The sequence below is a fragment of the Escherichia sp. HH41S genome, assembly GCF_009820115.1.
GTDB lineage: Bacteria > Pseudomonadota > Gammaproteobacteria > Enterobacterales > Enterobacteriaceae > Escherichia > Escherichia coli_F.
Genome location: NZ_VNXE01000053.1, coordinates 57,088 through 104,823 on the forward strand (window position 1 = coordinate 57,088; position 47,736 = coordinate 104,823).

Consider the following 47,736-nt stretch of genomic DNA (forward strand, 5'->3'; position numbering starts at 1 on the left):
ACTACCGTGTGCCGAATGAAGCAGATGCACACCGTGGCAATAACCCGCATTACAAAAAATGGTTTGCTCGCGACGATCGTTACGTTTATGCATTCGATGGTGCGCAGCTTTGGCGTTACCCTACGCAATATCCCAAAGCGGCACGTATCAAAGCCGCTAAAGACGACTGGCTGAACGTCAGCCTTAGCCAGTTGGACGGTGAGATAATGAAAGATGGCTCATTTACTCCCACTGGCATCAAGCACACATCCTCTTTAAAACCCGCCAAGGCATACGAAGATGGGGACAATGAATCTTCATTTATCGTAAATAAATCGGGAGTAGGCTGGCGAAAAGCGCTTTCACCCGACCTGCAATGGAGTGAGTGGCATTACCTGGAAGGCATTGATCCAAAAAAGTTTCATCTGATTACCGAACGTATTGCACAGTACAAAAACCAACTCTACGTCGTCAGGCGCTCGCATTTTGGAGAAGATCGGCTCGAAATCATAGAGTTGGAGTCATCTTTGCCCATCAAAAATAAACCGATAAATACGGGCAAGGAGCGTCATTACTTTCTGCAAAGTACCCGACAAAAACAGGATGTGCAGGTATTCACCAGCAGCGGTGCGCTGATAGCAACGGAGCGCTTTGCTTATGACGATAGCTATGTCTACACCTGGATTGACGATCAGCTTTATCGCACACCCTCCCCCTGCCCAGCGAAAACATACGTCAGAGAAAAGAATGTCCGTGAAATTCATAACAGCGACATTATTATTCCGGTGACGGAGGAATCGTGCCGGAACGCAGCAGCAGACGGGCAAACTTTGAAGCCCTGACACCATGCCGCTATACTGCCGCCATCACCTTAAAACAGGAAACAACAATGAACGACAGTGAATTTCATCGCCTGGCTGATCAACTCTGGCTGACCATTGAAGAGCGTCTGGATGACTGGGATGGCGACAGCGATATCGACTGCGAAATCAACGGCGGTGTGCTGACCATTACCTTTGAAAATGGCAGCAAAATCATTATTAACCGCCAGGAACCGCTGCACCAGGTATGGCTGGCGACCAAACAGGGTGGCTACCATTTTGACCTGAAAGGCGACGAATGGATTTGCGACCGTAGCGGCGAAACCTTCTGGGATTTGCTGGAACAGGCGGCAACGCAGCAAGCGGGTGAAACAGTCAGTTTCCGCTAAGATTGCATGCCGGATAAGCCTCGCTTTCCGGCACGCTCATCACGAAAAATACTGCTGTAATAGCGGCGTGTCGTGATCCTGATTGGCAGGCGGCATGTTGCCGATAGATTTGGTGCGGAACGGAATCACCTGTTCACGACCATCAACCTTCACAATTTGATAGAACTGCGGCAGGTTGAAGTTGATGAAGCTTGAGCCGTAGGTAAAACGGTCGTGCGATGACGAGTAGAAGCGACTGACGTCACGCACCAGCTCCTCTTTGCTGCCTTCGCAGTGGTGATACACCTCAACCCGGTTGCTTTCGTCGAGAATGTAGATATTAAAGCCATTCTCGTCTTGCGTTTCTTCGAAGAAGAACTGGATGATCCCTTCGCTGGCAAAGCCGTCCACCACCGCCGGTAATTTGACGTGATTGGTTTCAACCTGCACTGACAGGCCGTGCAGTTTGTTATGCGAAATAGCGCCATAAAACTCGATGGCATTTTCCAGTTTCTGTACCGATACATTCAGCCGTTCGAAGAACAACCCCCAGGTTTGACCAGAAACGCGCAGCGCCTTGAAGCGCCCTGTTTCCTGACGGGTGCTGGAAAGACGCAGTTCAATACACTCAGAAACCAGTTGCTGCACGCGAGTACGGATTAAGCCACGCAGATGCTGGCTGTAGCAGAAGACTTCCACGCTATCTGGCGGTGCGGCGTCCTGATGCATTTTACCGAGAATGGTTTTCAGGGCTTCGATCATCGACTGCTCGCCGTTGAAGTGCAGCGTACGCACTTCGTTCCACGAGTTGCGGTACAGCAGGTCAACGCTACCTACCAGGCAATTTTGATTTTCGCCAAAGCTGAAGACGTCCAGCTTACGGAAATCAAAATGCACCACCTGATTGCGGAACGCAGCTGTCGGGTCATATTCCAGGTTAACGATAATCGCCAGATGGCGAATTTCACACGGGCTGTAGAGCGCTTTTGGCGTCGGTGCAGGCAGGCGCAGCGGGAAATGGTGCGACACATCGGCGACCATCTCCTGCAACTTAGGCAAATCGACAATGCCGTTGCCTTTAATATACAAGCGGGTGCGCGAGGTCAGCAGGCCGTTAAACCATGCCCACGCCACCAGTTTATTCAGGTAACGGTTATATTCCAGCGGCTGATGGCTGATGATCGACTCAATATTTGGCGCGCGGTTATACAGATACCAACCTGAACGGTTAGCCCGGCCCGGCGGCACATAAATAAAGGTCAGATTCGGTTCCGAGAGATCGGGCGAAATCTGCGGGTTTACCAGCGTCACTTTACCTGGCAATGCTTCAAACGCGGCGTACAGTTTACGCGTCAGAACACCGATATCCTGTGGGCTGGCGGAGACGCTAAGGTTATTGCGACGCGCAAAGCGGATCAGATTACGGTAGCTCTGCATCATTGCATCGAGCAGCTCGTTGTGCGCCTCACGCACCTGATCAATCTTCCAGTTAGCGCGGTTATCGAGCATTGCCAGACGACCATCGTCCCATTCCCACTCTTTCACTAACTGGGTTAGCACTTCACGACGCCAGCCTACACAGGCGCGTTCACGGCTGAGTTTTTCGCACACTTTTAAATAGAAGCAGCGACGCACTAAATCCAGACGGGTGAAGTCTTCAATCGCCGTCAGGTATTCAGTAACACGCTCCAGCATCATGCAGTACGGATCGAGACCAAACGATACAATCTCGCCGTCGTGCAAACGCTGTTTGATATCTTTCGCCAGCAGACGTGGGTTTGGGTATTCCCAGGAATAGGCTTCCAGCAGCAGTGTTTTCAGCACCGCTTTGTAGGGAGAATCGATACTCTTATAGAGCTGCCAAAGGCTGGCACCAAAATACTCTTCAGCAGAAAGCGAGCTTAAGCCACCGAGATCCAGCCATTCATTAGGCGTGAGCACACCCTGCGCATAGAGCGTCATCACGTAGTCGTCGTAATGCTCTTCTTCGTCGCACGGCACCATATTCCACAGAATACGCTTACCCGCGAGACGCACGGCAGTGCGATAAAATTCGTCAAGCAGCAGTATATGCTGGGTGGAGCCACAATCTTCGCCCCCAAGACTGCCGCTTTCATTATGTCGGAAACGGTTTTCATCAATCAGGAAGAAGCTAACTTCCACGCCCAGCGAGGCGGCCCAGCTTTCCAGCAGGCTGCATTTACGTTGTAGTAACTGGCGCTCTTCACTATCAAGCCAGGATTGATGACAGACCCAGATATCCAGGTCAGAGGAACAACTTTGCCCTACGGACGAGGTGCTGCCCATGGTGTATACACCAGTAATTGGAAGCTCACCTTTCGGCGGATCCTGTACTGACATTCCACGATACAGTTCAAGCTCGTTCAGGTAGTGGCGTTGAGTTTCATCAGGCGTGTAAAGGCAAATGCCTTTGGGAACGTTACCATCAAGGTAACCCGGCATTAGCGGATGGTGATAGTGCAACAATGTCGGCAGTAGACTGTAGACCTGTTGGAATGCAGGCCCCATAGCAGCAAGCGCGCGATCCACACGCAATTGATTTATGGCATCCAGTCTCTGTTTCAGAGTCTCAATATAGAGGTACAAGACGTATCGCCTGATTTGCTACCCGTCATGACTGTGATTCCGCCAACATCAACGGTAACACGCGGCATTCGGGATATTTCGTATGTCAAAGGTAACCGTTACCACTTTTCGCGCCTGGTTTTTTTAGTTTCACGACGAAAAAATGGTCTAAAACGTGATCAATTTAACACCTTGCTGATTGACCGTAAAGAAAGATGCGCTACGCCGCTGGCGAAAGTAGGCGGAAAAGGCTTATTTGTAAAAGAGCTGGAAGTCGCGCTCCTGGAGAATCGCGCCGATATCGCCGTACATTCAATGAAAGATGTGCCGGTTGAATTCCCGCAAGGTCTGGGGCTGGTCACCATTTGCGAGCGCGAAGATCCTCGCGATGCCTTTGTGTCCAATAACTATGACAGTCTGGATGCGTTACCGGCAGGCAGTATCGTCGGGACGTCCAGTTTACGTCGCCAGTGCCAACTGGCTGAACGCCGCCCGGACCTGATTATCCGCTCCCTGCGCGGCAACGTCGGCACTCGCCTGAGCAAACTGGATAACGGCGAATACGATGCCATCATTCTTGCCGTAGCCGGACTAAAACGTTTAGGTCTGGAGTCACGCATTCGCGCCGCACTGCCACCCGAGATTTCTCTTCCGGCAGTAGGGCAAGGTGCGGTAGGTATTGAATGCCGCCTTGATGATACACGCACTCGCGAGCTGCTTGCCGCACTCAATCACCACGAAACTGCACTGCGCGTTACCGCCGAACGCGCCATGAATACCCGTCTCGAAGGCGGATGTCAGGTGCCAATTGGTAGCTACGCCGAGCTTATTGATGGCGAAATCTGGCTGCGTGCGTTGGTCGGCGCGCCGGACGGTTCGCAGATTATTCGCGGTGAACGCCGCGGTGCGCCGCAGGATGCCGAACAAATGGGGATTTCGCTGGCAGAGGAGCTACTGAATAACGGCGCACGCGAGATCCTTGCTGAAGTCTATAACGGAGACGCCCCGGCATGAGTATCCTGGTCACCCGCCCGTCTCCCGCTGGAGAAGAGTTAGTGAGCCGTCTGCGCACACTGGGGCAGGTGGCCTGGCATTTTCCGCTGATTGAGTTTTCCCCAGGTCGGCAATTACCACAACTTGCCGATCAACTGGCAGCGCTGGGTGAGAGCGATCTGCTGTTTGCCCTCTCGCAACACGCGGTTGCTTTTGCCCAATCACAGCTGCATCAGCAAGAGCGTAAATGGCCCCACCTACCCACTTATTTTGCCATTGGACGGACCACCGCATTGGCGCTACATACCGTAAGCGGACAGAAGATTCTCTACCCGCAGGATCGGGAAATCAGCGAAGTCTTGCTACAATTACCTGAATTACAAAATATTGCGGGCAAACGTGCGCTGATATTACGTGGCAATGGCGGTCGTGAGCTAATTGGGGATACCCTGACGGCGCGCGGTGCTGAGGTCACTTTTTGTGAATGTTATCAACGATGCGCAATCCATTACGATGGTGCAGAAGAAGCGATGCGCTGGCAATCCCGCGAGGTGACGACGGTCGTTGTTACCAGCGGTGAAATGTTGCAGCAACTCTGGTCGCTGATCCCACAATGGTATCGTGAGCACTGGTTACTACGCTGTCGACTATTGGTCGTCAGTGAGCGTTTGGCGAAACTCGCCCGGGAACTGGGCTGGCAAGACATTAAGGTCGCCGATAACGCTGACAACGATGCGCTTTTACGGGCATTACAATAACTCTCATAACAGGAAGCCATAATGACGGAACAAGAAAAAACCTCCGCCGTGGTTGAAGAGACCAGGGAGGCCGTGGACACCACGTCACAACCTGTCGCAACAGAAAAAAAGAGCAAGAACAACACCGCATTGATTCTCAGCGCGGTGGCTATCGCTATTGCTCTGGCGGCGGGCGTCGGTTTGTATGGCTGGGGTAAACAACAGGCCGTCAATCAGACTGCCACCAGCGATGCCCTGGCTAACCAACTTACGGCACTGCAAAAAGCCCAGGAGAGCCAAAAAGCCGAGCTGGAAGGCATTATCAAGCAACAAGCTGTACAGCTTGAGCAAGCGAATCGTCAGCAAGAAACGCTGGCAAAACAGCTGGATGAAGTCCAACAAAAGGTCGCGACTATTTCCGGCAGCGATGCTAAAACCTGGCTGCTGGCTCAGGCTGATTTCCTGGTGAAACTCGCCGGAAGGAAGCTGTGGAGCGATCAGGACGTCACGACCGCTGCAGCGTTGCTGAAAAGTGCAGATGCCAGCCTGGCGGATATGAATGACCCGAGTCTGATTACCGTTCGTCGGGCAATTACCGATGATATCGCCAGCCTTTCTGCGGTATCGCAGGTGGATTATGACGGCATCATCCTTAAGCTGAACCAGCTTTCTAATCAGGTAGATAACCTGCGTCTGGCCGATAATGACAGCGATGGTTCACCAATGGATTCCGACGGTGAAGAGCTTTCCAGTTCCCTCAGCGAATGGCGTATCAATCTACAAAAAAGCTGGCAGAACTTTATGGACAACTTCATTACGATTCGCCGTCGTGATGACACCGCCGTACCACTGTTAGCACCGAATCAGGATATCTATCTGCGCGAAAATATTCGCTCCCGCCTGCTGGTCGCGGCACAAGCCGTACCGCGTCATCAGGAAGAGACTTACCGCCAGGCGCTGGAGAACGTCTCCACCTGGGTTCGTGCTTATTACGATACTGATGATGCCACCACCAAAGCGTTCCTCGACGAGGTGGATCAGCTAAGTCAGCAAAATATCTCGATGGATCTCCCGGAAACCCTGCAAAGCCAGGCGATGCTGGAAAAACTGATGCAGACTCGCGTGCGTAACCTGCTGGCACAACCGGCAGCGGGGACAACGGAAGCTAAACCTGCACCTGCACCTGCACCTGCACCTGCACCGCAAGCTGATACTCCGGCAGCCGCGCCGCAAGGAGAATAACCATGCTAAAAGTGTTATTGCTCTTTGTGTTGCTGATTGCGGGGATCGTGGTCGGCCCGATGATTGCCGGTCATCAGGGTTACGTGCTGATCCAGACCGATACCTACAATATCGAAACCAGCGTTACTGGCCTGGCGATCATTTTGATTCTGGCGATGGTTGTGCTGTTTGCCATTGAGTGGCTACTGCGGCGGATCTTCCGCACAGGCGCACACACCCGTGGGTGGTTTGTCGGACGTAAGCGTCGCCGTGCCCGTAAGCAGACCGAACAGGCGCTGCTGAAACTAGCGGAAGGCGATTATCAGCAAGTTGAAAAGCTGATGGCGAAAAATGCCGATCACGCTGAACAACCGGTGGTGAACTATCTTTTGGCCGCCGAAGCCGCACAGCAACGTGGTGATGAAGCGCGCGCCAACCAACATCTGGAACGCGCAGCGGAGCTGGCCGGCAACGACACAATTCCGGTAGAAATCACCCGTGTACGTCTGCAACTGGCCCGTAATGAAAACCATGCAGCACGTCACGGCGTTGATAAGCTGCTGGAAGTTACGCCACGCCATCCGGAAGTATTACGTCTGGCGGAACAGGCGTATATTCGCACTGGTGCATGGAGTTCGCTGCTGGATATCATCCCATCAATGGCAAAAGCCCACGTTGGCGATGAAGAGCATCGTGCAATGCTGGAACAACAGGCATGGATTGGCCTGATGGATCAGGCGCGTGCCGATAACGGTAGCGAAGGTTTGCGTAACTGGTGGAAAAACCAAAGCCGGAAAACGCGTCATCAGGTGGCGTTACAGGTGGCAATGGCGGAACATCTTATTGAATGTGACGATCATGATACTGCCCAGCAAATTATCATCGACGGCCTGAAACGCCAGTATGACGATCGCCTGCTGCTGCCGATCCCGCGTCTGAAAACCAATAACCCGGAACAGCTGGAAAAAGTGCTGCGCCAACAGCTCAAAAACGTGGGCGATCGCCCGTTGTTGTGGAGCACACTGGGTCAGTCGCTGATGAAGCACGGCGAATGGCAGGAAGCATCGCTCGCCTTCCGCGCGGCGCTGAAACAACGTCCGGACGCCTACGATTACGCATGGCTTGCCGACGCGCTGGACAGACTGCACAAGCCGGAAGAAGCCGCAGCGATGCGTCGCGATGGCTTGATGCTGACGTTGCAGAACAACCCGCCACAGTAGCTCTTTCTCACCCGGAGGCAAGCACTTCCGGGGCCTTTCTGATATATAAAAAAACGCCTGCTCTTATTACGGAGCAGGCGTTAAAACAGGTCTGTATGACAACAAGTGGGTGCTTCACTCAACGTTGTGTCCATGGTGTCTGATGAGGCATAAGCGACATCTGTCAGTGGACGATAAGCACCGTAAACGGCTCTGCGTCATTCCGGAGTTTATGAGGCACTAAGGCGAACATAAGAGATGGAATGAGCATCTACTCGTTTAGTATGCCACAGAGAACCGGGAAATAACATCCCTTAACACTTGTTATGAGATAATTCTGTAATCCTCTTTGCTTCCTGAGTAATAACTTCCTGAGTGAATATTTCTCCTGCGCACGATTCTACACATATATATAATGAATAATAAAAGTCATTCAATTAATAATATATATATTAATTGCCATTAAAACTAAAAACAGCATCAATAATCAACGCGATATAACATCACCGCCTTACATATCACCTGCGCCAGAGGTAGGATTGAAAACGCTCTCCTGATTTTCAAATTCATTATCTGGATAAATAAATAATTTATTTTCATCACTATTATTTATGCAATCATCCTGTCAGGGAGAGGGATCTCAATTATCAATGCTTAATTACGTCAACATTTTGACGACATGAAACCGGAGCATTTTGCATGGAATTTTCGTTTTCACCCAAACTTCTTGTTGTGGCTGTCGCCGCCGCTCTTCCACTCATGGCCAGCGCAGCAGATACCCCGTCAACCGCCACCGCACGCAAAGGCTTTGCCGGATACGATCACCCAAACCAGTATCTGGTTAAACCGGCGACCACTATTGCCGACAACATGATGCCGGTGATGCAGCATCCTGCACAAGACAAAGAAACCCAGCAGAAGCTGGCGGAATTAGAGAAAAAGACCGGTAAGAAACCGAACGTGGTTGTTTTCTTGCTGGATGATGTGGGCTGGATGGACGTTGGCTTTAACGGCGGCGGCGTGGCGGTGGGTAACCCTACACCAGATATCGACGCCGTTGCCAGCCAGGGGCTGATTTTAACTTCGGCGTATTCTCAACCGAGTTCTTCCCCAACCCGCGCCACGATTCTCACCGGACAATACTCCATCCACCACGGCATTCTGATGCCGCCAATGTACGGGCAACCGGGCGGTCTGCAAGGGTTAACCACTCTGCCGCAGTTGCTGCACGATCAGGGCTACGTCACCCAGGCCATCGGGAAATGGCATATGGGGGAAAACAAAGAGTCGCAGCCGCAGAACGTTGGCTTTGATGATTTCCGCGGCTTTAACTCGGTATCCGATATGTATACCGAATGGCGTGATGTTCACGTCAACCCGGAAGTCGCCCTGAGCCCGGATCGTTCTGAATACATCCAAAAACTGCCGTTCAGCAAAGATGACGTTCATGCCGTGCGCGGCGGTGAACAGGAAGCCATTGCCGACATTACGCCGAAATATATGGAAGACCTGGACCAACGCTGGATGGAATATGGCGTTAAGTTCCTAGACAAGATGGCGAAGAGCGATAAGCCTTTCTTCCTCTACTACGGCACTCGCGGCTGTCACTTCGATAACTACCCAAATGCGAAATATGCGGGTAGCTCTCCGGCGCGCACCTCTTACGGCGACTGCATGGTGGAGATGAACGATATCTTCGCCAATCTGTATAAAGCACTGGAGAAAAACGGTCAGCTTGATAACACGCTGATTGTGTTCACCTCTGATAACGGTCCGGAAGCCGAAGTTCCGCCGCACGGTCGCACGCCGTTCCGCGGTGCGAAAGGTTCTACATGGGAAGGCGGCGTTCGTGTGCCAACCTTCGTTTACTGGAAAGGGATGATCCAACCGCGTAAATCTGACGGTATTGTCGATCTGGCGGATCTCTTCCCTACGGCGCTGGATCTGGCAGGACATCCTGGAGCGAAAGTGGCGAATTTAGTGCCGAAAACCACCTTTATTGATGGTGTGGACCAGACATCTTTCTTCCTGGGAACAAATGGTCAGTCTAACCGTAAGGCCGAGCACTACTTCCTCAATGGCAAACTTTCTGCTGTGCGTATGGATGAATTCAAGTATCACGTCCTGATCCAGCAACCGTACGCGTATACCCAGAGCGGATATCAGGGTGGATTCACCGGCACGGTAATGCAAACGGCGGGATCATCGGTATTTAACCTGTACACCGATCCGCAGGAAAGCGACTCTATCGGCGTGCGCCATATCCCAATGGGTGTACCGCTACAGACCGAAATGCACGCGTATATGGAGATCCTGAAAAAATATCCGCCGCGCGCGCAGATTAAATCTGATTAAGCCGGCGCTATCGCTACATCGGGCCACACTGACCTTGCCGGATGCGGCGTGAACGCCTTATCCGGCCTACAAGCCTTGCAAATTCAATAAATTGCAGCGTCCTGTAGGCCGGATAAGATGCGTCAGCATCGCATCCGGCAATCAACCGCAGGCGGTCACAAAATGGCTGCTTTTTTACTTATTCACCACCATCAAATGCGCCTGCATAATGTCGCTGGCCGGACGACCGTGCGCCAGCAAATCAGCCATTGCTTTAAGATATGGCGGTAGATGGCGGAAATAACGCTGATACCCGGCACACAAATAATTCAGCCCCGGTTTGCCGCTGGCATCGAGCATAAAGCGGTGTTTCGGACAACCTCCCCAGCACGCTTTCAACACGTTACAACTGCGACACTGCGCCGGTAACTGCTTAAATTTATCTTCTCCAAACACCTGCTGCTGCGGGGAATCTACCATTTCTGCAATTGTTTGCTGAAGCATATTCCCCAGTCGATATTGCGGATAAACATAGTGATCGCAGGCGTAAACGTCGCCGTTGTGCTCAACAATCACCGAGCGTCCACAGGTCGGCTGATGATGGCAAACCGCACCCGGCGCACCGATAAAATTGGCAAACGCCCATTCGATATTCATCACGAAAATCTTGCCGACGTCGCGTTTGATCCAGTGGTCGAATATCGCCACCAAAAACTCACCGAACTCATCGGGGCGTACCGACCATTCCGTCAGTTCGCCCTGAATATCGCCGGGAGCATGTAGCTTAAGTCCAGCATGAACAGCCGTTTCATCAGCCAGGCGCTCCACCACCGGAATAAACTGGATGAACTCCACGCCTGCATTGCACAAAAAATCATAAACCTGTAACGGTTGCTGCGCGCTGGTGCGGTTGACACAGACCAGCACGTTATAGTCGACATGATGTTTTTGCAGGAGCGTCAGGGCACGCATCACCAGCTTATGCGTTGGTCTGCCACCTTTGGTCACGCGATATTGATTGTGGATCTCAGCCGGACCGTCCAGCGATAACCCAACAAGAAAATGATTTTCTGCCAGAAATGCACACCATTCATCATCGAGCAGCACACCGTTAGTCTGAAAGCTGTTACTTATCTTCCTGTCAGCACCATATTTCGCCTGTAGCGCCACGGCACGGCGGTAAAAATCCAGCCCGAGTAACGTTGGTTCGCCGCCCTGCCAGGCAAAAGCCACTTCGTTTTGGGGTTCGCTGGCAGCGATATAGTGACGCACATACGCTTCCAGCGTGTCATCGTCCATATGCGCAACTGGCTTTTCGCGGTAAAGGGATTGTTTTTCGAGATAAAAACAGTAGTCACAGTTCAGATTACAATCGGAACCGCTTGGTTTCGCCATCACATGAAAAGCACGCGTTGGAACCTGTTGCAGCATGGTCGCTCCTTGCCTGAAGTCATCCTTCAATACGTTAAGGGCGAAATCATACCGTGTAGCAATGAGTGATTACGGGCGTTTATTGCGAAGGGAGAGTGATGAAATGCACAGAAAACAAAAAACCCCGCCGAAGCGGGGTTCAAAATTGGTCGGCGAGAGAGGATTCGAACCTCCGACCCACTGGTCCCAAACCAGTTGCGCTACCAAGCTGCGCTACTCGCCGAAATACTGCTTTTTGAATTTTTAGTTCAATTCTTTAAAGTCGTGGTGCGAGGGGGGGGACTTGAACCCCCACGTCCGTAAGGACACTAACACCTGAAGCTAGCGCGTCTACCAATTCCGCCACCTTCGCATTGTCACAACTTCTAATAATGGGGTGGCTAATGGGATTCGAACCCACGACAACTGGAATCACAATCCAGGGCTCTACCAACTGAGCTATAGCCACCACTACAAATCTTGTTACGCGGTATTACTACCACCGCAGCTCAAGCGCCGGGACTAAATGGCGCGCCCGACAGGATTCGAACCTGAGACCTCTGCCTCCGGAGGGCAGCGCTCTATCCAGCTGAGCTACGGGCGCTTAGCGCCGTTGCGGGGGTGGATAATACGGACTTCCCACCCCTCTGTCTAGTCCCTTTTTAAATAAATTGCGCGTTTGGTTACGGTTTGTGCGTTTTGCTGCTTATTCCTCCAGTTTATGCGCTTTACCGTGGCGATTAAGCCCAAAAACTTTATAAATCGCCGTCACCGTCAGCATAAAGATGATGCCGACAAACAGCGACATACGCGTATCTTCATTAAAGTACATGCCGATCAAAACGCAAATCAGGAATGCCATTGTTACGTAGTTGGCCCACGGGAACAGGATTGAGCGGAACGGATGGCTGGCAATCGCCGCTTTGTGCGCTCGACGAAAACGCAACTGGCTTATCAAAATCACAAACCATGGCACCATCCCCGGAAGCACGCTGGCACTGTAGACATAGACAAACACACGCTGTGGATTGGGAATGATATAGTTCAGGCATGAGCCAATTAACAGAATAGCAATTGATACCGCCACGCCTGCAACCGGAACACCTTGACGGGAAACTTTCGCCATCGCCGCCGGTAACTGACGGTTTTTCGCCAGCGCGTAGAGCATACGTCCGCAACTGTACATGCCGCTGTTACAGCCAGAGAGCGCAGCCGTCAGCACCACAAAGTTGATAATACCCGCTGCTGCGGTAATACCGATTTTGGCGAAAGTCAGTACGAACGGGCTGCCGTTGCTGCCAATTTCATTCCACGGGAAGATAGTAACGATAACGAAAATCGCGCCTACGTAGAAAATCAGGATTCGCCACAGCACTTTGCCTACGGCACTGCGCAGCGTCACCTGCGGATTCTTCGCTTCACCGGCCGTAATGCCAATCAGCTCCACGCCCTGGTAAGACGCCACCACGATACACAATGCGGTCAGGAACCCTTTCCAGCCACCCGCAAAGAAACCGCCATGCTCTGTGAGATTGCTAAAACCAATCGACTGCCCGCCATTGCCAAAGCCAAAGAAAATCACGCCCAGGCCAATAACAATCATCACGATAATCGTGGTGACTTTGATCATCGCGAACCAGAACTCGATTTCGCCGTACAACCGCACTGCCGCCAGATTCGCCAGCGCCACCAGCGCCACCGCGATCAATGCGGGTATCCACTGCGCCATCTCCGGGAACCAGAACTGGACATAAACGCCAATGGCGGTGATTTCTGAGATCCCCACCGCCATCCACATAAACCAGTAAGACCAGGCGGTGAGATAGCCAAAGAACGGGCTCATATAACGGTGCGCGTAAACGGCGAACGAACCGGTAACCGGTTCGAGGAACAACATTTCGCCCATTGAGCGCATAATGAAAAAGACGAACAGCCCGGCGATGATATAGGCCAACAATACGGATGGCCCGGCCCATTTCAGGGTACTGGCGGCCCCCATAAACAGGCCGACGCCAATGGTGCCCCCCAGGGCGATGAGTTCGATATGTCGAGCTTCCAGCCCACGCTGTAGCTCTGGTTTGTTATCTGCCATAAATCCTCGTGTTGTGTTTGCATGCTTTCCGGTGTTACCGGTTATCGTTATGGGTACATCGAGTGTTGCGAATGTTTTCGTAATTCAGGAGAAATGGCAAATAAAGCATTAAAAATTTGAATGATTTGTGTAATAAAAAGACAGGCAGGCGACGAAGTGACCACTCCGTCGCTTTACAGAGAGAGGAAAATCAGAGGTTGCCGGTGTAATGCCAGCGTAAATAACGCAGCAAACGAAGCTGACGCTTAATGCGGCTCGGCTGCGAAAGCAGGCGGTAGAGCCACTCCAGCCCCAGCGTTTGCCAGATTTTCGGTGCGCGTTTCACGTGACCGGTGAAAACATCGTAAGTCCCGCCAACGCCCATATACAGCGCATCCGGATGCACCAGACGGCAGTCGCGCATGAAGATCTCCTGCTTTGGCGATCCCATCGCAACGGTGACGATTTGCGCTCCGCTGGCATGAATGCGTTCAAACAGCGCCTGACGCTGCTCGGGTTTAAAATAACCATCCTGACTGCCAACGATATTCACATTCCACTGATTGCGCAGTTTAGCTTCAGTTTGCGCCAGCACTTCAGGTTTACCGCCCACAAGAAATATCGGCGTCCCTTCTTTGCCTGCGCGCGCCATCAGCTCTTCCCAGAGATCGGCCCCGGCAACGCGGGAAACCTGCGCCTGCGGGTACTTTTTACGTACTGAACGTACAACGCTGATGCCATCAGCATATTTAAATTCGGCAGCATTAATTAACTCCCTGACCTCGGCGTTATCTTCAATGGTCAGCATTTTTTCGGCATTAATGGCAACCAGCGTTCCCTGCTTAAGCTGCCCGTCAGCAAACAGATAATCGAGGGCGTGCTGCATATCACGCCAACCAATCAACTGTAAGCCACGCAGCGTATAGGTCGGTGCTGTGGTGTTGTTATTCATTGTTATCCTTCAACCTGCGTCCGGAGCGATGATTTTGTACGTTTATGAATGAGTCCGGCGCTTTCAAAAAGCCAGTACAACAGTTTTGCGATCATCAGACATGCGCCGAAGACCACGATAAAAAAGACTACGCGTGAGACAAACGAATCCAGCCCTTCACGCGCCAGCACGATCATATTGAAGATCGCCCCGAAGCAGAAACTGTGCAATATCGCAGCCTTATAGCGATTAGTTTCGCGATTGCCCAGTTCATACAGCCAGTCGAACCATTTGATGATCAGTCCAACCACAATCGCCCCGAGCGGGATGAACAACGCGCCGCCCATAACAACCAGTGAGCCTATAAGCGTAGGCGAGATCGCCAGCCCGGAGTGGTTATTCAGCACTTCCCAGGTAAAGTAGTTGGCGGAGTTCAGTACCATACTCGGGCGACCCGGCCACAGCCAGGAAGGGATAAAGACATAGAAATCGCGGACAATGGGAGCCAGGCCCTGGAAGTCGATGTTGTCGTAGTTCTGCAACAGCAATGCCAGATTCTCCCACGGCGAAAAGGTATCGCGGGTGAGATAGAGAAACGTATAGAACGCTTCATCGCCGCTCACATTCATTCCATAGCGTTTTAGCGCCAGCCAGAACATGCCCACAATCCCCAGCACGCCCGCCGCCGCCAGCATCCACAACGAAATCCAGCCGCGAATAATGCCAATAAACAGGAAGATAGCAAATGCGATGATAATATTGGCGCGAGTGCCGCCGACAATCATGTAAGTCAGCAAGCCAAAGGCGACCGTGCTGACGAGGAAAAACAGCCACGCTTTGCTGTCCTGGCGCAGAAAATAAACCACCAGCATCGCCGGGATGAAAAAGTAAAAGAAGCGTTTTAATGCCACGCCGGAGACTTCGCTGGAAAAGATCTGACTGTAAGAATTAAGCCGGAACAGCAAAAAGCCGTTGTGCATGAAGAAGATGCCGACGCTTACCAACGCAATGCCCATCAGGATCACCCACGTGAGATTGGTCTCCACGCGGTTCATGGTAAACAGCGGACGGCGCGGTACATCAGCAACGCGTTTGCGTAGGCGGGTTTTGTAGGTGACATAGTAAACCGCGTAGAAGCAGCCCGCAGAAAGCAACGCCTGCAACAAGATTTCTGGCGGCGCAACACCAACATCAAAGCGAAATACCAGCACGCTGGTCAGCGGGAAGCCGAAGAAAAAGGTGAGCAAAAACAGCAATGAAAAGAAGACATTGAAGTTAAAGCGCACACGGCGAAACTCAAACCAGGTCAGCGTGGCAATAAACAGCGTGCAGAGCAGCCAGACAACAAACAGGCCACTGAATTGCAGCAGACTCATGCGACCTCCCCGGCGGCAATCGCCAACGCCCGCTGCCAGCCTTGTAGAAAGTTAGGGCTAAAGAAGGCAATGGTGTTTTTATCCACCGACGCCAGCTGGCGCTGTGCTTCACGCACAATATCCTCGTTGAGATCGTCGGTAGTAAACAGCACCGGCAAATGCTGTTCCGTCATATCCTGCCAGAACGGATTTTCCCGGTTAAGCACACAAGGAATGCCCGCCTGAATCAGCAAGCACAGCGTACCAATGCCCTGCTGGCGGGCAAAAATAAAGTAACCGAGATCGCACTGACGAAGTAGCGCCAGATAGGCATCAAATTCCAGTTTTTCGCTCAGAACTTGCAGATTTTCTTCGCTGAATAACGCCAGCCCCGCCTGGCGAACTTCATTGATATATGCATCGTTATTGGGTGGATATCCCATCGGCACCACGACTTTTACCGTATTGCCAAATTGCTGATGAACGGCGCGTAAGGCGGCGACATGCTCATTGCTGCGGTCACCGGAGTTCCCCACCAGAATGGTCATTTTCCCTTCACGTTGGCGATCGTTCGCCATCGTATTGAGAGAAGGGTCCATCCGCGTCGGGAAGTACAGCAGTTCGCCCCGCACCTTTGGATGCGTTTTGGCAAAAAAACTCAAATCACCGCGGGTGGCAAATACACAGCCGACTCGCTTTTGCGCCAGACGGCGCAGCGGATAAAAAAGCTTATATCTCAAGCCACTGGAAAGCTCATACAGGTCTGCCCCCCAGATATGCCAGTAAAACTGGCTGGGCTTAATGCCACCACTCAGCAGAGCTAGCCACAGTTTGGGATTGAACTGACCGTGGAAGAAAAATCGCTGCTGACGGTTAGCTTTTGCTTTCGCAATGACCGCTTCCGCCAGCGATTTTTTCCCAGGGAAAAATTGCACAGAAAGCGCCGGACAGCTATCAATTAGGCCGTCGTCCTTGCCAACAACCATAAACTCGCGCGCATTCTCGCTCGTCGCGGCCAGCACGTCGTTGAAAAACTGCAGAACGGTTTGGTTATGGTGAGGGATATCCGATCCCAGTACGTGAATCAGTACAGTCATGCCCGCCTACGCCAGAGTAAAAACACGCCACAACAAAGAGAAAAATAGACGATATAGGTTGCCATATAGGCCTGCGCCGCGCCCAGTGCGCCATGCGCAGGGATTAGCCAGTGGGCAAATACCATCAATAAAGTGAACTGGCTGACTTCCGCCAGAATATAAAACCGCAGTGACGCTTTGGCGATCACCAGATAACCAAAGACATAAGCGCCCACTTTTAATACATCGCCCACCAACTGCCAGGCAAAGAGATCGCGCATAGCGGTAAATTTATTCGACAACAGCAGCCAGATAGCAAAATCACGCAGCAACCAGACGGTAAAACTCGCCACAGCTACCGCCGGTAAGACGAATTTCAGCGATTTAACCACTTCCCGGGTGATATCGCGCTTTTCCGTTAGCCGCGACAACGTGGGCAGCAAATATACGCTGAACGATGCCGTAATAAATTGCAGGTAGGCATCGGAAATACTGCTCACCCCTTGCCAGATACCCACTTCATCCCAGCTATACTGCGCCGCCAACAGTTTACGCATCATAATGTACGCAACGGGCAAGGTCACCGACGTAATCAACGCCATGAGCGTAAATTTGCTCAACTGCCCTGCCAGGCCGTTATCCCAACTGGGTTTCAGATAGCTTAACGGGATGGCACCACGTTTGATCAACATGATGACGGCAGGAATCACCACCAACGCCGGAATCAGCGCCAGCCCCAGCAATGCCCCTTCATAACCACCCAAACGGTAACTGACATAATAAGCGATAACGCCAATCAAGCTGCCGACAATCAGCGATAACGCATTACCAGCGGCATCGCGAAAGCCTTTCATCAACGCCAGTAACAGGTTGCCCCAGGCGATCCCCATTTGCACCAGCGCCACTAAACGCACCAGCCCCACATAGTCGGTATTACCAAACAATCCCTGGCTAATTGGCGCTGCCGCCAGCACAAAAACCAGCGCCATCAGCGTAGAGAAACCAAGCACCATCGCTGATGAAGTGCCGACCACGCGGCGCAGCTGCTGCGGATTATCATGGTACTGGGCAACGTATTTGGTTACGCCATTAAAGATGCCCGCCCCGGCAAGCACGCCGAGCACGGTAATCAACTGGCGGAAATTTGCCGCCAGCCCAAGCCCCGCCGGACCAAATGACACCGCCAGCAACTTACCGACCAGTAACCCTGCACCAATCTTGACCAGTGTACTGGCCGCCGTCCATAAGGACGCTTTTGCCAACGACATATCAGGAGAAGTAATTCAACAAGGTCGCAATTACCGTACGCTGATTGACGGGCGACAGGTTGTAGAACAGCGGCAGGCGCAGCAGGCGCTCGCTCTCTTTGGTGGTGTAGCGATCTTCACCGTGGAACTCACCAAAGCGTTCCCCCGCAGGGCAACCGTGCAGCGGAATGTAATGGAACACCGCCATGATTTCCGCTTCTTTCAGAAAGTTAATCAACGCGCTCCGGTCATCAATATCCCGCAGTTTAATGTAGAACATATGCGCGTTCTGCACGCAGCCATCGGGAATCGACGGCAGCTCGATACGCCCGGCTTTCGCCAGAGGTGCTAACGCATCGTAGTAGTTTTGCCACAGCGCCAGACGTTGCTGATTGATACGATCCGCTGCTTCCAGTTGCGCCCACAGGTACGCAGCTTGCAGATCGGACATCAAATAGCTGGAGCCAATATCGCGCCAGGTATATTTATCGACCTGACCACGGAAGAACTGGCTGCGGTTTGTGCCTTTTTCACGGATGATCTCGGCTCGTTCGATTAACGCTTTATCGTTAATCAGCGTCGCGCCGCCTTCACCGCCCGCCGTGTAGTTTTTGGTTTCATGGAAGCTAAAGCAGCCAATATGACCAATGGTTCCCAGCGCACGCCCTTTATAAGTGGACATCACGCCCTGAGCGGCATCTTCCACCACAAACAGATTATGCTTTTTCGCCAACGCCATAATGGTGTCCATTTCGCAGGCCACACCCGCGTAATGAACCGGCACGATAACGCGCGTTTTGTCGGTGATCGCTGCTTCAATCAACGTTTCATCGATGTTCATGGTGTCCGGGCGAACATCCACAAAAACGATTTTTGCGCCACGCAGCACAAAGGCATTGGCGGTGGAGACAAAGGTGTAGCTCGGCATGATCACTTCATCGCCAGGCTGGATATCGAGCAGCAGCGCCGCCATCTCCAGCGAAGCGGTGCAGGATGGTGTCAGTAACACTTTGGCGCTGCCAAAACGTTGCTCCAGCCACTGCTGGCAGCGACGGGTAAAACCGCCATCGCCACACAGTTTGCCGCTACCCATTGCCGACTGCATATAGTCGAGTTCGGTTCCCACCACCGGCGGTGCGTTAAATGGAATCATGTGATCACCTGTATAACCAGTACGCGGTGCTTTCTACATTCGCACCACTTTGTATGTATCGTTTAAGCGCGGCGGTGTTGCCCATTTGGGTCGCCACCCGCAAAGTTGTTTTACCGCGAGCATACGCCCAGTTTAGCGCCGTTTGCATCAGCTCAGCACCTGCACCGCGTCCAGCCAGCAGGCCAATTCGTGCATCTGTCGCATTGAGTTCCCGTAAAGAGACATAGCCGCGAATATCGCCGGACGCCGCACGTAAAATCAGACATTGATGATCAAAGGTGCCGCGCACGGCATTTTCAATCCACTGCGCATAAAAGCGACCGCTGGCGTCAGGCGCATACCATGGCGCACGAAAACGGCTTTGCGCAAATGCGGCGCTGGCTAACTGACGTAATGCGGGAATATCTGTCTCTTGTGCCACTTCTGCGCCGCTATCACTGACATTGTTCACGGGTAGCGCCAAATCAACTTCACCTTCAACCAGGCAGAATCCCAGCTGTTGCAAGGCATCCAGCTCAACAGTATTTGATGCAGTAATTTTGGCCTGTACTCGTGACCACGTCGCTAAAGCGTCTGGCGTCAGGAGTGGCGCATCAGGAGTGAGATGCACGATAGCGCTGTTAACGCCAAAGAAGGCATTTTCCCAGGCTAGTGGTTCAATACTGGCGCGGACGGGCACGGAGTAACTCCAGCAGATATTGGCCGTAGCCAGTTTTCGCTAATGAACTGGCAGCACGCTTCACACCTTCGTCATCGAGCCAGCCGTTACGCCAGGCAATCTCTTCCAGGCAGGCAATCTTAAAGCCCTGGCGTTTTTCCACCGTCTGTACAAAGGTACTGGCTTCAATCAGGCTGTCGTGTGTGCCGGTGTCCAACCAGGCAAATCCGCGCCCGAGCAGTTCAACGGTCAGGTTGCCTGCCTCGAGGTACATCTGGTTGATGGAGGTAATCTCCAGTTCACCACGCTCCGACGGCTTCACCTGCTTTGCGTACTCCACAACTTTACTGTCGTAGAAATAAAGCCCGGTCACCGCCCAGTTTGATTTTGGCTGTTTTGGCTTTTCTTCCAGAGAGATAGCGCGGAAATTGTCGTCAAACTCCACGACGCCAAAGCGTTCTGGATCCATTACCTGATAGCCAAATACCGTCGCCCCTTGCGTGCGCGCCGCAACATGACGCAGCTTCGGACTGAAGCCCTGGCCGAAGAAGATGTTATCGCCCAGCACCAGACAAGATGGTTCACCATTAAGGAAGGTTTCACCGATGATAAATGCCTGCGCAAGACCGTCCGGGCTGGGCTGTTCGGCATATTCCAGCTGGATACCGAACTCACTACCATCGCCCAGCAGGCGCTGGAAATAACCTTTATCTTCCGGCGTGGTGATGATGAGAATTTCGCGGATACCGGCCAGCATCAGCACCGACAGCGGATAGTAAATCATTGGCTTATCGTAAATCGGCAACAATTGCTTCGATACGCCGCGCGTAATCGGATGCAATCGGGTGCCGGAACCGCCCGCCAGGATAATACCTTTCATGTTTGCCTCCGCTGAGAATTAGCCGTTCAGACCTAAACGCTCACCCTGATAGCTGCCGTCCTGCACCTGCTTCCACCAGCTTTCATTAGCCAGATACCACTGCACTGTTTTACGCATTCCACTTTCAAAGGTTTCCTGCGGCAGCCAGCCAAGTTCACGGGCAATTTTCGAAGCATCAATGGCATAGCGTAGGTCATGCCCTGGACGGTCAGCGACAAAGGTAATCAGATCGCGATAGTGCGCCACACCGTACGGTTTATTCGGGGCCAGTTCTTCCAGCAGCTCGCAGATGGTTTCCACAACCTCGAGATTCTTACGCTCGTTGTGACCACCAATATTATAGGTTTCACCGACTTTCCCGGTGGTCACCACGCAATACAGCGCGCGGGCATGATCTTCAACATATAACCAGTCACGGATTTGCTGCCCGTTGCCATATACCGGCAGCGGTTTACCCGCCAGCGCGTTGAGGATCATCAGCGGGATCAGTTTTTCCGGAAAGTGGTAAGGACCGTAGTTATTAGAGCAGTTGGTGATTAACGTCGGCAGGCCGTAGGTCCGCAACCAGGCGCGCACCAGATGGTCGCTGCTTGCTTTTGAAGCAGAATAAGGGCTGCTCGGCGAATACGGCGTGGTTTCGGTGAAGAAATCATCTGTGGAATGCAGGTCACCGTATACTTCGTCGGTGGAGATATGATGAAAACGGAACGCCGATTTTTTGTCTTCTGCCAGCGTATTCCAGTAAGCCCGCGCCGCTTCAAGCAGTGTATAAGTCCCGACAATGTTGGTTTCGATAAACGCTGCCGGGCCGTCAATAGAACGGTCAACATGGCTTTCAGCTGCCAGATGCATGACGCAGTCTGGCTGATGTTCTGTGAAAACACGCGCCAGTTCTGCCCGATCGCAGATATCAACTTTCTCAAAGGCAAAGCGATCGCTTTGCGCAACCGGTGCCAGCGACATCAGGTTTCCGGCGTAGGTCAGCTTATCGACCACCACCACCGCATCGTTCGTCTCGTTGATGATATAACGCACCAGCGCCGAGCCAATAAACCCGGCACCGCCTGTTATCAGAATCTTTCTCATTAGCGCCAGACTCCTTTGGCATCGACGACATACTGCTGATGGACGTTGTCGCCATTGATAACTTTGAACTGACTATGATCGACCAACATCACCAGCACATCTGCCATTGCCAGCGCCTCGTCAAGCTGCGCCAGAGTACAAAGCCCATTCAGTTTGTTCGGCAACTGGTGAATGTTAGGCTCAACAACCAGCGTTTCGCCGCTGTGCCACTGAGCGATCAATTCAGCGATTTCCATCGCCGGACTTTCGCGCAGGTCATCAATATTCGGTTTAAACGCCAGACCAAAGCAGGCAATTTTCAGCTCACTGGCGCGTTTATCGGTAGCGGCCAGGCAGTCGGCAACCGCCGCTTTGACCTGATCAATCACCCAGAACGGTTTGTGATCGTTCACTTCACGCGCGGTACGGATAAGCCGCGCCTGCTGCGGATTCTGTGCCACGATAAACCACGGATCAACAGCGATGCAGTGGCCGCCCACGCCTGGGCCAGGCTGAAGAATATTGACGCGTGGGTGGCGATTCGCCAGGCGAATCAGTTCCCAGACGTTAATCCCCTGATCGGCACAAATCAGCGACAATTCATTAGCAAAAGCGATATTCACATCGCGGAAGCTGTTTTCGGTGAGCTTACACATTTCCGCCGTTCGCGAGTTAGTGACGACACACTCACCTTCGAGGAAAATTTTGTACAGTTCGCTGGCACGGGCCGAACAAACCGGCGTCATACCACCAATCACGCGATCGTTTTTAATCAGCTCGACCATAACCTGGCCCGGTAACACGCGTTCCGGGCAGTAAGCAATGTTGACGTCCGCCTGCTCGCCCACCTGCTGTGGGAAAGTCAGGTCCGGACGCATCTCTGCTAACCATTCTGCCATCTTCTCGGTTGACCCCACCGGCGAGGTGGATTCAAGGATCACCAGCGCGCCTTTTTTCAGCACTGGCGCAATGGAGCGAGCAGCCGATTCAACGTAAGCCATATCAGGCTCATGATCGCCTTTAAACGGCGTGGGTACAGCAATCAGCCAGGCATCCGCTTCAACCGGCGTCGTGCTCGCTCGTAAAAAACCGCCTTCTACGGCAGTTTTTACTACGCTCGCCAAATCAGGCTCGACGATATGGATTTCGCCACGATTGATGGTATCAACCGCGTGTTGGTTGATATCAACACCAATCACCTGTTTTTGCCGGGAGGCAAACGCTGCCGCCGTTGGCAGTCCAATGTAACCCAGTCCAATGACAGAAATGGTCGCAAAACTCATAGTGATATCCGATTATTTTTTAACGCTTCCAGAATGCGAGAGCATGCCTGACCATCACCATACGGGTTATGGGCGCGGCTCATGGTTTGATATTCGTTTTCGTCTTTTAAAAGACGCGTCACTTCCTCGACGATTCGCTGCTTATCCGTGCCGACCAGACGCACCGTACCCGCCTTCACTGCTTCCGGACGTTCAGTGGTTTCACGCATCACCAGCACTGGTTTCCCCAGCGAAGGCGCTTCCTCCTGAATGCCACCTGAATCGGTCAAAATCAGCCAGGCGTGGTTCATCAGCCAGACAAACGGTAAATACTCCTGGGGATCGATCAGAATGACATTTTTCACGTGCCCCAGAATGCGATTGACCGGCTCTCTGACATTCGGGTTGAGATGCACCGGATAGACAATCTGAATGTCCTGGTGAGTGGTGGCAATGTCTGCCAGCGCATGGCAGATTTCTTCAAAGCCACGACCAAAACTCTCACGTCTGTGACCGGTCACCAGAATCATCTTTTTATCGGGGTCGATAAACGGGTAATTTGCCGCCAGCTCTGAACGCAGCGTGTCGCTGCTCATCACCTGGTCACGCACCCATAACAGTGCATCAATGACTGTATTACCGGTAATGAAGATTCGGCTGTCAGCAACGTTTTCACGCAGCAAGTTTTGCCGGGACGTTTCGGTTGGAGAGAAGTGATACATCGCCAGATGCCCGGTCAATGTACGATTTGCCTCTTCCGGCCACGGCGAATAGAGATCGCCCGTGCGCAGACCAGCCTCAACGTGACCAACAGGAATACGCTGATAAAACGCCGCCAGACTGGTTGCCAGCGTCGTCGTCGTATCGCCGTGAACCAGCACGACGTCTGGTTTGAACTCGGCAAGAATAGGTTTTAGCCCTTCCAGAATCCGACAGGTTATCTCTGTCAGACCCTGTCCTGGCTGCATTATGTTGAGATCGTAGTCAGGTACAATGGAAAAGAGTTTCAGCACCTGATCGAGCATCTCCCGATGCTGCGCAGTGACGCAAACTTTAGCCTCAAAAAAAGGATCTTTTGCCAACGCATGCACCAACGGCGCCATCTTGATGGCTTCCGGGCGCGTACCAAATACAGTCAGTACTTTCACATCGATTCTCTTCGAATAAGCGGCGAGCGCCTTTGCGCTCACCGCAGCAGTGTTGCTATTTCGAGCAACGGCGGGTTAATGCGACACCAGCCCCGATCAGCCCCCCGACAATGCCCCACATAATCATCAGGAAGGCACGACGTGGGCTATCGCGTTTTACCGGTTCTTCCGGCGTACGCAAATAGCGATAGGTCTGAAAACGCGGATCCAGGGTTGGACCAACATTCAGGGTGTTTAACATGGCCCGATTCTGATCATAGTCGAGATCAAAGGCCGGACCGACGGCCTGTAAATTTTCCAGTCGCGCCTGGAGCATTGGGCGCCCAAGCAGGAACATTTCTGAATCAGGTAGTTCCTCGGCAGGTACATCTGTCGCACTGCGCGAAATATTATGCTGCTCAGCAATTTTCAGCGCCTGTTCAATGCTGTTCATCCGGCGGTCGTAGATGGCTTTCGCCACTTCTTCCTGACGCTTCACCTGAGCTTTCATCTGGATGGTACGCGCCGCCCATGCGCCTTTCAGCTCATCATTCAGATGGCTGGCTGCTCGTTGGCTGGCAAACGCAACATACTGACGTAACAGGTTATTAGCGTCAGGCGCGGTTTCGGCAATCAGCTTAACGCTATCATTGACCGCACGCGTGAAGTCACCGGGAATAAACACGATGTTGTTAATCATTTCATCCAGCAACGCCGCATCGGCTTTGCTGTTCCCGACCATCCGCTGTTTGTAATAGTCTGTCTGCAACCAGAAATCGCGGCGGGTATCCCACGAGGCCAGTTGCATAACAAACTCTTTATAGGCTTCATCCATGACCGATGGTTGGTCGGCAGAAGCCATGTTCGAACGGACGTCCAGGTTACGCAAAAATTGCTGCTGCGAGTAGTATCCTCCCAGCATATTCACTGTTGGACGATCGGTAATCGCCGTCGAGCTCCACTCCTGACGAGCAAAAAAAGTATACGCCAGCGCGATTAACGCAAACGCCAGCCCCATGCCAATAATCCACAGCTTCCCAGCCCACAAGGTACGAAACAACCCACGAATATCCAGTTCATTTTCAGCGTCTTCGGCCGGTTTCCCAGGCATTGGTTGTGTCATCACATCCTCATTTATTTGGTTAAATTGGGGCTGCCACCACGATTTCTACGCAGTCTGCGTTTTACGCGCTTAATAAAGCGAGCAACTTTCCAGGCACGCTTAATGCAATATCCATAGAGGAAGAATGCTAGCAAAAAGAGCACCAGCATGACCCATTCCGGGACAAAATGAGAGTATTCTGCCAGCACGCCAATTGAAGCGAGCAGTGCTGCGGCAAGGGTAATCAGCACAAACGCCTGGCGGGAAGTAAACCCGGCACGCATGATCAAATGGTGAATATGCTGACGGTCAGGAGAGAATGGGCTCATGCCTTTACGCAGGCGACGGTACATAATCGCCACCATATCCATTAGCGGAATGGCGATGATCCACAAAGCGGTAACCGGGCTGATGGGATGGGTTTTGCCCTGGGTCGTTTCGAGCAGGATCCAGATAACGGTAAAACCAATCAGCGTACTGCCCGCATCACCCATAAAGACTTTGTAGCGGCGACCCAGGATACCAAGGTTGAGCATGATATAGGGCAGGATGGCGGCGATCATCGCAAAGCACCAGATAGCGAGGCTGGTTTGCCCGTCGAACCACAAAATCATACCGATTGCTGCAAACGAGACGCAGGACAACCCGCCCAGCAAGCCATCAATGCCATCAACCATGTTGAAAGCATTAATTGCCGCCCAGACGGCAAATAGCGTCAGGAAGTAGCCAAACGGTCCGAGCACCATCTCCCAGGAGCCAAAGATATAACCCAGGCTACTGAGATAAAGTTTGCCGAACACCATCATAACAATGCCAACAGCGGCCTGTATGGTGGCACGGATTTTTACGCTGATATCAAAACGGTCATCCAGCGCACCGATGAACACAAGCACACCGGCACAAGCGAGATAGAGAGATGCATGCGGAATATAATAATCGACAATTCCGAACGTGAAGCAAATCCCTGCGTAAACCGAAATACCCCCAACGAGAGGTATCAATCCCTGGTGACGTTTGCGGAAGTTAGGTTTATCCACTAAACCGACTTTTTTTGCTACCTTTCGGGCAAAAAACAGAAACAGTGTCGTGAATAAAAAAATACTGATGAGATCAGTACTCACTGTCAGTAAATTCACAATGCATGCTCTCAGAGAAAATTATTAGCAGAAGTATAACCACGAAGACCTTTATTCAGAAGGGAAAGTCCGTTCCGAACCCACCAGTCCTGTGCAAAAATTAATCATTCGATATGCAAATTGCATAACACACGAGCAAAACCCAGGAATTTTCCTAACATTGCCAGTGCGGCAATAAGATTACAGATATAAAAGCAAAACGCCACGTAAACACGTGGCGTTTTTGGCATAAGACAAATTTATGAGCGCTTCATCATTTCGAAGAAATCGTCATTGGTCTTGGTCATCGCCAGTTTATTAATGAGGAACTCCATGGCATCGATTTCGCCCATCGGGTGAATGATTTTGCGCAGGATCCACATTTTCTGCAGCTCTTCCTGAGTAGTGAGCAGCTCTTCTTTACGGGTACCGGAACGGTTGTAGTCGATTGCCGGGAAGACGCGTTTTTCAGCGATCTTACGAGAGAGGTGCAGTTCCATGTTGCCTGTACCTTTAAACTCTTCGTAGATAACTTCGTCCATCTTGGAACCGGTATCGATAAGCGCGGTAGCGATGATGGTCAGGCTGCCGCCCTCTTCCACATTACGCGCCGCACCGAAGAAGCGTTTCGGGCGATGCAGGGCGTTGGCATCCACACCACCGGTCAGCACTTTACCTGACGCCGGAACAACGGTGTTGTAAGCACGCGCCAAACGAGTGATGGAGTCGAGCAGAATGATAACGTCTTTCTTGTGCTCAACCAGGCGTTTCGCCTTCTCGATCACCATTTCCGCAACCTGAACGTGGCGAGATGCGGGTTCGTCAAAGGTGGAAGCAACAACTTCACCTTTTACCAGACGCTGCATCTCGGTGACTTCTTCCGGACGTTCGTCAATCAGCAGAACCATCAGCACACAATCCGGGTGGTTGTAAGCAATGCTCTGGGCAATGTTCTGCAGCAGCATGGTTTTACCAGCTTTCGGCGGTGCCACAATCAGACCACGCTGACCACGACCGATAGGTGATGCCAGATCCAGTACGCGAGCGGTTAAATCTTCAGTAGAACCGTTACCACGTTCCATGCGCAGACGAGAGTTTGCGTGCAGCGGGGTTAAGTTCTCAAAGAGGATTTTGTTGCGGGCGTTTTCAGGTTTGTCGAAGTTAACTTCGTTAACTTTCAGCAGCGCAAAATAGCGTTCACCTTCTTTCGGCGGGCGAATCTTACCAGAGATGGTATCACCAGTGCGGAGGTTGAAACGGCGGATTTGGCTAGGAGAAACGTAGATGTCATCAGGACCGGCGAGGTAGGAGCTGTCTGCGGAACGGAGGAAACCAAATCCATCCTGCAATATCTCCAGTACGCCATCACCAAAGATATCTTCGCCACTCTTTGCGTGCTGCTTCAGGATGGCAAAAATAATGTCCTGCTTACGCATACGAGCCAGGTTTTCCAGCCCCATATTTTCGCCGAGAGTGATCAGCTCAGAAACCGGCGTATTCTTTAATTCGGTAAGATTCATAGTGGTGTGAGTTCTTAAACTTGGGGTAAATCTCGAACTTAATGTTGTGAATGGTATGGCAGGATCATCCATGCCTGTTTACGGTCATCGACTCATGTCTTTTCGCTGCCTGGTCACAGGAGAGTACGCAGAACTGAAACGACAAGACGGATTGAGTGACGAGCCAGAAATCTGTTCACTTCGCATTTAAGATAAAACGGGAAGCGTTGGAAATTACAAGATTCAAACTTAATAAGGTATGTTTAATACGAAGTCAACACTAAGTTAGCATGACTCACGCCGGGCGTCCAGTTTTTAGCGACGGGGCACCCGAACATGAAATTCCCTTACGCCAGGTTAGCGTCGAGGAACTCTTTCAACTGACCTTTAGACAGTGCGCCCACTTTGGTTGCCGCCACTTCACCGTTTTTGAACAGCAGCAGAGTCGGGATACCACGGATGCCATATTTCGGCGCAGTGCCAGGGTTTTGATCGATGTTCAGTTTTGCAACGGTCAGTTTGCCCTGATATTCGTCAGCGATTTCATCCAGAATCGGGGCGATCATTTTGCACGGACCGCACCACTCTGCCCAGAAATCAACGAGGATCGCCCCGTCCGCTTTGAGTACATCCGTGTCAAAACTGTCGTCAGTCAGGTGAATAATTTTATCGCTCATATATAACTCCACAGGAATAAGCCTGGCGTGTTGGTTTCGTTGTTGGTGTAACATTAACCAACTAAAGGTTGACTTTATTTCACCGGATACGCTTTCGTAAAGCAATAGTAAGCTGATATTCTACCACACTATGAGCAAAACACATTTAACAGAACAGAAGTTTTCCGACTTCGCCCTGCATCCGAAGGTTGTAGAAGCCCTTGAAAAAAAAGGGTTTCATAACTGTACGCCCATTCAGGCACTGGCCCTTCCGCTGACGCTGGCGGGTCGTGACGTAGCCGGGCAGGCGCAAACCGGTACCGGGAAAACGATGGCGTTTCTTACGTCAACGTTTCATTATCTTCTCTCTCATCCCGCGATTGCCGATCGCAAGGTGAATCAGCCGCGTGCCTTAATTATGGCACCGACGCGTGAACTTGCCGTGCAGATCCACGCCGATGCGGAGCCACTGGCGCAAGCTACCGGCCTGAAGCTGGGTCTGGCTTACGGTGGTGATGGCTACGACAAACAGCTGAAAGTGCTGGAAAGCGGCGTTGACATACTGATTGGCACCACGGGTCGTTTAATTGACTACGCCAAGCAGAACCACATTAACCTCGGTGCCATTCAGGTGGTGGTACTGGACGAAGCCGATCGCATGTACGATCTGGGCTTTATTAAAGATATCCGCTGGCTGTTCCGCCGTATGCCGCCTGCAAACCAGCGCCTCAACATGCTGTTCTCCGCCACGCTTTCGTACCGGGTACGCGAACTGGCATTCGAGCAGATGAACAATGCCGAATATATTGAAGTGGAACCGGAACAGAAAACGGGCCACCGTATAAAAGAAGAGCTTTTCTACCCTTCTAACGAAGAAAAAATGCGTTTGCTGCAAACGCTGATTGAAGAAGAATGGCCAGACCGAGCGATTATTTTCGCCAACACCAAACATCGTTGTGAAGAGATCTGGGGCCACCTGGCGGCAGATGGTCATCGTGTCGGTTTGTTGACAGGCGATGTCGCGCAGAAAAAACGTCTGCGTATTCTTGATGAATTTACCCGTGGCGATCTGGATATTCTGGTTGCCACCGACGTTGCCGCGCGTGGTTTGCATATTCCGGCAGTGACGCACGTCTTTAACTACGATTTACCCGATGACTGTGAAGATTACGTTCACCGTATTGGTCGTACAGGTCGCGCAGGAGCAAGCGGTCACTCTATCAGCCTGGCCTGTGAAGAGTATGCATTGAATTTGCCTGCTATTGAGACCTATATTGGTCACTCAATTCCGGTAAGCAAATACAATCCGGACGCATTGATGACCGATCTGCCAAAACCGCTGCGCCTCACACGCCCGCGTACAGGTAATGGTCCGCGTCGTACTGGCGCTCCGCGTAATCGTCGTCGTTCAGGTTAAATAAAAAATGTCATACTCAAAATCATTCAAACTGTATCAAGATGGCAAGAGAGTTAATCCCAATGAACTTACTGTAGTAAGTGATTCGGGTGAAAGAACGCAGCCAACGCAGAGACAGAATGAAGGATGAAGAGTATGGGTTCCACCTCGTCATTATATGCAGCCATTGATCTCGGTTCGAATAGTTTTCATATGCTGGTTGTGCGCGAGGTGGCTGGAAGCATCCAGACGCTGACGCGAATTAAACGCAAAGTGCGTCTGGCTGCTGGCCTGAACAGCGAAAATGCCCTGTCTAATGAAGCAATGGAGCGCGGTTGGCAATGTTTGCGCCTGTTTGCTGAACGTCTGCAAGATATCCCTCCCTCACAAATTCGCGTTGTCGCTACGGCGACGTTACGCCTTGCCGTCAATGCCGGTGATTTTATTGCCAAAGCGCAGGAAATCCTCGGTTGTCCGGTACAAGTGATCAGCGGTGAAGAAGAAGCCCGCCTGATTTATCAGGGTGTTGCTCACACCACTGGCGGTGCCGATCAGCGCCTGGTGGTGGATATCGGCGGTGCCAGTACTGAACTGGTAACCGGTACTGGCGCACAAACCACCTCGTTGTTCAGCCTGTCGATGGGCTGCGTCACCTGGCTTGAGCGCTATTTTGCCGATCGTAATCTGGGGCAAGAAAACTTTGTCGCTGCCGAACAAGCCGCGCGCGAAGTGCTACGCCCGGTTGCCGATGAATTGCGCTATCACGGCTGGAAAGTATGTGTTGGTGCTTCCGGCACCGTGCAGGCTTTGCAGGAAATCATGATGGCGCAGGGAATGGATGAACGCATTACCCTGGCGAAATTGCAGCAACTGAAGCAGCGCGCTATTCACTGTGGCAGGCTGGAAGAGCTGGAAATCGAAGGGTTGACGCTGGAACGCGCGTTAGTATTCCCGAGTGGTCTGGCGATCCTGATAGCCATTTTTACCGAACTGAATATTCAGTGTATGACCCTGGCTGGCGGTGCACTGCGTGAAGGCCTGGTCTACGGCATGTTGCATCTGGCCGTCGAGCAGGATATTCGCAGCCGTACGCTGCGTAATATTCAACGCCGCTTTATGATCGATATTGATCAGGCTCAGCGAGTAGCCAAAGTTGCGGCTAATTTCTTCGATCAGGTGGAAAACGAATGGCATCTTGAAGCGATTAGCCGTGATTTGCTCATCAGCGCCTGTCAGCTTCATGAAATCGGTCTGAGCGTTGATTTCAAACAAGCGCCGCAACATGCTGCTTATCTGGTGCGTAATCTGGATCTTCCCGGTTTTACGCCTGCACAGAAAAAATTACTGGCGACGCTACTACTCAACCAGACGAACCCAATAGATCTCTCCTCGTTGCATCAACAAAATGCCGTACCGCCACGCGTCGCAGAACAACTCTGCCGTTTACTACGCCTGGCCATCATTTTTGCCAGCCGTCGCCGTGACGATCTCGTGCCAGAGATGACATTAAAGGCCAACCATGAACTGTTGACCTTGACGCTTCCGCAAGGTTGGCTAACCCAACATCCGCTGGGTAAAGAGATTATTGATCAGGAAAGCCAGTGGCAAAGCTATGTTCACTGGCCGTTGGAAGTGCATTAAAGAGTAATATGCTGGGTGCGATGCTCGCGCATCTTACCCGGCCTTGATTATTTCCCTCGTTTTGCTGCCATCATCGCCTTCAGATTTGCCAGATGGTTTTGGCCTTTCTGCATTCGTTCTTCGGCGCTGACAACTTTGCGCTCCTGTTCCCAAACCAAATCATCCTGCGGCAGCTCCAGCAGGAAGCGACTCGGCTCCGGGCGCACAAGTTCGCCGTACTGACGGCGTTCTTTACACAGCGTAAAGGTCAATTCCTTCTGGGCGCGGGTGATGCCAACATAGGCCAGCCGACGCTCCTCATCAATATTGTCTTCATCGATGCTGCTCTGGTGAGGCAAAAATCCTTCTTCCATACCGACCATGTAGACATAAGGAAACTCCAGCCCTTTTGACGCGTGCAGAGTCATCAGTTGTACCTGATCCAGCTCTTCCTCGCTCTCGCCGCGCTCCATCATGTCTCGCAGAGTAAAGCGCGTCACCACCTGAGTGAGCGTCATCGGCTCATCCAGTTCACTGCCTTCCAGCATCTCCGTCATCCAGCTAAACAGTTGGTTGACGTTCTTCATGCGCATTTCGGCAGCTTTCGGGCTGGGCGATGTTTCATACAGCCAGGATTCATAATCCATGCCGTGGATCAGATCGCGTACTGCGGCAATCGGTTCCCGCTCCGCCAGGCGCTGGATTTCCGCTAGCCAGTGAGTGAAGCGGGTCAATGCTTCATAACCACGTCCACTAAGCGTCTGACTCAGGCCCATATCAAAACTGGCGGTAAACATACTTTTATTGCGCGTCATCGCCCACTCGCCCAGCTTTTTCAGCGTCGCCGGGCCAATCTCTCGTTTCGGCGTGTTAACGATACGCAGAAATGCGCTGTCATCGTCCGGGTTAGTCAGCACGCGCAGATAAGCCAGCAAATCCTTGATTTCAGGACGGGAGAAAAACGACGTGCCACCGGAAATTTTGTACGGGATGCGGTTTTGCATCAGGAATTTTTCAAACACCCGCGACTGATGGTTACCACGATAAAGAATGGCGTAATCTTTGTACTGCGTTTTATTGACGAAGTGATGGGCGATCAATTCACCGGTGACGCGCTCGGCCTCATGTTCCTCGTTATTCGCGCTTAAAACTTTTAGCTCTGTGCCGTAACCCAGTTCAGAAAAAAGACGCTTTTCAAAGACGTGCGGGTTATTGGCGATAAGGATGTTCGCCGCTTTCAGAATACGCCCGGAAGAGCGATAGTTCTGTTCGAGTTTAATCACCTTCAACGCAGGGAAATCCTGGCTCAACAGCACCAGGTTTTGCGGACGGGCACCGCGCCAGGAGTAGATCGACTGGTCATCATCGCCTACCACGGTAAAACGTGCGCGGCTGCCCACCAGCAGTTTCACCAGCTCATACTGACTGGTGTTGGTGTCCTGATATTCATCCACCAGCAGATAGCGAATTTTGTTCTGCCAGCGCTCGCGTACTTCTTCATTGCGTTGCAGCAGCAACGTCGGTAATAAAATCAGATCGTCGAAGTCGAGAACGTTGCACGCTTTCAGGTGTGAATCATACAGCCCATAACAATGGGCAAAAATACGGTCCCGCTCGCCCTTTGCTTCTGCCGCCGCCTGCGCCGGTGTTTTGAGATCGTTCTTCCAATTGGAGATGGTCGAAATCAGCTGTTGCAGAAGAACTTTGTCATCTTCAATCAGCCCCTCAGTCAGTTCTTTGAGCAACGCCAGTTGATCGGTATCGTCAAACAGTGAAAAGTTCGCTTTCATCCCAAGCGCCGCATACTCCCGTTTGATGATATCCAGCCCTAATGTATGGAAGGTGGAGATCATCAGCCCGCGCGCCTCTTTACGCCCCAGCGTCTGCCCGACACGCTCTTTCATCTCGCGCGCCGCCTTATTGGTAAAGGTCACCGCCGCGATATGCCGTGCCTGATAACCGCAACCGCGGATCAGATGGGCGATTTTATTGGTGATAACACGAGTTTTACCGGAACCCGCGCCCGCCAGCACCAGGCAGGGGCCGGTAACGAATTCGACAGCTTGTTGTTGGCCGGGGTTTAGACGCATAGGTGTATTGCTCAATCTTCGAACGGGGGGAGGATTGTAGCAGAATCGCATTTGAATGTGACCGAGTGAAAACCGCTAACCGGATGGCTGCGGATGTTTAAATCAGAGAGGGAAGGCCGAAACCGGAGTTCATCATGAATCCATTAGACTTAGAAAATATCGGGTCGTAACGTTGTGTTATTACTTTTTCAGAGTTTACTAAGGAGAGGTTTACTCGTGGCGATTAATTTCAGCCCCAAGGTTGGTGAAATACTGGAATGCAACTTTGGTAACTATCCTGTTAGCCAGAATGGACAGTTCAGCACGACGTATTACGATGGCCGCATTCCACCTGAGATGATAAAAAATAGGTTGGTTGTCGTGCTCAACGGAAAAATTAATGGCAACGCATGTATCGTCGTTCCATTATCAACCACTCGCGACCATGACAAGTTAAATCGTGGAATGCATGTTGAAATAGCCAGTAATGTTATCAATGACCTGCAATTCTTTGATCAGCAGATACGTTGGGCTAAAGCCGACCTGGTACAACAAGTCAGTCGAAACCGATTAAACAGAGCAAGGACTTATCGGGGGTATCTTAATCAATGTTTGCCACATGAGTTGGTTGCAGACATACAGAGGGCAGTCATCAAGTCAATCAATGCCATATCGCTCATAAATTGACAATAAAATCACCATCCCCGATAATGACTCTGTAGCCCATAGAGGCCCTAAGTTTTCTCCCCTTGAGGGACCTGCGAAGCCCGGATTTTCCGGGCTTTTGCCATATATGTCCCCCCTCCCTGACTGACAATTTTTAATTCAAGGCACGATCATGGCAAAAACAGCAGCAGCACTGCATATCCTTGTAAAAGAAGAGAAACTGGCTCTGGAACTTCTCGAGCAGATTAAGAATGGTGCCGATTTCGGCAAGCTGGCGAAGAAACACTCTATTTGCCCGTCAGGGAAACGCGGCGGTGATTTAGGTGAATTCCGCCAGGGCCAGATGGTTCCGGCGTTCGATAAAGTGGTTTTCTCTTGTCCGGTACTGGAGCCAACCGGTCCGCTGCATACCCAGTTCGGGTATCACATCATTAAGGTGCTTTACCGTAACTAACAGCAAGGCCTTCTCCGGGAGAAGGCCTTGAACTCTGAATCGCACTTAACCCGCAACTGCAATACGTTTCATATCCGTCATATAGCCGCGCAGTTTCTTACCTACCTGCTCAATCGCATGGCTGCGAATCGCTTCGTTCACATCACGCAACTGCGCGTTATCTACCGCACCTTCCGGAATAGCTTTACCCAGGTCGCCCGGTTGCAGCTCTGCCATAAACGGTTTCAGCAACGGCACACAAGCGTAAGAGAACAGATAGTTACCGTACTCGGCGGTATCAGAGATAACCACGTTCATTTCGTACAGACGCTTACGGGCGATGGTGTTGGCAATCAGCGGCAGTTCGTGCAGTGATTCATAGTAAGCAGACTCTTCGATGATGCCGGAATCAACCATGGTTTCGAATGCCAGCTCAACGCCTGCTTTTACCATCGCGATCATCAGTACGCCTTTATCGAAGTACTCCTGCTCGCCAATTTTGCCTTCATACTGCGGCGCGGTTTCGAACGCGGTTTTGCCAGTCTCTTCACGCCAGGTCAGCAGTTTCTTATCGTCGTTGGCCCAGTCAGCCATCATGCCGGAGGAGAATTCGCCGGAGATGATGTCGTCCATATGTTTCTGGAACAGCGGTGCCATGATCTCTTTCAGTTGTTCAGACAGCGCGTAAGCACGCAGTTTCGCCGGGTTAGAGAGACGGTCCATCATCAGGGTGATGCCGCCCTGCTTCAGGGCTTCGGTGATGGTTTCCCAACCGAACTGAATCAGTTTTTCTGCATATGCCGGGTCGGTGCCTTCTTCCACCAGCTTGTCGAAGCACAGCAGAGAGCCAGCCTGCAACATACCGCACAGAATGGTTTGCTCGCCCATCAGGTCAGATTTCACTTCCGCAACAAAGGACGACTCCAGCACGCCCGCACGGTGACCACCGGTGGCTGCCGCCCATGCTTTAGCGATCGCCATGCCTTCGCCTTTCGGATCGTTTTCCGGGTGAACGGCAATCAGCGTCGGTACGCCAAACCCACGTTTGTACTCTTCACGCACTTCAGTGCCAGGGCATTTCGGCGCAACCATTACTACGGTGATGTCTTTACGGATCTGCTCGCCCACTTCGACGATGTTGAAACCATGTGAGTAACCCAGCGCCGCGCCGTCTTTCATCAGTGGCTGTACGGTGCGCACCACGTCGGAGTGCTGTTTGTCTGGCGTCAGGTTAACCACCAGATCTGCCTGCGGGATCAGCTCTTCGTAAGTACCCACTTTAAAACCGTTTTCGGTCGCTTTACGCCAGGATGCGCGCTTCTCAGCGATAGCTTCTTTACGCAGGGCATAAGAGATATCCAGACCAGAATCACGCATGTTCAGGCCCTGGTTCAGACCCTGCGCACCACAACCGACGATGACCACTTTTTTACCCTGAAGGTAGCTCGCGCCATCGGCGAATTCGTCGCGGCCCATAAAGCGACATTTGCCCAGCTGTGCCAGCTGCTGGCGCAGGTTCAGTGTATTAAAGTAGTTAGCCATGGTGATTCCTCGTGATGTTGTGCTTCTTATTGTTCGGTTCGCGTTTGCGAGATTGAATTCACTATATGACAGGAAATTTATTGCGGAAATTGATATATTCACAACGTCACATTGCAATTTTTGCAACGTCAACATTGAGGGCTGCCCCATTGGATTTACGCGATCTGAAAACCTTCCTGCATCTGGCGGAAAGCCGCCATTTTGGCCGCAGCGCGCGGGCGATGCACGTTAGTCCATCCACGCTTTCCCGACAGATTCAGCGCCTGGAAGAAGATCTCGGTCAGCCGCTGTTTGTGCGCGATAACCGTACGGTGACGCTGACCGAAGCGGGCGAAGAACTGCGCGTTTTCGCCCAGCAAACACTGTTGCAGTATCAGCAATTGCGCCACACCATCGACCAGCAAGGACCGTCGCTCTCTGGCGAATTACATATCTTCTGCTCGGTGACCGCTGCCTACAGCCATCTGCCGCCGATTCTTGACAGATTCCGCGCGGAACACCCGTCAGTGGAGATCAAACTCACTACCGGTGATGCGGCGGATGCGATGGAAAAAGTGGTGACGGGGGAAGCGGATCTGGCGATTGCCGGGAAGCCGGAGACTCTGCCAGGTGCGGTGGCATTTTCGATGCTGGAGAACCTTGCGGTGGTGCTGATCGCGCCCGCGCTGCCTTGCCCGGTGCGTAATCAGGTTTCGGTAGAGCAACCGGACTGGTCGACGATTCCCTTCATCATGGCCGATCAAGGGCCAGTACGCCGCCGCATTGAACTGTGGTTCCGACGCAATAAAATCAGTAACCCGATGATTTACGCCACAGTCGGTGGGCATGAAGCGATGGTATCGATGGTGGCGCTCGGCTGCGGCGTGGCCTTGTTGCCAGAAGTGGTGCTGGAAAACAGCCCGGAACCGGTGCGTAACCGCGTGATGATTCTGGAGCGTAGCGATGAGAAAACGCCGTTTGAACTGGGCGTGTGTGCACAAAAAAAGCGGCTGCATGAGCCGCTGATTGAGGCTTTCTGGAAGATTTTACCGAACCATTAACCCGCCAAAAAGAACCTGAACGCCGGGTTATTGGTTTCGTCGTGGCAATCGTAGCCCAGCTCATTCAGCCGGGTTTCGAAATCCGGTTCATGGTCGCCAAGCTCGAACGCCGCCAGTACGCGCCCGTAGTCGGTGCCGTGGCTGCGATAATGGAAAAGCGAAATGTTCCAGTGGGTACCTAGCGTGTTGAGGAAGCGCAGCAGCGCACCCGGTGATTCCGGGAATTCGAAGCTGTAGAGACGTTCCTGCAACGGATGCGATGGACGCCCGCCAACCATATAGCGCACGTGTAGCTTCGCCATTTCGTCGTCGGAGAGATCAACCACGCTGTAGCCGCCATCGTTGAGCATCTGCAAAATTTCTTTGCGCTCTTCGAGGCCGCGGCTTAAGCGCACGCCGACAAAGATGCAGGCGTTTTTGGCATCGGCAAAGCGGTAGTTGAACTCGGTGACCGAACGCCCGCCAAGCAACTGGCAGAACTTCAGGAAGCTGCCCTTCTCTTCCGGGATAGTCACCGCCAGCAACGCTTCACGCTGTTCACCCAGTTCGCAGCGTTCCGAGACGTAGCGCAGGCCGTGGAAATTGACATTCGCCCCCGAAAGCACATGCGCCAGTCGTTCGCCGCGAATATTGTTCTGGGCGATGTATTTTTTCATTCCCGCCAGCGCCAGCGCGCCGGAAGGTTCCGCCACTGCGCGCACATCTTCGAATAAATCCTTCATCGCCGCACAGATCGCATCACTATCGACGGTGATGATGTCGTCGAGATACTCCTGGCATAAACGGAATGTTTCGTCGCCAATGCGTTTTACCGCTACGCCTTCAGCAAATAGCCCCACGCGCGGCAGATCAACCGGATGACCCGCATCCAGCGCCGCTTTCAGGCAGGCGGAGTCTTCCGCTTCAACGGCGATCACTTTGATTTGCGGCATCAGTTGTTTGATCAGCACCGCCACACCCGCCGCCAGACCGCCGCCGCCGACCGGCACAAACACGCGGTCAAGATGGGCATCCTGCTGGAGCAGTTCCAGCGCCAGCGTGCCTTGCCCGGCGATCACCATCGGGTGGTCGAACGGCGGCACCCAGGTGAAGCCCTGCTGCTGTGACAGTTCGATCGCTTTCGCTTTTGCTTCGTCAAAGTTCGCGCCATGAAGCAACACTTCGCCGCCAAAGCCGCGTACCGCATCAACTTTGATATCGGCGGTGGCGGTTGGCATGACGATCAGCGCCTTCACGCCTAACCGTGCGGAAGAAAACGCGACGCCCTGCGCGTGATTACCCGCCGAGGCAGTGATCACGCCATGCGCTTTTTGTTCTTCCGTCAGGCTCGCCATCATGGCGTATGCACCGCGCAGCTTAAAGCTGTGTACCGGCTGGCGATCTTCGCGCTTCACCAGAATCACGTTATCAAGACGCGACGAGAGCTTTTCCATTTTTTGTAGCGGCGTGACCTGCGCCGCCTCGTAAACCGGTGCACGTAGCACCGCTCTTAAATATTCGGCGCCTTCCGGAGCACCAGACAGGGGTTGTGAGTCTGCCATCATTAACCCCCCAGTTTCGATTTATCGCGCACCGCGCCTTTGTCGGCGCTGGTTGCCAGGCTGGCGTAGGCGCGCAGGGCAAAGGAAACCTGACGTTCACGGTTTTTCGGCGTCCAGGCTTTGTCGCCACGGGCTTCCTGCGCTTCACGACGGGCCGCCAGTTCGGCATCGCTTACCTGTAACTGAATGCCACGGTTCGGAATGTCGATAGCGATCAGGTCACCATCTTCAATCAGGCCAATGCTGCCGCCGCTTGCCGCTTCCGGCGAGACGTGGCCGATGGAAAGACCAGAGGTGCCGCCGGAGAAGCGTCCATCGGTGATCAGCGCACAGGCTTTGCCGAGCCCCATTGATTTCAGGAAGCTGGTTGGGTAGAGCATTTCCTGCATGCCAGGGCCGCCTTTCGGGCCTTCATAGCGGATCACCACCACATCGCCCGCGACAACTTTGCCACCGAGGATCGCTTCTACCGCGTCGTCCTGGCTTTCGTACACTTTCGCCGGGCCGGTGAATTTTAGGATGCTGTCATCGACGCCTGCGGTTTTCACGATGCAGCCGTTTTCTGCGAAATTACCGTAGAGCACCGCCAGACCGCCGTCTTTGCTGTAGGCGTGTTCCAGCGAGCGGATACAGCCATTGGAGCGATCGTCGTCCAGCGTATCCCAGCGGCAATCCTGCGAGAATGCCTGTGTAGTACGAATGCCCGCAGGGCCAGCGCGGAACATATTTTTTACCGCATCATCCTGGGTCACGACGATGTCGTATTGTTCCAGTGTTTGCGGCAACGTCAGGCCAAGTACGTTTTTCACATCACGGTTCAGTAACCCCGCGCGATCCAGTTCGCCGAGAATACCGATAACACCACCAGCACGGTGAACATCTTCCATATGGTATTTCTGGGTGCTCGGCGCGACTTTACACAGCTGCGGGACTTTACGGGAGAGCTTATCGATATCACTCATGGTGAAGTCGATTTCCGCTTCCTGCGCCGCCGCCAGCAGGTGGAGAACGGTGTTGGTAGAGCCGCCCATCGCGATATCCAGCGTCATGGCGTTTTCAAACGCCGCCTTACTGGCGATGTTACGCGGCAGTGCGCTTTCATCATCCTGTTCGTAGTAACGTTTGGTCAATTCAACAATGCGTTTACCGGCATTGAGGAACAACTGCTTACGGTCAGCGTGGGTTGCCAGCAGCGAGCCGTTGCCCGGCTGCGACAGGCCCAGAGCTTCGGTCAGGCAGTTCATCGAGTTAGCGGTGAACATCCCGGAGCAGGAACCGCAGGTTGGGCATGCGGAACGTTCAACCTGATCGCTCTGGGAGTCAGAGACTTTCGGGTCTGCGCCCTGGATCATCGCATCTACCAGATCAAGTTTGATGATCTGATCGGACAGTTTGGTTTTCCCGGCCTCCATCGGGCCGCCGGAAACAAAGATCACCGGAATATTCAGGCGCAGGGAAGCCATCAGCATCCCCGGGGTGATTTTGTCGCAGTTAGAGATGCAGACCATGGCGTCGGCGCAGTGGGCATTGACCATATACTCAACGGAATCAGCGATCAGTTCGCGAGATGGCAGTGAATAAAGCATCCCCCCGTGGCCCATAGCGATCCCATCATCCACCGCAATGGTATTGAACTCTTTGGCAACGCCGCCAGCCGCTTCAATTTGTTCGGCGACCAGTTTACCGAGATCGCGCAGATGAACGTGACCCGGTACAAATTGGGTGAACGAGTTCACAACCGCGATAATCGGCTTACCGAAATCGGCGTCGGTCATGCCGGTGGCGCGCCACAGCGCACGAGCACCCGCCATATTACGACCATGAGTGGTGGTGGCGGAACGGTACTTAGGCATACTTTATTTACTCCCAGTGTCTGTCTCGTAAATGGGACGGTGCGTGCCGTCCCATTTTTTGTATTTATTGATTAACTTGATCTAACCAGCCCCATTTATCTTCGGTTTCACCAGTGAAGAGGCCGAAGAAGGCTTGCTGGATGCGTTTGGTAACCGGGCCACAACGGCCTTCGCCTACCTGGATACCATCTACACTGCGCACTGGCGTGATTTCAGCCGCTGTACCAGACATAAACACTTCATCCGCCAGGTACAGTGATTCGCGCGACAGCACCTGCTCACGCACTTCAATTCCCAGTTCTTTCGCCAGTTTGATGATGGCGTCACGGGTAATCCCCGGCAGCGCGGATGAGGTGAACGGTGGGGTAAACAGCACACCGTCTTTCACTTCAAACAGGTTTTCGCCCGCACCTTCAGAGATATAACCATTCACGTCCAGCGCGATACCTTCCTGATAACCGTGGCGGCGCGCTTCGCTACCCACCAGCAGAGAAGAGAGGTAGTTACCACCGGCTTTTGCCGCGGTTGGGATGGTGTTTGGCGCTGCGCGGTTCCAGGAGGAAACCATTGCATCGATCCCCTGCTCCAGCGCTTCTGCACCCAGATACGCTCCCCACGGGAAAGCGGCGATAATCACGTCGGTTGAGTATCCCGCTGGCGGGTTTACGCCCATGCCAACATCACCGACGAAGATCAGCGGACGGATATAGGCGCTGGTGAGATTATTTTTGCGGATCACGTCACGACACGCTTCCATCAGCTCATCAATGCTCTGCGAAACCGGGAAGCGATAGATTTTGGCGGAGTCATGCAGACGCTGCATATGCTCACGATGGCGGAATACAACCGGTCCTTTGTGCGAATCATAGCAACGGATACCTTCAAAAACTGAGGTACCATAGTGCAGCGCGTGCGACATCACATGCACCTTCGCGTCTTCCCAGCGAACCATTTCCCCATTGAACCAAATGTAATCAGCTTTCTTCGTGGTCATTTTTATATTCCTTTTGCGCTCAGGCGCGGATTTGTTGTGATGTGGTTGTGCTCTGGCAGATGGCAACGTGTGCGACGTCCACCAGTTTATTTAACTGACTAAACAGTAAGTCGACCGACCGTGGGCTGGCAACGGTCAATTCGATATTTATATTTTGTGCATCGCTGGCGGCGGCCATATTCATTGAGCAGACGTGGAAACCACGATGACGCACCACGCGTAAAACACGTTCTAAGGTTTCCGGATTGAAGCGAGCCGATACATTGACCTGATGTTGCATCATGATAATTTCTCCAACATTTCTGAATTACTGGCGCCAGGCGGCACCAGCGGCCAGACGTTCTCAAGTTCGTCGATTGAGACATGAAGCAGGTATGGCCCATCACTGTTCAGCATGGTGTCGAGTGCCGCTTCAACCTGGTCTTTACGGGTGATGTGTTGGCCAGGGATGCCGAAGGCGCTGGCTAACATGAGGAAATCGGGATTATCGGTAAGGGTGGTTTCGCTATATCGTTCCTGGAAAAACAGTTGCTGCCATTGTCGAACCATCCCTAACCGTTGGTTATCGAGTAAGACGATTTTCAACGGTAACTGCTTGCGTTTTACGGTGCCCAGCTCTTGCACATTCATCATGAAAGAGCCGTCACCGGAGATACAGACGACGGTATCGTTCGGTCGCGCAACTTGCGCACCAACCGCTGCCGGTAAACCAAACCCCATGGTGCCTAATCCGCTTGAAGTGATGAAATTTTCCGGGCGAGTGTGGACGATGTGCTGCGCGGCCCACATCTGGTGCTGCCCTACATCTGTGGTTACTACACAATCTTCAGGTTTACGATCCGACAGTTGTTTTAACAACAACGGCGCGTAGATAGCATCACCGGGATGGTTGTAACGCCATGCATGTTCATCACGCAGCTGCGCGCAGTGTTGCTGCCAGTCATTGATATTCAACGGCTGTCGTAATGCCGGTAACAGAGCATTTAAATCACCCTGCAATGCCACATGCGCCTGACGCAGCTTGTTCATTTCTGCCGGGTCGATATCCATATGGATAACACTGGCGTGTGGTGCGAAGGTGTTCAGTTTGCCAGTTACCCGGTCATCAAAACGTGCACCCACGGCGATCAACAAGTCACATTCCTGCACCGCAAAGTTCGCCGCTTTGGTGCCGTGCATCCCCAGCATGCCCAGATAGTACGGATAATCCGCATCAACTGCGCCAAGTCCTTTCAGCGTGCAGGTGGCAGGCATTTTTGTGGCAGAGAGAAATTCTCGTAATGCAGGAACTGCCTGCGCCATACCCACGCCACCGCCAACGTACAGCATCGGTTTTTGCGCTTTTGCCAACATCTGGCGCGCTTGCTCGACTTCGGCATGTGGGAAAGTCACTTCGTTTTCAACGGTGGTGAACCAGGGTTCCAGATCGCCGCTGGCTAACTGGATATCTTTTGGGATATCGACCAAAACCGGACCGGGACGACCTGAGTTGGCAACTTCGAATGCTTCAGCCATGATGCGCGGCAACTCTTCCAGAGACTGTACGAGGAAGCTGTGTTTGGTACAGGCTAATGACAATCCCAGGACATCAACTTCCTGAAATGCATCGGTGCCGATGAAGGGAGCGGACACCTGACCGGTGATGGCAACAACAGGGATGGAATCTAACAGCGCGTCCGCAAGCCCGGTTATCAGGTTGGTTGCGCCCGGACCAGACGTGGCGATACATACGCCAGTTTTGCCGGTAGCACGGGCATAACCGATAGCCGCCATTGCCGCGCCCTGCTCATGCCGGCACAGCAAGTGCTCCACGCCGCCGTCATACAATGCATCGTAAACCGGCATAATTGCGCCACCCGGATAACCGAAAACGGTATTCACACCTTGTGCCCGCAACGCATGTACCACCCACTGTGCGCCATTCATAGTTAGTTCCCCGTCCTGAATCTTGAGAAACAGAATTTTGTGCTGTTATTCATTGTCTGCTCCTCGGTTATGTTTTTAAGGTCAAAAAAAACCCCCGGACCTTTCGGTGCGGGGGTCTTAGTTCGTTAAGGCTTGATCTCTAAGCCTTTCCTCGTCCAAGTGCAGCCCCGCACGGTGGGATAATAATCACCACCACGCTAATCACGACCAGGCTAATCACTCGTAGAAGGGCTGTCATTTTGTCTTTTCTTGCATCTTGTTCGAAGGAATGCCTAAAGAGTTACCATAGATTTTGCGAATAGCACAAGATATTTTTTGGCCGATTTTTATGATGCCTTTAATAATTTCAATAGAAATTGTTGTTTTTTAAAAAGAAAACAGTGAGTGAAAAAAATTCAATTTCAGTATGAATGTTGTTCCCTTCCTCGTAGTTAATCCTTTGTCCACTGCATTTTTGCGAGCATCGTTCCACCGCCAGAACAACTCAACTTCACTTGCACAAATAAACAGGAATCAGCCACTAAAATTCACGAATTAGCGGGCTACAGCAGCGATATCTTATGCACATAATGGCGACTCAAGGAGGGCTTATGTCACTGTCAATTGTTCATACCCGCGCAGCCCTGGGAGTAAATGCGCCCCCAATCACTGTTGAGGTACATATCAGTAAAGGTCTACCCGGCTTAACGATGGTGGGCTTACCAGAAACAACGGTAAAAGAAGCTCGCGATCGCGTGCGCAGCGCCATTATCAATAGCGGATATGAATATCCGGCGAAAAAAATCACCATCAACCTTGCTCCAGCCGATCTGCCAAAAGAAGGGGGACGATATGATTTGCCTATCGCTATTGCGTTACTGACGGCCTCAGAACAGCTTACAGCCAATAAGTTAGATGAATATGAATTAGTCGGAGAACTGGCGCTTACAGGCGCTCTGCGTGGCGTTCCCGGCGCAATCTCCAGTGCAACTGAAGCTATTAAGTCGGGCAGAAAAATTATCGTCGCGAAAGATAACGAAGATGAAGTGGGGCTAATTAACGGTGAAGGATGCCTGATAGCCGATCATCTGCAGGCTGTCTGTGCGTTTCTGGAAGGTAAGCACGCTCTCGAACGCCCGAAACCAACTGATGCAGTATCCCGGGCGCTACAACATGATCTCAGTGATGTTGTCGGTCAGGAGCAAGGAAAGCGAGGACTGGAAATTACCGCCGCTGGCGGACACAACCTTTTACTGATTGGACCGCCGGGAACAGGTAAAACAATGCTCGCCAGCCGTATTAATGGCCTGTTGCCAGATTTAAGCAATGAAGAGGCACTGGAGAGCGCTGCGATATTAAGTCTGGTAAATGCTGAATCAGTACAAAAACAATGGCGGCAGCGCCCGTTCCGCTCACCTCATCACAGTGCGTCGTTAACTGCGATGGTGGGCGGTGGTGCAATTCCAGGGCCTGGTGAAATTTCGCTGGCGCATAACGGCGTGCTTTTTCTTGATGAGTTACCTGAATTTGAACGGCGTACACTGGATGCCTTGCGAGAGCCGATTGAATCCGGGCAGATCCATCTTTCACGCACGCGAGCAAAAATAACCTATCCAGCCCGTTTCCAGCTTGTCGCGGCGATGAATCCCAGCCCTACCGGACATTATCAGGGAAACCATAACCGCTGCACACCAGAGCAAACGCTGCGTTATCTCAACCGACTCTCTGGTCCCTTTCTCGACCGCTTCGATCTCTCACTGGAGATCCCATTACCGCCACCCGGCATTTTGAGTAAAACGGTAGTGCCGGGAGAAAGCAGCGCCACCGTTAAACAACGCGTAATGGCCGCCAGAGAGCGCCAATTTAAGCGGCAGAATAAACTGAATGCCTGGCTGGATAGTCCGGAAATACGCCAATTCTGCAAGCTTGAGAGCGAAGATGCGCAGTGGCTGGAAGAAACGCTGCTTCATCTGGGGTTATCGATTCGTGCCTGGCAGCGGTTACTTAAAGTTGCACGAACCATTGCTGATATTGATCAGTCTGACATTATTACACGTCAGCATTTGCAAGAGGCTGTTAGCTATCGTGCTATCGACCGCTTGCTCATCCATTTGCAAAAACTGCTGACATAAAAAAAGGGCATTTCGCCCTTTTTATTAATCGTCGGAATCGGTGTAGTCTTCAGCACCTTCAACCTGCGGTTTACCGCCGGAAAGGGTGTGAAAACGTTTTGGACGCTTGATACGCGTCATATACTTGGACCACACGCGTTCTGCTTCTGTCACTGGCTCACGTTCGCCACGGCATACTGCTACGAAGAGTTTCTCTTCCTCGGTAACCGGCTCGCGTTTGCCGAGATCCAGCTCATTGAAGGCATAACCATGACGCTCAAGCAGTTGTGCCTCTTTGATGGTGAAATCACCATGACGAGAGAATCCACGTGGATAATGTTTATTGTCGAAATATCGATTAGTCGTCGTAAAGCTTTCCGCCATCCTGCACGCTCCTAATTCTTTGACCGAGCTAGTTATGGCGCGGAGTATTAGTTACGCTTGACAGAGTGTAAAACAAAACATTTAAATCATAACGACAAATAATTTTGCGGAGAGCACTGTGGATACGGAATTGTTAAAAACTTTCCTGGAAGTTAGCCGAACGCGTCACTTTGGTCGAGCGGCTGAATCGCTCTATCTGACCCAGTCAGCAGTGAGCTTTCGAATCAGACAACTGGAAAATCAACTGGGTGTGAACCTTTTCACCCGCCACAGAAACAATATCCGTTTAACCGCTGCCGGTGAAAAGCTACTGCCCTATGCAGAAACGCTCATGAGTACCTGGCAGGCCGCCCGTAAGGAGGTGGCGCATACCTCACGACATAATGAGTTTTCTATCGGTGCCAGCGCCTCGTTGTGGGAATGTATGCTTAATCAGTGGTTGGGACGCTTGTATCAAAACCAGGATGCCCATACAGGTTTACAGTTCGAAGCGCGAATTGCCCAACGGCAGTCTCTGGTAAAACAGCTGCATGAACGCCAGCTTGATCTTCTTATTACTACTGAAGCGCCCAAAATGGACGAATTTAGCAGTCAGTTGCTGGGGTATTTCACTTTAGCGCTTTATACCAGTGCCCCTTCCAAACTTAAGGGAGATCTTAACTATCTGCGACTGGAATGGGGGCCAGATTTTCAACAACATGAGGCAGGTTTGATCGGTGCTGACGAAGTTCCCATTCTGACAACGAGTTCAGCTGAACTGGCACAGCAACAGATTGCGATGCTTAATGGTTGCACCTGGCTACCAGTCAGCTGGGCGCGTAAAAAAGGCGGCCTACATACCGTTGTCGATAGCACAACACTTTCACGGCCGCTTTATGCTATATGGCTGCAAAATAGCGATAAAAATGCGTTGATTCGTGATCTATTGAAAATTAACGTGCTGGATGAAGTGTATTAATCAAAATGACTGGCAAGGATGCCGGTGGAAGGATTTACTTCGGAGAGGGTTGTTACAGATAAAAAAAATCCTTAGCTTTCGCTAAGGATGATTTCTGGCAGGGGCGGAGAGACTCGAACTCCCAACACCCGGTTTTGGAGACCGGTGCTCTACCAATTGAACTACGCCCCTAATTAGGGTGGCGGAACGGACGGGACTCGAACCCGCGACCCCCTGCGTGACAGGCAGGTATTCTAACCGACTGAACTACCGCTCCACCGAATTCTTTTACAACCACCGGTTTTATGACCGGCTTACTGCTAAATTTGATGCCTGGCAGTTCCCTACTCTCGCATGGGGAGACCCCACACTACCATCGGCGCTACGGCGTTTCACTTCT

At 52.2% G+C, this 47,736-nt stretch carries 41 protein-coding genes, 6 tRNA genes and 1 pseudogene (1 of these 48 only partly in view); 14 read left to right on the forward strand and 34 right to left on the reverse strand.

Features of this window, described 5'->3' with window-relative positions; translation table 11 throughout:
- Together FQZ95_RS09115 and cyaY are read left to right on the forward strand one after the other, a co-directional pair.
- Positions 1–821 carry the 3' end of a hypothetical protein gene (locus tag FQZ95_RS09115; RefSeq protein ID WP_160530117.1) on the forward strand. Its footprint begins 1,207 nt before the window's first position, so the window shows 821 of its 2,028 coding nt (coding positions 1,208–2,028); its start codon lies off the left edge, out of view; its stop codon occupies positions 819–821.
- A gap of 47 nt (positions 822–868) precedes the next feature.
- Entirely contained in the window at positions 869–1,189 is a 321-nt protein-coding gene (gene cyaY / locus FQZ95_RS09120) for an iron donor protein CyaY (protein ID WP_000999947.1), read from the forward strand.
- 39 nt (positions 1,190–1,228) lie between these two features.
- Here the strand turns inward: cyaY and cyaA are convergent, their stop codons facing one another.
- Entirely contained in the window at positions 1,229–3,775 is a 2,547-nt protein-coding gene (gene cyaA / locus FQZ95_RS09125; protein ID WP_000281697.1) for a class I adenylate cyclase, read from the reverse strand.
- Positions 3,776–3,976: 201 nt separating this feature from the next.
- On the opposite strand from cyaA, the pseudogene hemC reads away from it, so the two are divergent.
- From hemC to aslA, 5 genes and pseudogenes are all read left to right on the forward strand, one after another.
- Positions 3,977–4,768, forward strand: a pseudogene (gene hemC, locus FQZ95_RS09130) (hydroxymethylbilane synthase); the annotation flags it as partial.
- A complete protein-coding gene (gene hemD, locus FQZ95_RS09135) occupies positions 4,765–5,505 on the forward strand; it encodes a uroporphyrinogen-III synthase (protein ID WP_000026079.1) in 741 nt (246 codons plus the stop codon). The pseudogene hemC and the gene hemD, both read left to right, overlap by 4 nt.
- A gap of 21 nt (positions 5,506–5,526) precedes the next feature.
- Positions 5,527–6,726 carry a uroporphyrinogen-III C-methyltransferase gene (hemX, locus tag FQZ95_RS09140; RefSeq protein WP_001604292.1) on the forward strand — a complete coding sequence of 400 codons (1,200 nt, stop codon included), beginning with the start codon at positions 5,527–5,529 and terminating at the stop codon, positions 6,724–6,726.
- A gap of 2 nt (positions 6,727–6,728) precedes the next feature.
- A complete protein-coding gene (gene hemY / locus FQZ95_RS09145) occupies positions 6,729–7,925 on the forward strand; it encodes a protoheme IX biogenesis protein HemY (protein ID WP_160530118.1) in 1,197 nt (398 codons plus the stop codon).
- 678 nt (positions 7,926–8,603) lie between these two features.
- On the forward strand, positions 8,604–10,259 hold the full coding sequence (gene aslA, locus FQZ95_RS09150) for an arylsulfatase AslA (protein ID WP_000395858.1): 1,656 nt from the start codon (positions 8,604–8,606) through the stop codon (positions 10,257–10,259).
- A gap of 174 nt (positions 10,260–10,433) precedes the next feature.
- Here aslA and FQZ95_RS09155 read toward each other — a convergent pair whose 3' ends face one another.
- The 21 genes from FQZ95_RS09155 to trxA form a co-directional block, all read right to left on the reverse strand.
- Positions 10,434–11,669, reverse strand: a complete 1,236-nt coding sequence (locus FQZ95_RS09155) for an anaerobic sulfatase maturase (RefSeq protein ID WP_160530119.1) — start codon at positions 11,667–11,669, stop codon at positions 10,434–10,436.
- 146 nt (positions 11,670–11,815) lie between these two features.
- Positions 11,816–11,892 (reverse strand) — tRNA-Pro (locus FQZ95_RS09160).
- Positions 11,893–11,934: 42 nt separating this feature from the next.
- Positions 11,935–12,021, reverse strand: a tRNA-Leu gene (locus FQZ95_RS09165).
- 20 nt (positions 12,022–12,041) lie between these two features.
- Positions 12,042–12,117, reverse strand: a tRNA-His gene (locus tag FQZ95_RS09170).
- Positions 12,118–12,175: 58 nt separating this feature from the next.
- Positions 12,176–12,252 (reverse strand) — tRNA-Arg (locus FQZ95_RS09175).
- A 102-nt stretch (positions 12,253–12,354) separates the two neighbouring features.
- The gene (thrP, locus tag FQZ95_RS09180; RefSeq protein ID WP_160530120.1) at positions 12,355–13,740 is read right to left on the reverse strand and encodes a bifunctional threonine/serine APC transporter ThrP; all 1,386 of its coding nucleotides are present in this window, start codon (positions 13,738–13,740) and stop codon (positions 12,355–12,357) included.
- Between the two features lie 190 nt (positions 13,741–13,930).
- Positions 13,931–14,671, reverse strand: a complete 741-nt coding sequence (gene wecG / locus FQZ95_RS09185; protein WP_160530121.1) for a lipopolysaccharide N-acetylmannosaminouronosyltransferase — start codon at positions 14,669–14,671, stop codon at positions 13,931–13,933.
- Positions 14,672–14,673: 2 nt separating this feature from the next.
- Positions 14,674–16,026, reverse strand: a complete 1,353-nt coding sequence (gene wzyE / locus FQZ95_RS09190; RefSeq protein WP_000055132.1) for an ECA oligosaccharide polymerase — start codon at positions 16,024–16,026, stop codon at positions 14,674–14,676.
- Positions 16,023–17,102, reverse strand: a complete 1,080-nt coding sequence (rffT, locus tag FQZ95_RS09195; protein WP_160530122.1) for a TDP-N-acetylfucosamine:lipid II N-acetylfucosaminyltransferase — start codon at positions 17,100–17,102, stop codon at positions 16,023–16,025. The genes wzyE and rffT overlap by 4 nt, the downstream gene beginning before the upstream one ends.
- Positions 17,099–18,349: a lipid III flippase WzxE gene (wzxE, locus tag FQZ95_RS09200; RefSeq protein WP_000050278.1), complete on the reverse strand. Its 1,251-nt coding sequence runs from the start codon at positions 18,347–18,349 to the stop codon at positions 17,099–17,101. The genes rffT and wzxE overlap by 4 nt, the downstream gene beginning before the upstream one ends.
- A gap of 1 nt (position 18,350) precedes the next feature.
- Positions 18,351–19,481 (reverse strand): dTDP-4-amino-4,6-dideoxygalactose transaminase, encoded by a 1,131-nt coding sequence (gene rffA, locus FQZ95_RS09205; RefSeq protein ID WP_000612044.1) that lies wholly within the window; start codon positions 19,479–19,481, stop codon positions 18,351–18,353.
- A gap of 4 nt (positions 19,482–19,485) precedes the next feature.
- The gene (rffC, locus tag FQZ95_RS09210; RefSeq protein ID WP_105277630.1) at positions 19,486–20,160 is read right to left on the reverse strand and encodes a dTDP-4-amino-4,6-dideoxy-D-galactose acyltransferase; all 675 of its coding nucleotides are present in this window, start codon (positions 20,158–20,160) and stop codon (positions 19,486–19,488) included.
- Positions 20,138–21,019 (reverse strand): glucose-1-phosphate thymidylyltransferase RfbA, encoded by an 882-nt coding sequence (gene rfbA, locus FQZ95_RS09215; RefSeq protein WP_000676063.1) that lies wholly within the window; start codon positions 21,017–21,019, stop codon positions 20,138–20,140. Before rfbA ends, rffC begins: the two co-directional genes overlap by 23 nt.
- A gap of 18 nt (positions 21,020–21,037) precedes the next feature.
- Complete coding sequence (gene rffG / locus FQZ95_RS09220) at positions 21,038–22,105, reverse strand: dTDP-glucose 4,6-dehydratase (RefSeq protein ID WP_160530123.1); 1,068 nt, start codon at positions 22,103–22,105, stop codon at positions 21,038–21,040.
- Positions 22,105–23,367 (reverse strand): UDP-N-acetyl-D-mannosamine dehydrogenase, encoded by a 1,263-nt coding sequence (gene wecC, locus FQZ95_RS09225; RefSeq protein ID WP_160530124.1) that lies wholly within the window; start codon positions 23,365–23,367, stop codon positions 22,105–22,107. Before wecC ends, rffG begins: the two co-directional genes overlap by 1 nt.
- Entirely contained in the window at positions 23,364–24,494 is a 1,131-nt protein-coding gene (wecB, locus tag FQZ95_RS09230; protein ID WP_001364316.1) for a non-hydrolyzing UDP-N-acetylglucosamine 2-epimerase, read from the reverse strand. The genes wecC and wecB overlap by 4 nt, the downstream gene beginning before the upstream one ends.
- A 55-nt stretch (positions 24,495–24,549) precedes the next feature.
- Positions 24,550–25,596: an ECA polysaccharide chain length modulation protein gene (wzzE, locus tag FQZ95_RS09235; protein WP_001355381.1), complete on the reverse strand. Its 1,047-nt coding sequence runs from the start codon at positions 25,594–25,596 to the stop codon at positions 24,550–24,552.
- 11 nt (positions 25,597–25,607) lie between these two features.
- Complete coding sequence (wecA, locus tag FQZ95_RS09240) at positions 25,608–26,711, reverse strand: UDP-N-acetylglucosamine--undecaprenyl-phosphate N-acetylglucosaminephosphotransferase (protein WP_001050960.1); 1,104 nt, start codon at positions 26,709–26,711, stop codon at positions 25,608–25,610.
- A 239-nt stretch (positions 26,712–26,950) separates the two neighbouring features.
- On the reverse strand, positions 26,951–28,210 hold the full coding sequence (rho, locus tag FQZ95_RS09245) for a transcription termination factor Rho (protein ID WP_001054527.1): 1,260 nt from the start codon (positions 28,208–28,210) through the stop codon (positions 26,951–26,953).
- 84 nt (positions 28,211–28,294) lie between these two features.
- Complete coding sequence (gene rhoL, locus FQZ95_RS09250) at positions 28,295–28,396, reverse strand: rho operon leader peptide RhoL (protein ID WP_001295255.1); 102 nt, start codon at positions 28,394–28,396, stop codon at positions 28,295–28,297.
- Positions 28,397–28,536: 140 nt separating this feature from the next.
- A complete protein-coding gene (gene trxA / locus FQZ95_RS09255; protein WP_001280776.1) occupies positions 28,537–28,866 on the reverse strand; it encodes a thioredoxin TrxA in 330 nt (109 codons plus the stop codon).
- A 130-nt stretch (positions 28,867–28,996) separates the two neighbouring features.
- Between trxA and rhlB the strand changes: the two genes are divergently transcribed.
- Entirely contained in the window at positions 28,997–30,262 is a 1,266-nt protein-coding gene (rhlB, locus tag FQZ95_RS09260) for an ATP-dependent RNA helicase RhlB (protein ID WP_000047508.1), read from the forward strand.
- A gap of 135 nt (positions 30,263–30,397) precedes the next feature.
- Positions 30,398–31,882 carry a guanosine-5'-triphosphate,3'-diphosphate diphosphatase gene (gppA, locus tag FQZ95_RS09265; RefSeq protein WP_088542276.1) on the forward strand — a complete coding sequence of 495 codons (1,485 nt, stop codon included), beginning with the start codon at positions 30,398–30,400 and terminating at the stop codon, positions 31,880–31,882.
- A 47-nt stretch (positions 31,883–31,929) separates the two neighbouring features.
- Here the strand turns inward: gppA and rep are convergent, their stop codons facing one another.
- A complete protein-coding gene (gene rep / locus FQZ95_RS09270) occupies positions 31,930–33,951 on the reverse strand; it encodes a DNA helicase Rep (protein ID WP_001238880.1) in 2,022 nt (673 codons plus the stop codon).
- A 216-nt stretch (positions 33,952–34,167) separates the two neighbouring features.
- On the opposite strand from rep, the gene FQZ95_RS09275 reads away from it, so the two are divergent.
- Together FQZ95_RS09275 and ppiC are read left to right on the forward strand one after the other, a co-directional pair.
- Positions 34,168–34,617 (forward strand): type II toxin-antitoxin system PemK/MazF family toxin, encoded by a 450-nt coding sequence (locus FQZ95_RS09275; RefSeq protein WP_000996698.1) that lies wholly within the window; start codon positions 34,168–34,170, stop codon positions 34,615–34,617.
- A 151-nt stretch (positions 34,618–34,768) separates the two neighbouring features.
- On the forward strand, positions 34,769–35,050 hold the full coding sequence (gene ppiC / locus FQZ95_RS09280) for a peptidylprolyl isomerase PpiC (protein WP_001140258.1): 282 nt from the start codon (positions 34,769–34,771) through the stop codon (positions 35,048–35,050).
- 45 nt (positions 35,051–35,095) lie between these two features.
- Here the strand turns inward: ppiC and ilvC are convergent, their stop codons facing one another.
- Entirely contained in the window at positions 35,096–36,571 is a 1,476-nt protein-coding gene (ilvC, locus tag FQZ95_RS09285) for a ketol-acid reductoisomerase (protein ID WP_000024951.1), read from the reverse strand.
- A gap of 149 nt (positions 36,572–36,720) precedes the next feature.
- Between ilvC and ilvY the strand changes: the two genes are divergently transcribed.
- Positions 36,721–37,611, forward strand: a complete 891-nt coding sequence (gene ilvY, locus FQZ95_RS09290; protein WP_064530521.1) for an HTH-type transcriptional activator IlvY — start codon at positions 36,721–36,723, stop codon at positions 37,609–37,611.
- Here ilvY and ilvA read toward each other — a convergent pair.
- The 7 genes from ilvA to ilvL all read right to left on the reverse strand — a co-directional run bounded on the left by ilvA (position 37,608) and on the right by ilvL (position 44,163).
- On the reverse strand, positions 37,608–39,152 hold the full coding sequence (gene ilvA, locus FQZ95_RS09295) for a threonine ammonia-lyase, biosynthetic (RefSeq protein ID WP_160530125.1): 1,545 nt from the start codon (positions 39,150–39,152) through the stop codon (positions 37,608–37,610). The genes ilvY and ilvA overlap by 4 nt on opposite strands.
- A 2-nt stretch (positions 39,153–39,154) precedes the next feature.
- Positions 39,155–41,005: a dihydroxy-acid dehydratase gene (gene ilvD, locus FQZ95_RS09300; protein WP_001127376.1), complete on the reverse strand. Its 1,851-nt coding sequence runs from the start codon at positions 41,003–41,005 to the stop codon at positions 39,155–39,157.
- A gap of 64 nt (positions 41,006–41,069) precedes the next feature.
- Positions 41,070–41,999 carry a branched-chain-amino-acid transaminase gene (gene ilvE / locus FQZ95_RS09305; protein ID WP_000208520.1) on the reverse strand — a complete coding sequence of 310 codons (930 nt, stop codon included), beginning with the start codon at positions 41,997–41,999 and terminating at the stop codon, positions 41,070–41,072.
- Positions 42,000–42,018: 19 nt separating this feature from the next.
- Positions 42,019–42,282 (reverse strand): acetolactate synthase 2 small subunit, encoded by a 264-nt coding sequence (gene ilvM, locus FQZ95_RS09310; RefSeq protein WP_000983255.1) that lies wholly within the window; start codon positions 42,280–42,282, stop codon positions 42,019–42,021.
- Positions 42,279–43,925: an acetolactate synthase 2 catalytic subunit gene (ilvG, locus tag FQZ95_RS09315; protein ID WP_001012636.1), complete on the reverse strand. Its 1,647-nt coding sequence runs from the start codon at positions 43,923–43,925 to the stop codon at positions 42,279–42,281. The genes ilvM and ilvG overlap by 4 nt, the downstream gene beginning before the upstream one ends.
- 2 nt (positions 43,926–43,927) lie before the next feature.
- On the reverse strand, positions 43,928–43,978 hold the full coding sequence (gene ilvX / locus FQZ95_RS09320) for a peptide IlvX (RefSeq protein ID WP_001387183.1): 51 nt from the start codon (positions 43,976–43,978) through the stop codon (positions 43,928–43,930).
- An 86-nt stretch (positions 43,979–44,064) separates the two neighbouring features.
- Positions 44,065–44,163 carry an ilv operon leader peptide gene (ilvL, locus tag FQZ95_RS09325; protein ID WP_001311244.1) on the reverse strand — a complete coding sequence of 33 codons (99 nt, stop codon included), beginning with the start codon at positions 44,161–44,163 and terminating at the stop codon, positions 44,065–44,067.
- A 352-nt stretch (positions 44,164–44,515) separates the two neighbouring features.
- Here ilvL and FQZ95_RS09330 point away from each other — a divergent pair, with 352 nt between their 5' ends.
- The gene (locus tag FQZ95_RS09330) at positions 44,516–46,036 is read left to right on the forward strand and encodes a YifB family Mg chelatase-like AAA ATPase (RefSeq protein ID WP_105288344.1); all 1,521 of its coding nucleotides are present in this window, start codon (positions 44,516–44,518) and stop codon (positions 46,034–46,036) included.
- Positions 46,037–46,060: 24 nt separating this feature from the next.
- On the opposite strand, the gene maoP is transcribed toward FQZ95_RS09330, so the two are convergent.
- The gene (gene maoP / locus FQZ95_RS09335) at positions 46,061–46,399 is read right to left on the reverse strand and encodes a macrodomain Ori organization protein MaoP (protein ID WP_000841001.1); all 339 of its coding nucleotides are present in this window, start codon (positions 46,397–46,399) and stop codon (positions 46,061–46,063) included.
- 118 nt (positions 46,400–46,517) lie between these two features.
- On the opposite strand from maoP, the gene hdfR reads away from it, so the two are divergent.
- Positions 46,518–47,357 (forward strand): HTH-type transcriptional regulator HdfR, encoded by an 840-nt coding sequence (gene hdfR, locus FQZ95_RS09340; protein ID WP_000379245.1) that lies wholly within the window; start codon positions 46,518–46,520, stop codon positions 47,355–47,357.
- A 95-nt stretch (positions 47,358–47,452) separates the two neighbouring features.
- Here hdfR and FQZ95_RS09345 read toward each other — a convergent pair.
- Together FQZ95_RS09345 and FQZ95_RS09350 are read right to left on the reverse strand one after the other, a co-directional pair.
- A tRNA-Trp gene (locus FQZ95_RS09345) sits at positions 47,453–47,528 on the reverse strand.
- A gap of 8 nt (positions 47,529–47,536) precedes the next feature.
- A tRNA-Asp gene (locus FQZ95_RS09350) sits at positions 47,537–47,613 on the reverse strand.
- Between the last annotated feature and the right edge of the window lie 123 nt (positions 47,614–47,736).

Excerpts from the sequence above, each read along its gene's own strand:
- cyaY (WP_000999947.1), top strand. The coding sequence starts at position 869 with ATGAACGACAGTGAATTTCATCGCCTGGCTGATCAACTCTGGCTGACC.
- hemD (WP_000026079.1), top strand. The coding sequence starts at position 4,765 with ATGAGTATCCTGGTCACCCGCCCGTCTCCCGCTGGAGAAGAGTTAGTG.
- hemX (WP_001604292.1), top strand. The coding sequence starts at position 5,527 with ATGACGGAACAAGAAAAAACCTCCGCCGTGGTTGAAGAGACCAGGGAG.
- hemY (WP_160530118.1), top strand. The coding sequence starts at position 6,729 with ATGCTAAAAGTGTTATTGCTCTTTGTGTTGCTGATTGCGGGGATCGTG.
- aslA (WP_000395858.1), top strand. The coding sequence starts at position 8,604 with ATGGAATTTTCGTTTTCACCCAAACTTCTTGTTGTGGCTGTCGCCGCC.
- FQZ95_RS09155 (WP_160530119.1), bottom strand. The coding sequence starts at position 11,669 with ATGCTGCAACAGGTTCCAACGCGTGCTTTTCATGTGATGGCGAAACCA.
- thrP (WP_160530120.1), bottom strand. The coding sequence starts at position 13,740 with ATGGCAGATAACAAACCAGAGCTACAGCGTGGGCTGGAAGCTCGACAT.
- wecG (WP_160530121.1), bottom strand. The coding sequence starts at position 14,671 with ATGAATAACAACACCACAGCACCGACCTATACGCTGCGTGGCTTACAG.
- wzyE (WP_000055132.1), bottom strand. The coding sequence starts at position 16,026 with ATGAGTCTGCTGCAATTCAGTGGCCTGTTTGTTGTCTGGCTGCTCTGC.
- rffT (WP_160530122.1), bottom strand. The coding sequence starts at position 17,102 with ATGACTGTACTGATTCACGTACTGGGATCGGATATCCCTCACCATAAC.
- wzxE (WP_000050278.1), bottom strand. The coding sequence starts at position 18,349 with ATGTCGTTGGCAAAAGCGTCCTTATGGACGGCGGCCAGTACACTGGTC.
- rffA (WP_000612044.1), bottom strand. The coding sequence starts at position 19,481 with ATGATTCCATTTAACGCACCGCCGGTGGTGGGAACCGAACTCGACTAT.
- rfbA (WP_000676063.1), bottom strand. The coding sequence starts at position 21,019 with ATGAAAGGTATTATCCTGGCGGGCGGTTCCGGCACCCGATTGCATCCG.
- rffG (WP_160530123.1), bottom strand. The coding sequence starts at position 22,105 with ATGAGAAAGATTCTGATAACAGGCGGTGCCGGGTTTATTGGCTCGGCG.
- wecC (WP_160530124.1), bottom strand. The coding sequence starts at position 23,367 with ATGAGTTTTGCGACCATTTCTGTCATTGGACTGGGTTACATTGGACTG.
- wzzE (WP_001355381.1), bottom strand. The coding sequence starts at position 25,596 with ATGACACAACCAATGCCTGGGAAACCGGCCGAAGACGCTGAAAATGAA.
- rho (WP_001054527.1), bottom strand. The coding sequence starts at position 28,210 with ATGAATCTTACCGAATTAAAGAATACGCCGGTTTCTGAGCTGATCACT.
- rhoL (WP_001295255.1), bottom strand. The coding sequence starts at position 28,396 with ATGCGAAGTGAACAGATTTCTGGCTCGTCACTCAATCCGTCTTGTCGT.
- trxA (WP_001280776.1), bottom strand. The coding sequence starts at position 28,866 with ATGAGCGATAAAATTATTCACCTGACTGACGACAGTTTTGACACGGAT.
- rhlB (WP_000047508.1), top strand. The coding sequence starts at position 28,997 with ATGAGCAAAACACATTTAACAGAACAGAAGTTTTCCGACTTCGCCCTG.
- gppA (WP_088542276.1), top strand. The coding sequence starts at position 30,398 with ATGGGTTCCACCTCGTCATTATATGCAGCCATTGATCTCGGTTCGAAT.
- rep (WP_001238880.1), bottom strand. The coding sequence starts at position 33,951 with ATGCGTCTAAACCCCGGCCAACAACAAGCTGTCGAATTCGTTACCGGC.
- ppiC (WP_001140258.1), top strand. The coding sequence starts at position 34,769 with ATGGCAAAAACAGCAGCAGCACTGCATATCCTTGTAAAAGAAGAGAAA.
- ilvC (WP_000024951.1), bottom strand. The coding sequence starts at position 36,571 with ATGGCTAACTACTTTAATACACTGAACCTGCGCCAGCAGCTGGCACAG.
- ilvA (WP_160530125.1), bottom strand. The coding sequence starts at position 39,152 with ATGGCAGACTCACAACCCCTGTCTGGTGCTCCGGAAGGCGCCGAATAT.
- ilvD (WP_001127376.1), bottom strand. The coding sequence starts at position 41,005 with ATGCCTAAGTACCGTTCCGCCACCACCACTCATGGTCGTAATATGGCG.
- ilvE (WP_000208520.1), bottom strand. The coding sequence starts at position 41,999 with ATGACCACGAAGAAAGCTGATTACATTTGGTTCAATGGGGAAATGGTT.
- ilvM (WP_000983255.1), bottom strand. The coding sequence starts at position 42,282 with ATGATGCAACATCAGGTCAATGTATCGGCTCGCTTCAATCCGGAAACC.
- ilvG (WP_001012636.1), bottom strand. The coding sequence starts at position 43,925 with ATGAATGGCGCACAGTGGGTGGTACATGCGTTGCGGGCACAAGGTGTG.
- ilvL (WP_001311244.1), bottom strand. The coding sequence starts at position 44,163 with ATGACAGCCCTTCTACGAGTGATTAGCCTGGTCGTGATTAGCGTGGTG.
- FQZ95_RS09330 (WP_105288344.1), top strand. The coding sequence starts at position 44,516 with ATGTCACTGTCAATTGTTCATACCCGCGCAGCCCTGGGAGTAAATGCG.
- maoP (WP_000841001.1), bottom strand. The coding sequence starts at position 46,399 with ATGGCGGAAAGCTTTACGACGACTAATCGATATTTCGACAATAAACAT.